The 54,488-nt window shown below is 58.5% G+C and carries 63 protein-coding genes and 2 pseudogenes (1 of these 65 running past the window's edge); 26 read left to right on the forward strand and 39 right to left on the reverse strand.

Annotation, left to right across the window (positions count from 1 at the left end; translation table 11 throughout):
- Together B5F94_RS16460 and B5F94_RS10045 are read left to right on the forward strand one after the other, a co-directional pair.
- Positions 1–1,998, forward strand: a 1,998-nt coding sequence (locus B5F94_RS16460) for a COG1361 S-layer family protein (protein WP_087329863.1), incomplete at its 5' end; no start/stop codon positions are given.
- Between the two features lie 3 nt (positions 1,999–2,001).
- Positions 2,002–3,339 carry an ABC transporter permease gene (locus B5F94_RS10045; RefSeq protein ID WP_087329865.1) on the forward strand — a complete coding sequence of 446 codons (1,338 nt, stop codon included), beginning with the start codon at positions 2,002–2,004 and terminating at the stop codon, positions 3,337–3,339.
- Positions 3,340–3,435: 96 nt separating this feature from the next.
- Here B5F94_RS10045 and B5F94_RS10050 read toward each other — a convergent pair.
- Positions 3,436–3,663, reverse strand: a pseudogene (locus B5F94_RS10050) (recombinase family protein); the annotation flags it as partial.
- Between the two features lies 1 nt (position 3,664).
- On the opposite strand from B5F94_RS10050, the gene B5F94_RS10055 reads away from it, so the two are divergent.
- Positions 3,665–4,255 (forward strand): amidohydrolase family protein, encoded by a 591-nt coding sequence (locus B5F94_RS10055; protein WP_087329867.1) that lies wholly within the window; start codon positions 3,665–3,667, stop codon positions 4,253–4,255.
- Positions 4,164–4,733 carry an MFS transporter gene (locus B5F94_RS10060; RefSeq protein WP_242965652.1) on the forward strand — a complete coding sequence of 190 codons (570 nt, stop codon included), beginning with the start codon at positions 4,164–4,166 and terminating at the stop codon, positions 4,731–4,733. Before B5F94_RS10055 ends, B5F94_RS10060 begins: the two co-directional genes overlap by 92 nt.
- A 96-nt stretch (positions 4,734–4,829) precedes the next feature.
- On the opposite strand, the gene B5F94_RS10065 is transcribed toward B5F94_RS10060, so the two are convergent.
- The 8 genes from B5F94_RS10065 to B5F94_RS10100 form a co-directional block, all read right to left on the reverse strand.
- The gene (locus B5F94_RS10065; protein WP_087329869.1) at positions 4,830–5,336 is read right to left on the reverse strand and encodes a nucleoside-triphosphatase; all 507 of its coding nucleotides are present in this window, start codon (positions 5,334–5,336) and stop codon (positions 4,830–4,832) included.
- Positions 5,333–5,914 carry a hypothetical protein gene (locus B5F94_RS10070; RefSeq protein ID WP_087329871.1) on the reverse strand — a complete coding sequence of 194 codons (582 nt, stop codon included), beginning with the start codon at positions 5,912–5,914 and terminating at the stop codon, positions 5,333–5,335. Before B5F94_RS10070 ends, B5F94_RS10065 begins: the two co-directional genes overlap by 4 nt.
- A complete protein-coding gene (locus B5F94_RS10075; protein WP_087329873.1) occupies positions 5,911–6,597 on the reverse strand; it encodes a hypothetical protein in 687 nt (228 codons plus the stop codon). Before B5F94_RS10075 ends, B5F94_RS10070 begins: the two co-directional genes overlap by 4 nt.
- A 67-nt stretch (positions 6,598–6,664) precedes the next feature.
- A complete protein-coding gene (locus B5F94_RS10080) occupies positions 6,665–7,666 on the reverse strand; it encodes a hypothetical protein (protein WP_087271022.1) in 1,002 nt (333 codons plus the stop codon).
- A gap of 47 nt (positions 7,667–7,713) precedes the next feature.
- A complete protein-coding gene (locus tag B5F94_RS10085; protein WP_087329875.1) occupies positions 7,714–8,490 on the reverse strand; it encodes an ABC transporter ATP-binding protein in 777 nt (258 codons plus the stop codon).
- Positions 8,480–9,499 (reverse strand): FecCD family ABC transporter permease, encoded by a 1,020-nt coding sequence (locus B5F94_RS10090; RefSeq protein WP_087329877.1) that lies wholly within the window; start codon positions 9,497–9,499, stop codon positions 8,480–8,482. The genes B5F94_RS10085 and B5F94_RS10090 overlap by 11 nt, the downstream gene beginning before the upstream one ends.
- On the reverse strand, positions 9,496–10,542 hold the full coding sequence (locus tag B5F94_RS10095; protein WP_087329879.1) for an ABC transporter substrate-binding protein: 1,047 nt from the start codon (positions 10,540–10,542) through the stop codon (positions 9,496–9,498). The genes B5F94_RS10090 and B5F94_RS10095 overlap by 4 nt, the downstream gene beginning before the upstream one ends.
- Positions 10,543–10,555: 13 nt before the next feature.
- Entirely contained in the window at positions 10,556–13,576 is a 3,021-nt protein-coding gene (locus B5F94_RS10100) for a molybdopterin-dependent oxidoreductase (protein ID WP_087329881.1), read from the reverse strand.
- A 373-nt stretch (positions 13,577–13,949) separates the two neighbouring features.
- On the opposite strand from B5F94_RS10100, the gene B5F94_RS10105 reads away from it, so the two are divergent.
- The 6 genes from B5F94_RS10105 (at position 13,950) to B5F94_RS10130 (ending at position 20,672) form a co-directional block, all read left to right on the forward strand.
- The gene (locus tag B5F94_RS10105) at positions 13,950–14,651 is read left to right on the forward strand and encodes a Crp/Fnr family transcriptional regulator (RefSeq protein ID WP_087187527.1); all 702 of its coding nucleotides are present in this window, start codon (positions 13,950–13,952) and stop codon (positions 14,649–14,651) included.
- A 43-nt stretch (positions 14,652–14,694) separates the two neighbouring features.
- Positions 14,695–16,980: a xanthine dehydrogenase subunit XdhA gene (gene xdhA / locus B5F94_RS10110; protein WP_087329883.1), complete on the forward strand. Its 2,286-nt coding sequence runs from the start codon at positions 14,695–14,697 to the stop codon at positions 16,978–16,980.
- Positions 16,981–16,996: 16 nt separating this feature from the next.
- Entirely contained in the window at positions 16,997–17,884 is an 888-nt protein-coding gene (gene xdhB / locus B5F94_RS10115) for a xanthine dehydrogenase subunit XdhB (RefSeq protein ID WP_087329885.1), read from the forward strand.
- Positions 17,877–18,383, forward strand: coding sequence for a xanthine dehydrogenase subunit XdhC (xdhC, locus tag B5F94_RS10120; protein WP_087187530.1), 507 nt, complete (start codon positions 17,877–17,879; stop codon positions 18,381–18,383). The genes xdhB and xdhC overlap by 8 nt, the downstream gene beginning before the upstream one ends.
- 182 nt (positions 18,384–18,565) lie before the next feature.
- Complete coding sequence (locus B5F94_RS10125) at positions 18,566–19,981, forward strand: uracil-xanthine permease family protein (RefSeq protein ID WP_087329888.1); 1,416 nt, start codon at positions 18,566–18,568, stop codon at positions 19,979–19,981.
- A gap of 121 nt (positions 19,982–20,102) precedes the next feature.
- Positions 20,103–20,672: a 3'-5' exonuclease gene (locus B5F94_RS10130; RefSeq protein WP_087329890.1), complete on the forward strand. Its 570-nt coding sequence runs from the start codon at positions 20,103–20,105 to the stop codon at positions 20,670–20,672.
- A 52-nt stretch (positions 20,673–20,724) separates the two neighbouring features.
- Here B5F94_RS10130 and B5F94_RS10135 read toward each other — a convergent pair whose 3' ends face one another.
- Positions 20,725–22,560, reverse strand: a complete 1,836-nt coding sequence (locus B5F94_RS10135; protein WP_143383279.1) for an alpha/beta hydrolase family protein — start codon at positions 22,558–22,560, stop codon at positions 20,725–20,727.
- 135 nt (positions 22,561–22,695) lie between these two features.
- On the reverse strand, positions 22,696–22,929 hold the full coding sequence (locus tag B5F94_RS10140; RefSeq protein ID WP_087271048.1) for a hypothetical protein: 234 nt from the start codon (positions 22,927–22,929) through the stop codon (positions 22,696–22,698).
- 45 nt (positions 22,930–22,974) lie between these two features.
- Between B5F94_RS10140 and B5F94_RS10145 the strand changes: the two genes are divergently transcribed.
- The 5 genes from B5F94_RS10145 to glpK all read left to right on the forward strand — a co-directional run bounded on the left by B5F94_RS10145 (position 22,975) and on the right by glpK (position 28,345).
- Entirely contained in the window at positions 22,975–23,544 is a 570-nt protein-coding gene (locus B5F94_RS10145; RefSeq protein ID WP_087187535.1) for a glycerol-3-phosphate responsive antiterminator, read from the forward strand.
- Between the two features lie 253 nt (positions 23,545–23,797).
- On the forward strand, positions 23,798–25,234 hold the full coding sequence (locus B5F94_RS10150; RefSeq protein WP_087329894.1) for an NAD(P)/FAD-dependent oxidoreductase: 1,437 nt from the start codon (positions 23,798–23,800) through the stop codon (positions 25,232–25,234).
- Complete coding sequence (locus tag B5F94_RS10155) at positions 25,227–26,486, forward strand: NAD(P)/FAD-dependent oxidoreductase (RefSeq protein ID WP_087271056.1); 1,260 nt, start codon at positions 25,227–25,229, stop codon at positions 26,484–26,486. The genes B5F94_RS10150 and B5F94_RS10155 overlap by 8 nt, the downstream gene beginning before the upstream one ends.
- Positions 26,483–26,827 (forward strand): DUF1667 domain-containing protein, encoded by a 345-nt coding sequence (locus tag B5F94_RS10160; RefSeq protein ID WP_087271059.1) that lies wholly within the window; start codon positions 26,483–26,485, stop codon positions 26,825–26,827. Before B5F94_RS10155 ends, B5F94_RS10160 begins: the two co-directional genes overlap by 4 nt.
- A 33-nt stretch (positions 26,828–26,860) precedes the next feature.
- Positions 26,861–28,345, forward strand: coding sequence for a glycerol kinase GlpK (gene glpK, locus B5F94_RS10165; RefSeq protein WP_204247481.1), 1,485 nt, complete (start codon positions 26,861–26,863; stop codon positions 28,343–28,345).
- Positions 28,346–28,417: 72 nt separating this feature from the next.
- Here the strand turns inward: glpK and B5F94_RS10170 are convergent, their stop codons facing one another.
- Positions 28,418–29,083 (reverse strand): YczE/YyaS/YitT family protein, encoded by a 666-nt coding sequence (locus B5F94_RS10170; RefSeq protein WP_242965653.1) that lies wholly within the window; start codon positions 29,081–29,083, stop codon positions 28,418–28,420.
- On the reverse strand, positions 29,080–29,511 hold the full coding sequence (locus tag B5F94_RS10175) for a MarR family winged helix-turn-helix transcriptional regulator (protein WP_087187540.1): 432 nt from the start codon (positions 29,509–29,511) through the stop codon (positions 29,080–29,082). The genes B5F94_RS10170 and B5F94_RS10175 overlap by 4 nt, the downstream gene beginning before the upstream one ends.
- Positions 29,512–29,788: 277 nt before the next feature.
- Here B5F94_RS10175 and B5F94_RS10180 point away from each other — a divergent pair, with 277 nt between their 5' ends.
- Entirely contained in the window at positions 29,789–30,250 is a 462-nt protein-coding gene (locus B5F94_RS10180) for a DUF2798 domain-containing protein (RefSeq protein WP_087329898.1), read from the forward strand.
- A 70-nt stretch (positions 30,251–30,320) separates the two neighbouring features.
- Here B5F94_RS10180 and B5F94_RS10185 read toward each other — a convergent pair whose 3' ends face one another.
- From B5F94_RS10185 to B5F94_RS10240, 12 genes and pseudogenes are all read right to left on the reverse strand, one after another.
- Positions 30,321–30,782, reverse strand: coding sequence for a phage holin family protein (locus B5F94_RS10185; RefSeq protein WP_087329900.1), 462 nt, complete (start codon positions 30,780–30,782; stop codon positions 30,321–30,323).
- A 1-nt stretch (position 30,783) separates the two neighbouring features.
- Positions 30,784–32,160, reverse strand: a complete 1,377-nt coding sequence (locus B5F94_RS10190) for an N-acetylmuramoyl-L-alanine amidase family protein (protein WP_087329903.1) — start codon at positions 32,158–32,160, stop codon at positions 30,784–30,786.
- Positions 32,157–32,435: a hypothetical protein gene (locus tag B5F94_RS10195; RefSeq protein ID WP_087329906.1), complete on the reverse strand. Its 279-nt coding sequence runs from the start codon at positions 32,433–32,435 to the stop codon at positions 32,157–32,159. Before B5F94_RS10195 ends, B5F94_RS10190 begins: the two co-directional genes overlap by 4 nt.
- The gene (locus B5F94_RS10200) at positions 32,432–32,812 is read right to left on the reverse strand and encodes a hypothetical protein (RefSeq protein ID WP_087329908.1); all 381 of its coding nucleotides are present in this window, start codon (positions 32,810–32,812) and stop codon (positions 32,432–32,434) included. The genes B5F94_RS10195 and B5F94_RS10200 overlap by 4 nt, the downstream gene beginning before the upstream one ends.
- Before the next feature lie 10 nt (positions 32,813–32,822).
- Positions 32,823–33,758 carry a DUF6273 domain-containing protein gene (locus B5F94_RS10205; protein WP_087329910.1) on the reverse strand — a complete coding sequence of 312 codons (936 nt, stop codon included), beginning with the start codon at positions 33,756–33,758 and terminating at the stop codon, positions 32,823–32,825.
- 12 nt (positions 33,759–33,770) lie between these two features.
- Positions 33,771–35,423, reverse strand: a complete 1,653-nt coding sequence (locus B5F94_RS10210) for a collagen-like protein (protein ID WP_087329912.1) — start codon at positions 35,421–35,423, stop codon at positions 33,771–33,773.
- 294 nt (positions 35,424–35,717) lie between these two features.
- Positions 35,718–35,861: pseudogene (locus tag B5F94_RS16920) on the reverse strand (ParA family protein); the annotation flags it as partial.
- A gap of 12 nt (positions 35,862–35,873) precedes the next feature.
- A complete protein-coding gene (locus B5F94_RS10220) occupies positions 35,874–36,074 on the reverse strand; it encodes a hypothetical protein (protein ID WP_087329916.1) in 201 nt (66 codons plus the stop codon).
- Positions 36,071–37,552, reverse strand: a complete 1,482-nt coding sequence (locus B5F94_RS10225) for a replicative DNA helicase (RefSeq protein WP_087329918.1) — start codon at positions 37,550–37,552, stop codon at positions 36,071–36,073. Before B5F94_RS10225 ends, B5F94_RS10220 begins: the two co-directional genes overlap by 4 nt.
- Complete coding sequence (locus B5F94_RS10230; RefSeq protein WP_087329920.1) at positions 37,546–38,346, reverse strand: helix-turn-helix domain-containing protein; 801 nt, start codon at positions 38,344–38,346, stop codon at positions 37,546–37,548. Before B5F94_RS10230 ends, B5F94_RS10225 begins: the two co-directional genes overlap by 7 nt.
- Positions 38,334–38,660 (reverse strand): hypothetical protein, encoded by a 327-nt coding sequence (locus B5F94_RS10235; protein WP_143383280.1) that lies wholly within the window; start codon positions 38,658–38,660, stop codon positions 38,334–38,336. Before B5F94_RS10235 ends, B5F94_RS10230 begins: the two co-directional genes overlap by 13 nt.
- Before the next feature lie 62 nt (positions 38,661–38,722).
- Positions 38,723–38,905 carry a BOW99_gp33 family protein gene (locus B5F94_RS10240; RefSeq protein ID WP_087187499.1) on the reverse strand — a complete coding sequence of 61 codons (183 nt, stop codon included), beginning with the start codon at positions 38,903–38,905 and terminating at the stop codon, positions 38,723–38,725.
- Positions 38,906–39,195: 290 nt separating this feature from the next.
- Here B5F94_RS10240 and B5F94_RS16230 point away from each other — a divergent pair, with 290 nt between their 5' ends.
- Positions 39,196–39,606: a hypothetical protein gene (locus B5F94_RS16230; protein ID WP_143383281.1), complete on the forward strand. Its 411-nt coding sequence runs from the start codon at positions 39,196–39,198 to the stop codon at positions 39,604–39,606.
- Between the two features lie 204 nt (positions 39,607–39,810).
- Here the strand turns inward: B5F94_RS16230 and B5F94_RS10250 are convergent, their stop codons facing one another.
- The 4 genes from B5F94_RS10250 to B5F94_RS10260 are packed head-to-tail and all read right to left on the reverse strand — an operon-like array spanning position 39,811 to position 40,897.
- Entirely contained in the window at positions 39,811–39,993 is a 183-nt protein-coding gene (locus B5F94_RS10250; RefSeq protein ID WP_087329926.1) for a BOW99_gp33 family protein, read from the reverse strand.
- 44 nt (positions 39,994–40,037) lie between these two features.
- Positions 40,038–40,181 (reverse strand): hypothetical protein, encoded by a 144-nt coding sequence (locus B5F94_RS16465; protein WP_158100276.1) that lies wholly within the window; start codon positions 40,179–40,181, stop codon positions 40,038–40,040.
- 23 nt (positions 40,182–40,204) lie between these two features.
- Positions 40,205–40,648: a helix-turn-helix domain-containing protein gene (locus B5F94_RS10255; RefSeq protein WP_087329928.1), complete on the reverse strand. Its 444-nt coding sequence runs from the start codon at positions 40,646–40,648 to the stop codon at positions 40,205–40,207.
- A 39-nt stretch (positions 40,649–40,687) separates the two neighbouring features.
- Entirely contained in the window at positions 40,688–40,897 is a 210-nt protein-coding gene (locus B5F94_RS10260; protein WP_087329930.1) for a helix-turn-helix domain-containing protein, read from the reverse strand.
- A 220-nt stretch (positions 40,898–41,117) separates the two neighbouring features.
- Here B5F94_RS10260 and B5F94_RS16235 point away from each other — a divergent pair, with 220 nt between their 5' ends.
- On the forward strand, positions 41,118–41,327 hold the full coding sequence (locus B5F94_RS16235; RefSeq protein WP_143383282.1) for a hypothetical protein: 210 nt from the start codon (positions 41,118–41,120) through the stop codon (positions 41,325–41,327).
- A 344-nt stretch (positions 41,328–41,671) separates the two neighbouring features.
- Here the strand turns inward: B5F94_RS16235 and B5F94_RS16240 are convergent, their stop codons facing one another.
- The 3 genes from B5F94_RS16240 to B5F94_RS16475 form a co-directional block, all read right to left on the reverse strand.
- Positions 41,672–41,866, reverse strand: a complete 195-nt coding sequence (locus B5F94_RS16240) for a hypothetical protein (protein WP_143383283.1) — start codon at positions 41,864–41,866, stop codon at positions 41,672–41,674.
- Between the two features lie 326 nt (positions 41,867–42,192).
- Positions 42,193–42,354, reverse strand: coding sequence for a hypothetical protein (locus B5F94_RS16470; RefSeq protein ID WP_158099542.1), 162 nt, complete (start codon positions 42,352–42,354; stop codon positions 42,193–42,195).
- 264 nt (positions 42,355–42,618) lie between these two features.
- Positions 42,619–42,792 (reverse strand): hypothetical protein, encoded by a 174-nt coding sequence (locus B5F94_RS16475; RefSeq protein WP_158099543.1) that lies wholly within the window; start codon positions 42,790–42,792, stop codon positions 42,619–42,621.
- Between the two features lie 86 nt (positions 42,793–42,878).
- Between B5F94_RS16475 and B5F94_RS10270 the strand changes: the two genes are divergently transcribed.
- The 4 genes from B5F94_RS10270 (at position 42,879) to B5F94_RS10290 (ending at position 45,457) form a co-directional block, all read left to right on the forward strand.
- The gene (locus tag B5F94_RS10270) at positions 42,879–43,373 is read left to right on the forward strand and encodes a hypothetical protein (RefSeq protein ID WP_087329934.1); all 495 of its coding nucleotides are present in this window, start codon (positions 42,879–42,881) and stop codon (positions 43,371–43,373) included.
- 355 nt (positions 43,374–43,728) lie between these two features.
- Complete coding sequence (locus B5F94_RS10275; RefSeq protein WP_087329936.1) at positions 43,729–44,061, forward strand: helix-turn-helix domain-containing protein; 333 nt, start codon at positions 43,729–43,731, stop codon at positions 44,059–44,061.
- 208 nt (positions 44,062–44,269) lie between these two features.
- Entirely contained in the window at positions 44,270–44,791 is a 522-nt protein-coding gene (locus B5F94_RS10280; RefSeq protein ID WP_087329938.1) for a hypothetical protein, read from the forward strand.
- A 192-nt stretch (positions 44,792–44,983) separates the two neighbouring features.
- A complete protein-coding gene (locus B5F94_RS10290) occupies positions 44,984–45,457 on the forward strand; it encodes an SHOCT domain-containing protein (protein WP_087329940.1) in 474 nt (157 codons plus the stop codon).
- Between the two features lie 124 nt (positions 45,458–45,581).
- Here the strand turns inward: B5F94_RS10290 and B5F94_RS10295 are convergent, their stop codons facing one another.
- Together B5F94_RS10295 and B5F94_RS16710 are read right to left on the reverse strand one after the other, a co-directional pair.
- Positions 45,582–46,196: an N-acetyltransferase gene (locus B5F94_RS10295; RefSeq protein WP_343212815.1), complete on the reverse strand. Its 615-nt coding sequence runs from the start codon at positions 46,194–46,196 to the stop codon at positions 45,582–45,584.
- On the reverse strand, positions 46,193–46,366 hold the full coding sequence (locus tag B5F94_RS16710; protein ID WP_087187504.1) for a hypothetical protein: 174 nt from the start codon (positions 46,364–46,366) through the stop codon (positions 46,193–46,195). The genes B5F94_RS10295 and B5F94_RS16710 overlap by 4 nt, the downstream gene beginning before the upstream one ends.
- Before the next feature lie 255 nt (positions 46,367–46,621).
- On the opposite strand from B5F94_RS16710, the gene B5F94_RS10305 reads away from it, so the two are divergent.
- Positions 46,622–48,022: a recombinase family protein gene (locus B5F94_RS10305; RefSeq protein ID WP_242965654.1), complete on the forward strand. Its 1,401-nt coding sequence runs from the start codon at positions 46,622–46,624 to the stop codon at positions 48,020–48,022.
- A gap of 29 nt (positions 48,023–48,051) precedes the next feature.
- Here the strand turns inward: B5F94_RS10305 and B5F94_RS10310 are convergent, their stop codons facing one another.
- Together B5F94_RS10310 and B5F94_RS10315 are read right to left on the reverse strand one after the other, a co-directional pair.
- Positions 48,052–49,341: a FeoB small GTPase domain-containing protein gene (locus B5F94_RS10310; protein ID WP_087329942.1), complete on the reverse strand. Its 1,290-nt coding sequence runs from the start codon at positions 49,339–49,341 to the stop codon at positions 48,052–48,054.
- A complete protein-coding gene (locus tag B5F94_RS10315) occupies positions 49,332–49,574 on the reverse strand; it encodes a FeoA family protein (protein WP_087187506.1) in 243 nt (80 codons plus the stop codon). Before B5F94_RS10315 ends, B5F94_RS10310 begins: the two co-directional genes overlap by 10 nt.
- Before the next feature lie 231 nt (positions 49,575–49,805).
- On the opposite strand from B5F94_RS10315, the gene B5F94_RS10320 reads away from it, so the two are divergent.
- Positions 49,806–51,173 carry an MATE family efflux transporter gene (locus tag B5F94_RS10320; RefSeq protein ID WP_087329944.1) on the forward strand — a complete coding sequence of 456 codons (1,368 nt, stop codon included), beginning with the start codon at positions 49,806–49,808 and terminating at the stop codon, positions 51,171–51,173.
- A gap of 99 nt (positions 51,174–51,272) precedes the next feature.
- On the opposite strand, the gene B5F94_RS10325 is transcribed toward B5F94_RS10320, so the two are convergent.
- From B5F94_RS10325 to B5F94_RS10335, 3 genes are all read right to left on the reverse strand, one after another.
- Positions 51,273–51,656, reverse strand: a complete 384-nt coding sequence (locus tag B5F94_RS10325; RefSeq protein WP_087187508.1) for a RidA family protein — start codon at positions 51,654–51,656, stop codon at positions 51,273–51,275.
- Between the two features lie 100 nt (positions 51,657–51,756).
- On the reverse strand, positions 51,757–52,095 hold the full coding sequence (locus B5F94_RS10330; protein WP_087329946.1) for a hypothetical protein: 339 nt from the start codon (positions 52,093–52,095) through the stop codon (positions 51,757–51,759).
- Between the two features lie 144 nt (positions 52,096–52,239).
- Complete coding sequence (locus B5F94_RS10335) at positions 52,240–53,196, reverse strand: L-lactate dehydrogenase (protein ID WP_087270995.1); 957 nt, start codon at positions 53,194–53,196, stop codon at positions 52,240–52,242.
- A 265-nt stretch (positions 53,197–53,461) separates the two neighbouring features.
- Here B5F94_RS10335 and B5F94_RS10340 point away from each other — a divergent pair, with 265 nt between their 5' ends.
- Together B5F94_RS10340 and B5F94_RS10345 are read left to right on the forward strand one after the other, a co-directional pair.
- Positions 53,462–54,136, forward strand: coding sequence for a response regulator transcription factor (locus B5F94_RS10340; protein ID WP_087270998.1), 675 nt, complete (start codon positions 53,462–53,464; stop codon positions 54,134–54,136).
- Positions 54,126–54,488, forward strand: partial view of a sensor histidine kinase gene (locus B5F94_RS10345; protein ID WP_087329948.1) — the 5' portion only. 1,227 nt of this gene lie beyond the right edge of the window; 363 of the gene's 1,590 nt are visible here — the first part of the coding sequence; it begins with the start codon at positions 54,126–54,128; the stop codon falls past the right edge of the window. Before B5F94_RS10340 ends, B5F94_RS10345 begins: the two co-directional genes overlap by 11 nt.

Below are 54,488 nucleotides of genomic sequence, written 5' to 3' on the forward strand. Positions count from 1 at the left end.
ATTGGCCGGGAGAGCGTGCCTCAGCCGGTGGTGCTGGTCTCCCGCAGCGAGCTGGAGAAGCCCATTGAATCCGGGCAGGAGGTCAAGCTGAAGGTCACCTTCCAAAACCTGAGCAACACTAAGCTGAAATCCCCTGTAGTCACCTTTACCCCCTCCGATGGTCTTCTGCTGGAGAGCGGCACTTCTTCTTTCCCCCTGGCGGACATTGCCGGAAAAAAGAGTGTCAGCCTGGAGATCACGATCAAGGGCGCCAGCGCTATCCCCTCCCCCGCCCAATCTTTAGGCGTGGATCTGAAGTTCAACTACTACAACAACGTCTCCACCGTTCAGGGTAATGTTACCGACAAGATTTCCATTCCCGCCATTGGCCGGGAGAGCGTGCCTCAGCCGGTGGTGCTGGTCACCCGTTCCACCCTGCCCCATCCTCTGGCCGTGGATGAGACCGCAACCATCACCCTCCGTTTCCAGAACACCAGCTCCACCCCGCTGGTCAAGCCGGTGGTAGCTGTCACTCCCTCCGAGTCCCTGATGATCCTCAACGACGCCGCTACCTTCCTGCTGCCTGACATCCAGCCCGGTAAAACCGCTACCCTGGACGTACAGATCCAGGTGGCCCGGGGCAACAGCAGTACCAGCCAGACTCTGAGCACCGAGCTGAAATACGGCTATGACAACGGCGGTATGATGACCCAGGCCTCGGTGTCCGACAAAGTGGTGGTACCCACCCAAGCCAAAGAGACTGTGCCCCAGCCGGTGGTGCTGGTCACCCGCTCGGCCACAGGCAAGCCTATCTCCGCCGGTGAGACTCTGCCGGTCACCCTCACCTTCCAGAACGCCGGCACCACGTCCCTGGTCAAACCGGTGGTGTCTGTCACCACCTCCGAGTCCCTGATTCTGATGGACCCCACCTCCACCTTCCTGCTGCCTGATCTGGCCCCGGGAAAAAGCACCTCCATCTCCGTCAAGGTACAGGCTACCAAGGAGCTCTCCTCCACCAACCAGTCCCTGAACACCGAACTGAAGTACCTCTATGACAACGGCGAAACCATGACCCAGGCCACTTCCTCCGACAAAGTGAACATCGCTGCCAACGCCTCCTCCAAGTCGGATACCTCCGTGCCCAATGTGGTGGTACGCAGCTATTCCTACGGCGAGAGTTCCGTACCCTCCGGCAGTTCCTTCCCTCTGAACTTTACCTTTGAGAACACCGGCGCCGTGCCCATCTCCAACGTGGTAGTCACCGTGGACGGCGGAGAGACCTTCACCATGGACGCCAGCACCAACACCTATTTCTACAAGGCTCTTGCCGCCGGGGCCAGCCAGAGTCAGGAGATCCCCATGCGGGCCGTACCCACCGGCAAAAGCGGTGCGCAAGGCCTGACCCTCTCCTTCAAATATGAATATGTGGACGGTGAGAAGCGCACCCAGGCCAGCTCCGACGTAAAGCTGTCCATCCCCGTCTACCAGCTCGACCGCTTCCAGATCAACGCCCCCTCCGTGCCGGAAACGGTATCCATGGGGGAGGAGACCGAGCTGCTGCTGACTTATGTCAACAAAGGCAAGGATGATCTGGCCAATCTGGAGGCCACGGTGGAGGGTGAAGGGGTGGATACCCCCGCCCGCACCCAGTACCTGGGCAACGTCACCGCAGGCGCTAACGGCAACATTGGCTTTGCTCTTACCCCTAACACCGAGGGAGACGTGAAGGTGGTGCTGAAGATCACCTACGAAAACGCCGACCAGCAGGTCCAGACCCGGGAATTCCCTGTCACCCTCCATGTGACCGCTCCCCCGCCGCCGGAGGATTTCCCCGACGACTTTGATCCCGACATGGACGAAGGCGGGTTCCCCTGGATGACTGTGGGACTGGCCGCCGGAGCGGTGGTGCTGGCCGGCGGCGGAGGACTGCTGATCTGGAAAAAGAAAAAGGGCGGTAAAACCGAAGAAAACAGCTGGGACGACTGGGATGATACCCCGCCTTCCAACGAGGGGGAATAAGCCATGAAGCAAAAAGATATGCTGCGCATCTGCCTGCAAAACCTGATGCGCCGCAAATCCCGTACCTTCCTCACCGTGCTGGGCGTCCTCATCGGCTGCTGTTCCATCGTCATCATGGTCTCTCTGGGCATCGGCATGAAGGAGGCCCAGGACAGGACACTGGCGGAGATGGGTGATCTGACCATCATCACGGTCAACGCCCCCCAGGGCGGCCGGGGCAAGGTCAAGCTGGACGACCCGCTGCTGCGGCGGCTGAAGGCCCTGCCCGGCGTGGAGGCCCTCACCCCCAAGCTGTCCCTGGAGGCGGACTCCATCCGTCTCATCACCGGAACAGGAAAACGCTATATCGCCGATTGGACCACGGTAGTGGGCGTGGATACCGCCGCAATGGAGCAGATGGGTTATCATCTCACTGCCGGCGTCCTGCCTAAGCGGGAGGGCGAGATCCTGACCGGCCAATACCTGGCCTACAGCTTCAAGGACACCCTGCGCCCGGAGGGCCGCAACATGATCGACCGCTGGACCGGCGAATTTGACGACACCGGCAAGCCCGTGGACCCTCCGCCCCCCTATCTGGACCCGCTGAAGCAGCCCATAACCATGGAAATCCAAACTCAGAATGGGAAAATAACCCTGCCCTTTAACCCGGTAGGCGCGGTAAAGGAAGACTACTCCAAAGGCAGTGAAACCTCCGAAGGGATTCTGCTCAATATGCCCGACCTGCTGAAGCTGATGGAAAAGACCCAGGGCCGCAAGGGCAAAAAGCCTGCCTATGACTCCATCATGGTCAAGGTCAAAAGCATCGATCAGGTGGAACCGGTGGAGCGGGAGATCAAGTCCATGGGCTATCCCACCGAATCCATGGAGAGCATCCGCAAGCCCATGGAAAAGGAGGCCCGGCAGAAGCAGATGATGCTGGGCGGTCTGGGCGCCATCTCCCTGTTCGTGGCCGCTCTGGGCATCACCAATACCATGATTATGTCCATCTCGGAGCGCACCCGGGAGATCGGCATTATGAAGTCCCTGGGCTGCTACGTCACCGACATCCGGATCATGTTCCTCTCAGAGGCCGGGGCCATCGGCCTCATCGGCGGACTGATCGGCTGTGTCATCAGTTTTATCGCCTCGGTGGCCATCAATCTGGTCTCACTGGGGCCATCCATGGAAAATCTCCTGCCCGCCATCGTGGGCGGCGAGACCGTGACCCGGGTCTCGGTGATCCCGCCCTGGCTGCTGCTCTTCGCTATCCTGTTCTCCATTCTCATTGGCCTGGGCTCCGGCTATTATCCCGCCAACAAGGCGGTACGCATACCCGCCCTGGAAGCCATCAAGAGTGAATAATAAATAACAGCCTCCCGGCAATGTGAACAGCACCCCAATTGTTAGACAGTATGGTATACTACTAACGAATGGGGTGTTGTTTTATGCCAAAAGGGAACCGTTGGTTCCGGCAAAATCGGAAGCGTCATTGACAATGGCTGCGCCCTGGCTTTTGAAAAACTCGTAGAGTTCCAAGTCTGCCTGTGCATAAACCGGATTTCTCAAAAGCTGGGAAAGAAAACTTCGCACTAAAGATTTTTCGTAAACCTTAATGCCTTGCTTCTCAAAGTAACGGGTAATATCCCCAAAGGACGTTTCCGGCTCGGAATACATCTCAAACATCACCATGCCTCAGGGCGTCCTGCTGCAGAAGCTGCTGGATGTGGGCGAGAAGCGGCTGGAACTGATGGACCGCCAGGGCATCTCCCAGGCTGTCCTCAGCTGTTCTCCCGGCGCGGAGGAACTGCCCATTGCAGACAGCATCGCCGTCTGCCGGGCCACCAACGACGCCCTGTATCAGCTGACCCGCCGCCATCCCGACCGTTTCCTCGGCAGTGCTATCCTTCCTGTGGGGGATGTGGATGCCGCGCAGAAGGAGCTGGAGCGGTGCGTGAAGGAATACGGTTTTGTCAGCTGGCATACCCACTCCAACTACGGTGATACTTCCGCTGACCATCCACGCTATCGCCCCCTGTTCCACAAGGCGGCGGAGCTGGGCGTCTACGTCTACCTCCACCCCCAGCTGCCCAAGGGCCAGCGATACGAGGGCTTCGGCTTCACCTTTGCCGGTCCCGGCCTTGGCTTTACCGTGGATACGGTGACTATGCTGCAAGGAGACCTGGCTGGTGGCCATCACCACCGGTATGTTCCAGATCTGCTCCCTGGGCGTGGTGTCCCAGATGGTGCTGCGCAACATGGAGCTGGGCTTCACCCGTGAGCAGGCCACCTTCACCCTCTCCCTGGTGGCCTGTATCGGCCTGGTGGGCTCCTTCTTCGTGGGCTATATGGACGAGCGTCTGGGTACCAAAAAGTCCATGGTGTTCTTCGGCATCTGGTACGCCCTCTCCCTGCTGGCCAACGCCACTGAGAACACCATCCTGGTCTACGTCTCCATCTTCATGATCGGTATGTCTATCGGCGGCTCCGCCAACTTCACCACCTCTCTGGTTACCTCCGTCTACGGCCGCCAGGGCTTCAGCAAGGTCAACTCCGTGATCTTCCCCATCCAGGGTGCTGTCTCCGCCCTCTCCTTCGTGGTCAATGGCGTGGTGTCCAACATCACCGGCGGCAACCTGCTCTATACCTATATCATCTTCGCCGGTGTGTCCATCGTCTCCTCTCTCATTGTGCTGGTCATCGACGAGCACCGCTTCAACCGGGACTGGCAGCAGGGCCAGAGCTCTGCCCGTTCCTGATCCCTCCTACTCCCCTCATCTTGTCCGTACAGACGGACCATTCCCTCAAAAAGGCCCGCCGCAGGCTGTTGCACCTGCGGCGGGCCGCTTTTTGTCTTATGGGTTGAAAGATAATTCCGCACTCAGCCGGAGATGGAGTTCTTCCCGGTTATCCGGGGTGATGAGGCATAGCCGTGCCCCCGGCAGGGAGCGCACTCGGTTTAGGAAGGGCGTTTTCGCCGGCTTGACGGCGGCCAGGATCAGACTGCTGCGGCACATCAGATCCGCCACCGCCTGCTGGAAGCGGGGGGCCTCCTCCTCCAGTACCCCCAGCTCGTCCAGCACCGTCACCCCTCCCGGAGGAATGGCCTCCAGCCACACCGCCGCCCGCTGGAAGGCCTCCGGAAAGGCACGCCGGGGCTGTCCCGGCAGCCGCCGCCCCACCCGGTTCTCGTCTCCGTATCGAGGCGGCTGCCCCATTGGGTGGATGTAGATGGAAAAGCCCTCCCCCTCCGCCTCCTTTCGGGTCCAGAACCCCCGGGCCTCCGGGAGCCGCTCGCCCAACAGGCGGCGGATCAGGGTGGTCTTGCCCACGCCGATCTCACCCTGAATCAGCAGGATCATTCCGCCCCACCTCCATAATATTTGGCGGTGTGGTAGGCAAACAGCCCCTGGAGCATGGAGGTGATGTTGCCGGTGGACACCGAGGCCCCGGTGACCGCGTCGGCGTCCACCCCGGCGATCTGCGTGCCGTAGCCCTCCCAGGCGTCCAGGTCCGCCTTGGTGGCCTTGACCAGCATCTGGACAAAATGCTCATCCATATACTCCTCGGTATACTCGGCAATGTAGTAATTGGGGTTGCTGTCCCCCCATAAGCCCTGGTTGTTGCCGAAGCTGATGGCCCGGATGGCGGCGTCCTCCGGGTCGTCCTTGTTGTTGAGCAGCTCCACATAGGCCACCGACATATAGTTGACGATGGAATCCCGGCAGGTGCAGGAGGGGAATGCCACCTGATAGCTGGTAAAGGTGGAGTTGCTCTGCTCAAAGAGGATCACCGCCGTCTCCTGGCTGTCCGCCCCGCCGGATGCATAGTGGGTAAAGGTGAAGGTGGGAAACTTCTCCTCCGTCCGGACGTTTTCTCCGCCTCCGCAGCCGGACAGCAGAAGCAGCAGGACCAGCACTGCCGCCGCCCCCCGCCTCATGTTCCGTCCTCCAGGGGATGGAGCCGGTCAAAGTCCAGATAGGCGTAATCCGCCCGCCAGGTGGCGTAGATCTTCTCCCCGTCGGCGTCCTCGGGGTAGATCACCAGCTCCTGGGCGTGGTCGCCGGTATAAGTCCAGTTGGCCCCCACGTTGTACAGCAGCTCCGGGTCCCAGCCCAGGTAGATCAGCAGCTCCTTCATCATGCCCGCGTAGCCTCCGCCGCCGCACATGAGGAAGATGGCCTGATCCTTGGGGAACAGCTCCTCCAGGATCAGCTCCGACTCCTCATACAGGGGCCTGGCCTGGGCCACGGTGCCGTCCTCCGCCCAGGTCACCTCATAGAGGCACTCCCCCTCATAGCCGCCGGACACCGGCAGGGTCTGGAGGGTAGCCAGGTAGGGATAGGGCACAATGCGGAAGCCCTCGATGGTGCGGGTCAGGTCGGCCTCCCCGCCAATCTCACTGTAGTTGGCCGGATCGAAGAGCAGCCGCACGTCCCGGTAGGCCACGTCCTCCCGGCCCAGATACTGGTCGATGGTCTCCATATTGATGTTGCTGTCCACCCCGAATGGGCTGTCCCCCATGGGCTCCGGGGGTGGCAGGGCAGCCTGCCCGCCTCCGGAGCAGCCGGACAGGCACAGACACAGGGCCAGCGCCGCCCCACACACACGCTTGCTTCTCATTTCCACATCCTCCTTTGACCGGCAAGGGCCGGGGGCAGTCTCCGCCCCCGGCCCTGTTGGTCCCAGATCACTGGGCCACGATCTCCACCACCAGCTTGCAGTAGGCTTTGGAGGAGGTCTCCAGGCAGGGCGCCACCCAGACGGTGCCCTCCTCGCCGGTCTCCTTGTCCTTCTCGATGGCCAGCAGGGTGTACTCGCTGTCGGCGCTCTCCAGATCCAGCTCGGTCTCGTAGCCGTCATTGGCCACCGCCTTCACGCTGGTGTAGCCCTCCGCGCCGCAGGCGGCCAGCACATCACTGAGCCGATAGCCGGTGTAGGTGGAGGTGGAGGTCTCCCCGGCGCTGTTGGTGACGGTGGCATCGATCTTGTAGATGCTCAGCCCCGCCAGGGTATCGTTGGTCACCTCCGTGCCGTTCACCAGGAAGGAATAGGGCGCAAACTCCACCTTGTCGGTGCGGTCCTGGATCTCGGGCACGCCGCCGGTCTCACCGCCGGATTCCCCGCTCTGAGCGGGCTGCTGGGTCTCGCCGCCGTCCACGGCGATGGCCACCATGCCCTTCAGGTAGTCGCCGGTGGTGCCGGAGGAGCAAGGGGCAAACCAGGGGGAGCTCTTGAACTGCTCTCCGTCCTTGGAGATGGCCACCAATGTGGTGGGCGCGGCAGCGGTAGCCTGATCCACCTCCACCTCGTAGCCGTCGTCTGCAGCGGCGGTGACGGTGGTATAGCTCTCCACACCGGCGGCGGCCAGCACGTCAGACAGAGCAAAGCCCACATAGACGCAGGTGGATTCGGTCCCGGCGCTGTTCACCGAGGTGGCCTGGACCTGATACACCGGATACTCCGCCATGGTCTCGTTGGTGATATCGGTGCCGCCCACGTTGATGGTGAAGGAAGGAATGGTAACTCCCTTCACTTCCTCCGCCGTGGGCTCCCCGCCGGTCTGGGGGCTCTCCACCACCGGCGTAGTGCCGGCGGGAGTCTGGGTGTCGGGCGTTCCGGTCTCCCCGCCGCAGGCGCACAGCACCAGCAGCATGGCGAGGGACAGCAGCAATGCGGTCATTCGTTTCATTTCCATCTCTCCTTTTCTATTCTCATCCCAATGGGAACGAGTACCTGTCAAAGAGGCGGGTAGAGGCACACCCGCCGGCCCAGCTCCTGGTTGTAGCGCACCAGCAGCTGGGTGTCATAGATTTGCCGCAGCAGCTCCTCAGTGAGCAGCTCCTCCGCCGGTCCGGAGCGCAGACAGCCCTGGCGGTCCAGCACTGCCGCCGTCCCGCCCAGCAGGATGGCGTGGTCCGGATTGTGGGTGGTGACCACCGTGGCGTAGCCCTCCTCCGACAGACGGCGGACCATTCGCAGCACCCGCAGCTGGTTGCCGAAGTCCAGGTGGGCGGTGGGCTCGTCAAAGAGCACCACCTTGGGGTGGCGGACGATGGCCCGGGCCACGGTGGCCTGCTGCCGCTCGCCGCCGCTGATGTCGGTGTAGGGCCGGTGGGCCAGATGGGAAAGGCCCATGGCCTCCAGTGCCTTTTCCGCCTCCCGCCGGTCCTCCGACCCCGGCCGGGCCAGGGGTGAAAGGAGGGCCGCCCGGCCCATGAGTACAAACTCCAGCACGGAGTAGTCAAAGACCGGGGTGTGGTTCTGTGGTACATAGCCCGCCAGCCTGGCGATCTCCCGCTCGCTCATGGCGGTGATGTCCCGCCCGCACAGGCGGACGGCCCCCGCCCGGGTGGGCAGCAGTCCCATCATGCAGTTGAGGAGGGTGCTCTTGCCCGCGCCGTTGGGGCCCAGCACCGTCAAAATCTCCCCCTCCTTCAAGGTGAGACATACCTGCTCCAGCACCGGGGGACCGCCGGGGTAGGAAAAATTCAGATCATGGATTTCATAGAGCATGGCCCGCCCTCCTTTGCCGCCACAGCAGCCAGCCGTAGAAGGGGGCCCCCACCAGTCCGGTGAGGATGCTCACCGGCATCTCCTCCGCCCCGATGGTGCGGGTGAGGGTGTCCACCACCAGCAGGAACAGCCCGCCCAGCAGGGCGGACACCGGCAGCAGCCTGGTGTGGCCCGGCCCCGCCAGCATCCGGCCCAGGTGTGGAATGGTAAGGCCCACCCAGCTGATGGTACCTGCCAAGCACACCGATGAGGCAGTGAGAAGGGTGGCGCACAGGATCACCGTGCCCCGCACCGCGCTCACCGGCAGGCCCAGAGCCCGGGCTTCAGTCTCTCCCATGGACAGCACGTCGATGCGCCAGCCCATGAGGATGAGCACCACCGCCGGGACAAGCAGGAAGGGCAGGGCGGGCAGCAGGTCCTCCAGGGCCAGGTAGTTGAAGCCTCCCATGGTCCAGTAGGTGATGGCGGCCAGCTGGGTCTCCGGGTCGGCGGTGTATTTGAGAAAGCCCAGCAGGGAGGACATGGCCGACCCCACGATGATGCCCGAGAGCACCAGCATCAGGTTGGCCCGGCTGCGCAGCAGCAGGGGCAGGGCCACCGTCAGGCCCACCGCCAGCAGGCCGCCGGCAAAGGCAAAGAGCTGGATCCAGCCGCTGGTGAGGGAGAGGAGGATGGCTGCCGCCGCCCCCACGCAGGCGCCTCCCGACACCCCCAGAAAGTCCGGGGAGATCAGCGGGTTTTGGAACACGCCCTGGTAGGCCGCGCCGGAGACCGACAGGGCGGCCCCCACCAGAATGCTGGCCAGGATGCGGGGAACCCGCAGGCCCAGCACCACATTGGAGGTCATCTGGTCGGCGGACCCGCCGCCGGTCAGGGCCCCCCACAATACACTCAGGCTTTCCCAGGGAGTCACCGGATACTTTCCCACACACACCGCCAGCACCGCCCCCACCGGCAGCAGCACCGCCAGCAGAGGGATGAGCCATGGATTTCTTTTCCGTCCCCTCATGTCAGCGTATACCCCAGATAGTCCGCATCAAAGGTGCGGCCGAAGAGGAAGGTATAGTAGTCCTCAATCTCCGCCTCCAGTTTCTGGGTGGAGAAGGAGTCCGGATACATGGTGTGGAGCATCCAGAAGGTACCCAGCACACTGGCCACCCCCGGCATATCCCAGGTGTCGATACGGGCGGGAATCTGGTACACCCGCCCGTCCTCCACCGCCGCCAGGGCGCTCCAGGCCGGATCGGTAAGCAGTTCCTCCGGCGTATAGTCCAGAGCCGCCGAGCTGGTACAGAAGAGGTACTGGGGGTCCCAGGAGAACACCGTCTCCACCCCCACGTTCATCCAGTTGCTGTCGTTGGTCACCTGGGCGGAGACGCTGATGCCCCCCGCCTTTTCGATCATCCAGGACTGGAGCATATCCCCCCCGGCAATACGGCCCGGCTCGCTGCCCATCACCAGCGCGGTGACCCGCTCCTCCTGGGGGATGTCGGCCACGATCTCGTCGATGGTCTCAAATTTGCCCTCCATCCAGGCGATGACCTCCTCCACCCGGTCCTCCCGGCCGAAGTAGGTCCCCAGCAGCCGGAGGGTCTGGTAGATTCCCTCCAGGTCCTCCCCGGAGATGCACACCACGTCGAGGCCCAGCCGCTCCACCGCCTCCACCGTCTCGCTGTCATTGGCCCGGTGGACCAGCACGGTGGCCCCGCTGGCCGCCAGGGCCTCCAGGTCCACCACGCCCCGGCCCACCGTGCCCGCCTCGTCCAGGGCGGGCACCGCGTCGGTCCAGAAGGAGGACTTGGCATTGACCGCCACCACCTGCTCCGACAGGCCCAAAGCCACCAGGAAGGGCACCGCCGTGCCGTACACCGAGGCAATCTTCTCCTCCGCCGGTTCCTCCGGCAGGGCCAGGGTCCGGCCCGCGCCGTCGGTAACGGTCTCCCCTGTGGGAGCGGGAGACTCCTGGGACTGGCCACCGCAGGCGCACAGGTTCAGGGTCAGCAGCACCGCCAGCAGCAGGGCGCAGAGTGATTTTCCGTTATGCTTGGTCATATCCGCTCCCTCCTTATCCGATGGGGCCGCTGCCCGGCACCGTTACCACCAGTTTGTTGAAATACTTCACCGACGCCCCCTGCACCGTCTCGGCTATGATACGCAGGGGCCCGCTGCTGTTGCCCGCAGTGCCGGTATAGCCCTCGTGGCTCTCCTCGTCCACCAGGGGCGCGCCGTTGATGGCGTAGGCAATGATGATCTTCTTCCGCTGGCCCTCCGGGTCCAGCACCCCCTGCTCCAGTCCGTCCATGGCAAAGACGCTGAGCAGGTCATTTTTATAGCCGTCGGAGGCATAGGCCGTCACCGACACCGGCTGATCAATGCCGGGCACCTCCCCCGCCTCCTGGAGCACCAGGCCCCACAGGTCGATGCCCTCGCAGGTGCCCAGCTCCAGCACGGCGTAGTCGTCCCGGACGATAAGGCTGTCCATGGTCTCCAGCTGTTCCACCGTATAATCCCGGGTCCACTCGTGGTCGTCGTTGCGGATGGTGAGGGTCATGGTGTCGTCCAAAAACTCGCTGTACACATCGCTCATGGCGTGGCTCCAGGTATCCACCTGGTTGGCCGACACCTGGATGGACACCACATTCTCCACCCACAGTTCCCCGTTTTCCGCGTCCTCCCCGTCCATGGGCACCACCAGTTTCAGGGGACCGCCGGTCTCCTCCGTCAGAGGGGCTCCCCCCTGTCCGTCCACCGGACCGGTACCATAGGCCAGCAGAGCGCACACCGGCTGCTTCTCCGGAGCGGCGTAGTTGGTGTAATTGACCCCCTTCAGCAGGGACAGGGGCAGGGTGACGCTGGTGCCGTCGGCGGAGGTCACCGTCACCTCCCCGGCGTTGTTGCACAGTCCCGCCTCGGTGAGCAGCTGATACACGGGGATGCCCCGGTACCGCTGCTGGGTCAGGCCATCCTGATCCAACAGACTGAAATCCATGGTCTTGGCCTGGGTCTGGCGACTCTCCAGCTCCGCCACGGTGAGGGTCAGCTCCTGGGTCAGGCCGGGGCCGGACAGGGTCACGGTCCGGTCCGCCAGAGCGGCGGCCTCCCCCTCCAGATGAGCGTATGGGTCCGGCTCCAGCTCCACCCGAATGGAGGTGACACCGCAGATCTGCCGGGCCTCCGCCTCCCCTTGGGCGGGCAGCAGCACCGTCAGCGGGCCGCCCTGGTTGTCCACCCAGTAGGTGGCCGGGTCCTGGCTGTCCGTGGGATACAGGGGCAGGCTCTCGGTGTAGCCCTCATCTCCCGCCGCCCCCACCAGGGGCGCGCCGTTCTTGGCAAAGGCCAGCATGGGCAGCAGGCCGCTCTTGCCGGTGGCGCTGTTATAGCCGGGCAGGAACAGGTCCTCCAGAGACACGGTGACCTCCTCCCCGCCGCCGGAGAAGGTGACGCTTCCCACCGTCCCCGGCAGGCCGGCGTAGTCCATCAGCAGATATTCCAAGCTCACGCCCTCGTAGACGTCGGACTGGTCGGGCTGGTCGGGCCGCTGATAGAGGTCCTTCACCGACGCGGAAGCCCGGTCGGCCCCCTCGCCGTAGACCAGGTTTTCCACCTGGCCCACCGACAGGGTGCGCTCCAGCAGCTGCTTGTCCGCCTCGTCCACCACCTCCAGCCGGACGGATTCCTCCGCCAGGGCACGGCAGTCCGGGTCGTCTGCGTACAGGTGGGTCTGATAGAGTACGTCCTCCCCCACGATGACCTGGCTCACATATTGCACCTGGTTGGAGCCGTTGGCGTGGTTGTACTGGGTCTTTCCGAACACCACCCGCATGGGGCCGCCGCTGTTGGCCAGGCCGGACAGATAGCCCTCGTCCCCCCGGTCCACGGTGTAGGGGTAGCGGTTGACGCCGTAGGCCAGCAGCACCGGGTATCCGGTATCCACCAAATCGGCGTTGGTGGGCACATAGCTGCCGTCCCCGGGGTCGGCGGCGTTTTTGTTGTAGAAGCCGAAAGCGTCCGGGTAGGACAGGGCCTCCACCGAGAAGGACTCGGGAGACAGGCGGCCGTCGGCGGCCTGGAAGGTAACGATGGTGGTGCGGGACTCCGCCCTGCCCAGCTCCTCGGCGGTATCCATGCCCAGGTAGCACAGCAACCGGTACAGGTCCAGCCCCTCATACTCGTTTACATACCAGTAGGCGTTGTTGGCCAGGCTGTAGCTGTCCCGCCAGCCCAGTCCGCCCTCCTGGGGCTCCCCATTCTCATCGTAGCGCACCAGGGCCTCCAGCTGGGACACCGTCAGGTCCAGCTCCGCCCCCAGGGCGTCGCCCCGGAAGGTGAGGATGTACTCTCCGTAGTCGGCGCTGCCGTAGGGGCCGCCGTCGTGCTTGTAGCCCGGCTCCTCCCCCTCCCGGACATAGAGGTAGGCCACGTTGGAGAAGGTCTTATAGTCCCCCTCCGCCTCCCACCGATCCAGATCGTACACCAGCCGGAGGCAGCCGTCCTCGTTGTCCAGCTCGTCCACATAGCCCAGGGAGTGCTCCCCCTCCGCCTTGGCGTCAAAGACAAAGGGGGCAGCCAGGGAACCGTCGGTCTTGCCCACCCCGTAGGCCAGCAGGATGGGACGGCCCTCCTGGCTGGCCTGGGCCACCTGGTCCAGCGGAATGACGGCCAGGGTGTTGCGGTTGCAGTCCTTCAGTTCCACATGGGTGGCGGTATCGGTGAGGAAAATGCCGCTGTCCCCGCCCGTCATCTCATAGAGCACAGTATACAGGTCCACGCCCTCGTAGATCCGCACGCCGCTGCTGTCCTCGTAGGCCCCCCGGAAAAGGCCCTCCGTCCGGTTCTCCAGTTCCCGGATGGACAGGGGCGTGGAGGACACCACCCCCGGTCCCTCCAACGTCAAAGTGGCGCCGGTGATTGCGTCTATATTGTAGGGCAGTTTCTCATCCTCGGTGACGCCGCCGTTGGTGATATGTTTGTACTCCGAGGTGGAAAAGTCAATGGTACTATTGTCAATGTCGGGCAGTTCCTCCCGGCAGCCAGACAGCATTACCGCTGCCAGCAGCAGCATCCCCACCAGCCAGATCCGCTTCATACCAAACCCTCCCCCAACGAAAAAGGGCCTTTGTCACTGCGCAATTCCACAGCGGTCTTCCGCTGCATCTGCATCTCGACAAAGGTCCCATCCATATACCAGTCTCCTTTGCAAAACGAAAGGTCCCGGAAATTAAACTCATTGTATCATTTCATTTTTTGTTTGTCAATGTTACCCTCTCCTCCCGTTTTCGGGAAGTCCCACGTGCACCGCCCCATTCTTTCCTCAACAGATGGGTACGGTTTCATCCACATTCCCGGAGACCTCCAAAGGCAATTTGACCGCTTTCACAGAAAAAATAAAAAAATAAGACACATGACCTTTTCTTTTGTAGGAATGTAACGATATAATACAACCAAGGAGGTGCAGTCTTGTGGATATTTTTAAGGAGCTCCCTCCACAGAAACGAAGCTACATGGAGTTTCTGTTCCGGAACTGTACCGAAGAAGTCAAATACTACATGACCCTGATCGATATAGAGGCAGACCGGACCTTTATTAAGGCCGGCACAGAGTGTACTCATATCTTTGTGATCCTCTCCGGCAAGGTGACCGGCGTGGAGTGGCCCATGCACGAGCGGCCCTATTCCTTCAAGGATTTCGGGCCGGGGGACTTCTTTGGCGAAATCGAGTGTTTCGCCGGACTGCCTCAGTACCGCATCAGCATTGTGGCATCCACCAAATGCCGGGTGCTCTCCATTCCGGCAGACGCCTATATGGACTGGATGCGGATGGACGTGGACGCCCTCTTTCTGCGGACCCAGGAGAATATGCGCCGGCTCATTACCCAGACCGCCGAAGCCCGGAAGTATCTCTTTATGGAGGGCAAGGATCGGCTGATGGTCCATCTGATCCGCAAATTCGAGCAGCGTATCCCTACACCCCAGCAACTGGAGCTGAAGCAGACCAGGGCTCAGATCTCGGACGAGATTGGCTTTTCCGTCAAGACCCTGGACCGCAGCATTCAAAAGTTGGAAGAGCTGGGCCTGATCCGGGTCCAGCGAGGCAAAATCATCATCACCGAGGACGGTTACCGACGCATGAAATCTCACATCGAGCATCACGTCAACGGCTGAATCCAGGCCCAGACAATCAACTGACAGACAGGAGGAACGCGCCATGTATGTAGGAAAGAAAGCCACCCGTGTGGACGCCTATGACAAGGTCATCGGGCGCACCAAATATACCGACGATCTGTGCGACAAGGGCGCCTATGTGGCCCAGGTACTGCACGCCACCATCGCAAACGGCCGGGTCAAGTCCATCGACACTTCCGCGGCGGAAGCCATCCCCGGCGTGGTCAAAGTCTTTACCTGCTTTGACCTGAAGGAGAAGCACTACTTCCCCACCGCCGGACACCCCTGGTCCACCGACGAGAGCCATCAGGATGTAGCCGACCGGCTGGTACTGACCGAGCGGGTCCGCTTCTACGGCGACGACATCGCCGCGGTGGTGGCGGAGGACGAGGTGTCCGCCGCCCAGGCACTCCGGGCCATTAAGGTGGAGTATGAGGAGTACCCCTTCGTGCTGGATGTGCTGGAGGCCATGAAGGACGGCGCTCCCCAGCTCCACGAGGCCTACCCCAACAATATCCTCAAGCACACCACCATCCGCAAGGGCAACTACGAGGAGGCCATCAAGGAGCCCGGCCTCATCAAGGTGGAGGGCTGGTACGAGACCCCCACCGTCCAGCACTGCCACATTGAAAACTTCATCTGCTACGCCGAGATGAACGGCGACCGGATCAAGATCGTCACCTCCACTCAGATCCCCCACATCGTCCGCCGGGTGGTGGGTCAGGCTCTGGGCATCGAGTGGGGCAAGATCCAGGTCATCAAGCCCTACATCGGCGGCGGCTTTGGCAACAAGCAGGATGTGCTCTACGAGCCCCTGTGCGCCTGGCTGTGTATGCAGCTGGGCGGCCACCTGGTGAAGCTGGATGTGCCCCGTGAGGACACCTTCGTCTCTACCCGGGTGCGCCACGCCATTCGCAGCCACATCATCTCCTGGGTGCGGCCCGACGGCACCTACGCCGCCCGCAAGCTGGAGGCCTTCTCCGATCAGGGGGCCTACGCCTCCCACGGACACAGCATCTGCGCCAAGGGCGCCGGCGCATTCCCCCAGCTCTACCCCTGCGACAACGTGGAGGTGGACGCCTACACCGTCTTTACCAACAAATCGGTGGCCGGCGCCATGCGGGGCTACGGCATTCCCCAGGCCATGTGGGCCGCCGAGTGCCACACCGAGGAGGTTGCCGCCAAGCTGGGTATGGACCCCATTGAATTCCGGCGGAAGAACCTGATGCCGGTGGGCTATACCGATCCCTTCTCCAAAAACGAGCTGTACGCCGACACCTTCAATCAGTGTATGGACAAGGGCATGGAGGTCACCGACTACCTGCGGAAATATAAGGCCTACCAGAACCAGACCGGCGACATCCGCCGGGGCATCGGCATGGCAGTGTTCTGGTACAACACCGCTGTGTGGCCCATCTCTCTGGAGACCTCCTCCTGCCGGATGGTTCTCAATCAGGACGGCTCCCTCCAGGTCCAGGTGGGTGAGACTGAGATCGGCCAGGGTGCCGACACCGCTTTCTCCCAGATGACCGCCGACGTGGTGGGCGTTCCCCTGGACAAGGTTCATGTGGTGTCCTGCCAGGATACCGACGTCACCCCCTTCGGCACCGGCGCTTACGCCTCCCGCCAGACCTATACCGCCGGCTTTGCCATCCGGCAGACCGGCGCCCTGCTGAAGGAGCGCATCCTCAATTACGCCCATGAGCTGACCCGGATGCCCCCCTACAACCTGGACATCATCGACGGCAATATCGTCCGCGTCACCGACGGCCGGGTGCTGATGACCCTGGGCGACCTGGCCACCGAGGCCCTGTACAGCCTGACCCACAGCCAGCACCTCACCGCCGAGAGCACCGCCCAGATCAAATCCAACGCCTACTCCTTCGGCTGTACCTTCGCCGAGGTGGAGGTGGATATCCCCATGTGCAAGGTGAAGCTGCTGGATCTGGTCAACGTCCACGACGCGGGCACCATCATCAACCCCGCCCTGGCGGAGGCCCAGGCCCACGGCGGCATGAGCATGGGCATCGGCTTCGGCCTGTCGGAGAAGCTGCTTTTCGATCCCAAGAGCGGCAAGGCTTTGAACAACAACCTGCTGGACTACAAACTGTCCACCTTTATGGACCACCCCCGGCTGCGGGCCTTTTTCGTGGAGAATCCCGAGCCCACCAGCGCCTTCGGCACCAAGGCCCTGGGCGAACCGCCCACCTGCTCGGTGGCTCCCGCCATCCGCAATGCGGTCTATCAGGCCACCGGCGTCTTTGTGAACGAGGCGCCCGTCAATCCCCATATCCTCTTCCGCCGCTTCAAGGAAGAGGGACTGATTTGAAAGGAGGCTCCCGGCCATGTATGATATCAAAGCCCTTTACGAGGCAGAGAGCGTAGTTCATGCCGTCCAGCTGCTGCTGGAACATCCCGAGGCCCAGATCATTGCCGGAGGCAGTGACGTGCTGGTCCAGATCCGGGAGGGCAAACGGGCCGGCAAGGAGCTGGTCAGCATCTACGGGCTGGACGAACTGCGGGGGGTGTCCTTTGAGGAGGACGGCGCCATCCGCATCGGCTCCCTCACCAGCTTTTCCCACATCACCCGGGACCCCATCATCCAGGCCCATATCAACGTACTGGGTCAGGCGGTGGACCAGGTAGGCGGCCCCCAGATCCGCAACATCGGCACCATCGGCGGCAACACCTGTAACGGCGTCACCTCCGCCGACTCGGCCTCCACCCTGTTCGCCTGGGACGCCATCATCGAGATCACCGGACCGGAGGGCGTGCGGCGCATTCCCATCCAGGACTTCTACATCAAGGCCGGTCAGGTAGACCTGCGCCCCGGCGAGCTCCAGACCGCCATTGTCATCCCCAAAGCCGCCTATGAGGGCTACGAGGGCCATTACATCAAGTACGCCATGCGCAACGCCATGGACATTGCCACCACCGGCTGCTCGGTGAATGTGAAACTGTCGGCGGACAAGAGCACCATGGAGGACGTCCGCATTGCCTACGGCGTGGCGGGACCGGTTCCCATGCGGGCTGTCACCGCTGAGGCATATGCCAAAGGCAAGCCCACCACCAAGGCAGAGATCAAGTCCTTTGCCCAAACCGTGCTGGAGGACATCAATCCCCGTGACAGCTGGAGAGCCGCCAAGGACTTCCGCCAGCACATTGCCGTGGCACTGGCCGAGCGGGCCCTGACCGAATCCATTCGTCTGGCAGGAGGTGTGATCCATGAGTAATCAGTATAAACTGGTCCGCTGCACCATCAACGGCAAGCAGGTGGAGAAGATGATCGACGTGCGGGCCTCCCTCACCGATATGCTGCGGGACGACTACCGGCTCACCAGCGTCAAAAAGGGCTGCGAGGTTGGCGAGTGCGGCGCCTGCAATGTGCTGGTCAATGGGGAGTGCTTCAACTCCTGCATCTATCTGGCGGTGTGGGCCGACGGCAAGGAGATCCTCACCCTGGAGGGGCTGGCCGGTCCCAACGGTGAGATCTCCGACATCCAGCAGGCCTTCATCGACGAGGCTGCCGTCCAGTGCGGGTTCTGCACCCCCGGCTTCATCATGAGCGCCGCCGAGATCCTGGAGTCCGGCAGAGAGTACTCCGACGATGAGATCCGCAAGCTCATGTCGGGCCACCTGTGCCGGTGCACCGGATATGAGAATATCTTCCGGGCGGTGAAAAAGACCATGCTTCGCCGCCTGGGCAAAAATGCCGAGGCCGACGCCGTGTAATCCTATTGTCCCACAGCCAGGTATCCCCTGATTCCTATGTTGCGCCCCTTCGGTCCTGTTGATTTGCCATAATGTTTCTGAAACAGTTCGGCCTCAGACCGAAGGGGTTTTTTACACCCTTTTGTGCAAAAAAATATGTATTTGAAATAATTATTTTTTATTTTGCAAGTGAGGTGTCAAGGATGGAAAACAAGGAAGCACAAGTCAAAACCGTCAGTGAAGACAACATCTACCGACTGAACGGGCGGGTCCCCCTGTCCAAGGCCATCCCCTTTGGCCTGCAGCACGTTCTGGCCATGTTTGTAGCCAACCTGGCGCCGGTGCTCATCGTGTGCAGCGCCGCCGTCGTGCGGGGAACGGATTCCCATCTCACTCCCGCGGAGATCACCCAACTGCTCCAGTGCGCTATGTTCGCCGCCGGCATCGGCACCTGTTTACAGCTCTATCCCATCTGGAAGATCGGCTCCAAGCTGCCCATCGTCATGGGTGTCAGCTTCACCTTCCTGGGCAGCCTGCTCATGATCTGCACCAATCCCGCTCTGGGCTATGAAGGTATGGTGGGTGCCGTCATCTTAGGCGGTATCTTCGAGGGTCTGGTGGGTTTAAGCGCAAAGTATTGGAAGCGCTTCCTCACCCCCGTGGTGTCTGCCTGCGTGGTCATCGCCATCGGTCTGTCTCTGCTGTCGGTGGGTATGGACTCCTGGGGCGGCGGCAATGGCGTGGCCGACTTTGGCGCCTGGTACCATCTGGCTATCGGTACCTTTACCCTAGTGGTGTGTCTGGTGTCCCGCTACTGCCTGAAGGGCGTCTACAAGAACCTGAACATCCTGGTGGGTCTGATCGTGGGCTATCTGGCCTCCGCTATTCTGACTGTGACGGGAGTGGCCCCTATGGTGGACTTTTCCGGCATCCAGAAGACCATCGGCGAGGTCGGTTTCTTCAGCCTGCCCAAGCTGGTGTTCTTCACCAGCCATACCCCTGTTTTTGACATCGGCGCTTTCTTTACCATCGCCATCGTGTTCCTGGTCTCCGCCGCGGAGACCACCGGCGCCACCGCCGCTGTGGCTCAGGGCGCGCTGGGCCGCGAGCTGAAGATTGAGGAGCTCCAGGGCTCCCTGGCGGTGGACGGTTTCTCCAGCTCCATCTCCGGCTGCTTTGGCTGTCTGCCCCTCACCTCCTTCAGTCAGAACGTAGGCCTGGTGACCATGACCGGCGTCATCAACCGCTTCACCATCCTCATGGGGGCCCTCATCCTGATTCTGGCCTCCCTCTTCCCCCCGCTGGGCGCTTTCTTCAACTCCCTGCCCCAGTCGGTGCTGGGCGGCTGTACCGTCATGATGTTCGGCTCCATCATGTATGAGGGCATCAAGATGCTCAAGGAGTGCGTCTTCAACGACCGCACCATGATCATCGTCTCCCTCTCCTTCTGCATCGGCATTGGCCTGACCCAGACCTCCGGCAACTTCTTTGCCGCCTTCCCCTCCGCCGTGGGCGACATCTTCAACGGCAACGCCGTGGCCGGCGTGTTCGTGGTCTCCCTGCTGCTCAGCCTGATCCTCCCCAAGGACAAGACGGAAGAGACCTCTGCAAAAAAATAATTGCCTCCATTATAGATGGGGACCGCACACGAATGTGCGGTCCCCGTTTGACCTTCTTGTCTTTTTTTCAAAAAGCCGGTATGATAGCGGCAGGAAAATACCGCAGAGAAGAGGGACAATTATGACAGACCGGTACATTGCCTTTGACGTGGAAACCCCCAACTACGCCAATAACCGCATGAGCGCCATTGGTATCACCGTTATAGACAATCGCACTGTGGTGCAGGAGTATTACTCACTGGTAGACCCGGAAGCTCATTTTGACGCCTTCAATGTTTCACTGACGGGGATCACACCGGAGATGGTAGCAGGAAAGCCGGCCTTTCCGGCGCTGTGGCAGGAGATCAGGCCCATCATGGAAAGCGGCCTGCTCATCGCCCATAACGCACCCTTTGATCTGTCGGTGCTGGCCAAATGTCTGAGGGACTACGGCATCGTCTGGCAGCCCACAGTCCCCTACGCCTGCACCTGTCAGATGAGCCGCCGTCTGCTCCCCCAGCTGCCCAACCACAGGCTGAATACCCTGTGTGACTATCTGGCCCTGGAGCTGGACCACCATCACGCCGGCAGCGACAGCCGGGCCTGCGGAGAGGTGCTGCTCCGCTGCCTGAACAACGGCGGTAAAATAGCACCTTTTATCCGTACTTACGACCTTCTCCGCGTCCGCACCCTCTCTTCAAGATCCACTTAAAATTGCAACACCCCCGGAGATAACCTCCGGGGGTGTTGTTGTGGTTCAGGAGTTAGGTGGGGGACCAGGTCAGGGTATTGCTGCAGCTGATCATGGTAACGATGATGCCCAGGATGATACCGGGCAGATAGGGGTTGTTGGTTGCCCGGTAGATCTTGCGGGAGATGATGGCCGCCACAGGCAGGACCACCAGCATGGGGAAGAGCCAGACCACCTGCATATTGGCGCCTCGGAACATCAGGTCCCCGCCGGCAAAGAAGGGCAGGTACTGCATCAGCAGCAGGACCACCGCGGGAAGGACCGCGGCCACCGCCACGATGGTGGTGTTGATCCAGCGATGCTTGCCGCCGATGTCATTGTAGTTGAAGCAGTTGAGCGCCACGGAGTTGCCCACATAGTAGACCAGGAAGAATACCGCATAGGGGAACACCGCCACAGCAACCTTGTCAACCGCAAAGGTCTTGACGGCCAGTACCCAGATGCGGAAGTCCGCCTTGAAGAAGTAGTCGGTGAAGAACACGCAGCCGAAGGCTACGCAGATCACAATGGCAGCCAGCAGGATGGTCTTGCCCAGCTGGGGCAGGGAGATCCTGACACCGACTTCTTTCAGGTTCAGGCCGTTCTTCTTTCCAAAGGCGAAATAGCTGACCACCATGCTCAGGATGGCAAACAGGCCGCAGGCCGCCGCCCACAGGCACACGCCCCAGGGGGAACTCTGAGGCCAGCCGTCATAGAATACGGTAAAGGTCTTGGCATTGAGCATAATGGGGATGTACACAGCAGACCCAAAGATGGCACCCAGGAGCAGGCTGCCCCAGAACCATGCCTTGCCCTTGCCGGAGACCGTTCTGGGCGCTACCGGCTCTTCTCTGCCCAGGCTGGCAAAGAAGGGAGTCTTCACCATCAGCAGAGTGAAGCAGGTAATGAACATACCGAAGCCGATGAGACCCACCAGATTGAAGGCCTCTTTGACCTGCCAGATCTGATCGTCGGCAGGAAGCGGATTGGGCGCGCCCAGGGTCTCCTCAAAGAAGCTGATAACGGCGCTAGTAGCCCGCTGGCTGAAGTGGGCCCAGGGATGGGTGATGGCAGGGTTGTAGATCACGCGGACAGCTTCCCGTCCATCGATGGTCTCATAGTACACCGTATCAGCCTGCCGCAGCTCCTGGCCCGTGGGATCGGTACCAAAATACAGGAAGGACTGAGCATTGTTGTACTGCACGTAGTCCTTGGGCAGGGTGGTATTTCCATTTTCATCGGTATCCTGCATAAAGAACTCATCGTACTGGGCTGCCATGATACCCGCGTCACGGCTGCCATAGATATTGGTCCAGGCGCCGTCAGCATCCACATAAGTAGCATCGGCACAGTTGAGCAGCACGGCGGAAATCAGCTGTTCCTCTGCCTGATTATCCAGCTCGATAGCAGCGTTGCAGGACATACCGCCCATGGAGTGGCCGGTGATGCCGATACGGCTCTTGTCCACATAGGGCAGGTCGGCCAGCACCTTTACCGATTGATACAGGCCGGAGGTCACCAATCCCACGTTGTTTACGTTATCCGACTCACCGTGAGAAGGCATATCCTGCGCCAACACCACATAGCCCCGACGGGCCAGCTCCACGAAGTTGGCGTCCTGCATTCCCTTATTGTTGTACATACCATGGCTGGTAACGATGCCGGGAGCGGGATTTTCCGCTGTGGCCCCGTCAGGAATGAAGAGCCAGCCATCCATGGCGAATCCACCGTCCGTTTCCCAGTGGAGTTCCTTGATGGTAATGCTGCCTCCGCCGGTCTGGATCACCATGGTAGCTACCGCGCTCACCAGCATCAAAATAATAGAAATACATAGGATAATCGCAGTTTTCCTTGTCTTACTTTTGGACATTGAGACAACCTCCTTTTCCTACTCAAAGCATACCTCTGATGAATCCTCTTTTCCTGCACCCCCTCAGCACAAAAAAACACGACCGTCCTTCCGACAGTCGCGCTTCTCAATCACTCATGCGCATATCAAATTAAGTTACTGTACTAAAGCCGTTTTCAACATACCAGATGCACGAGTGACTGTCAAGTAGTCTAGATATTTTTTGTCAGTTTTGTATAAACTGGGCATATCAATTTTGGTTCTCTCTGCAAAATTTGATTTTTCCCGCCTCCTCTCTTGCATTTCTGGTTTCAGCCTGTTATTATGAAACTGTCCTCTGTGCAGAAGAGTGATAGAGTGCGCAAGGCAGCCAGCGGTTGCTTTGCGCATTTTTATGTCCTCCCGCTGTATGGGAGCCGAAACGAGGCGATGACCATGAATTGCACAAGCTTACTGGAGCTGCTGGCCGATGGGCCGGTTATCGCCGCGGTAAAGGACGACGCCGGACTGGAGGCCGCGCTGGAAAGTGATGTGGCTGTACTTTTTCTACTCTACGGTGATATCCTGACCATCGGCGAAAAGGTAGCCCGCATCCATCAGGCTGATAAGAAGGCCTTTGTCCATCTGGATCTCATCGACGGACTATCCGCCCGGGAGATCTCCGCCGACTTTATTGCCCGGTATACCGCCGCCGACGGTGTGATCTCCACCAAGGCCGCCCTTACCAAGCGGGCCAGAGAACTGGGGCTGGTGGCCATCCAGCGGGTCTTTTTGCTGGACTCCATGGCCCTGAAGAACGTGGAGCGCCATTTCTCCCAGGAATCCGCTGACTTAGTGGAGGTACTGCCCGGCCTGATGCCCAAGATTATCCGTCAGCTGTGCCAGACCACCGGAAAGCCCATCATCGCCGGCGGTCTGATCTCCGACAAGGAGGATGTAACAGGCGCCCTGGGCGCCGGAGCGGTGGCGGTTTCCTCTACCAACCCCGCCGTCTGGGCCATGTAAAATCAGATACCGTTGTTTCCGGAGTATGAGAGTGAAACAAAGCGGCCCCGCCGGGGCGGCTTTGTTTTGCTCTTTTTTGCTATGAAAAAGCATAGCAAAATTGGCCATGTGCCGCTTTCAGCGGCACGGCCATAAAATCAAAGCGCATGGGCCGGGACGGTCCATATGCTCATAAACTTCATGCGCCACAAGCCTTTGCCCGTTTTCGTGGTGCGCTCTTGGCGTATGAAGTTTCATGCCAGGAGGTTTTATTATGTATGACGTTCTCATTATTGGCTGCGGCATTACCGGCGCGGCGGCCGCCTTCCAGTTCTCCCGCTATCGTCTGAACGTAGCTGTTCTGGAGCGGGAAAATGACGTAGCCGACAGCACCACCAAGGCAAACTCCGCCATTCTCCATGCCGGATATGACCCCGAGCCTGGCACGCTTATGGCCAAACTCAACGTACGGGGTGCCGCCCTGGCAAAAGAACTGTGTGCCAAGCTGGACGTACCCTACCGGCAGTGCGGCTCCTTCGTGCTGGCCTTCTCCCCGGAGGAGGAGGCCACCCTCCGCACCCTCCAGCAGCGTGGCCAGGACAACGGCGTGCCCGGCTTGGAAGTGCTCACCGGCGACCAGGCCAGGGCCATGGACCCCAACCTGTCCTCCCAGGTAACCGCCGCGCTCTGGGCCCCTACCGCCGCCATCTGTTCCCCCTGGGAATACTGCCTGGCTCTGGCAGAGACCGCCGTACGCAACGGCGCCGACCTCCGGCTGGACACCGCCGTCACCGGTCTGGAACGGCTGGAGGACGGCTGGCTGGTCCACACCAACCAGGGTGATTTCCGCAGTCGGTATGTGATCAACGCCGCTGGTGTATCCGCCCAGACCATCCATGAGATGGCGGCTCCCGCCAGCTTTACCATCCATCCCTCCCGGGGTCAGTATTTCCTGCTGGACAAGAGCGAGGGGGACCGGGTGGGCCATGTGATCTTCCAGTGCCCCGGTCCCAGCGGTAAGGGCGTGCTGGTGGCCCCCACCGTCCACGGCAACCTGATCGTGGGCCCCAATGCCGACCCAGTCCCCGATGACGACGTGGGCACCACTTCCGACGGGCTGTCCTATGTGCGGAATACCGCCCTCAAGTCCGTGCCCTCGGTCAACTTCCGGGAGTCTATCCGCAACTTTGCCGGCGTGCGAGCCTCCACCGACCGTGGAGATTTTATCATCGAACTGGCTGCCCCCGGCTTTCTGGATCTGGCAGGCATCTGCTCCCCCGGTCTCACCGCCGCCCCAGCCATTGCGGAATATGCCGCCCAGCTGCTGGAGCGGGACGGGCTGGTGCTGGAAGAAAAGCAGACCTACTGCTGTCAGCGCCGCCGGGTCCGCTTCCACGACCTGTCCCCGGCGGAAAAGGCGCGGCTGGTGGAGCAGGACCCGGCCTACGGCCGTGTCATCTGCCGGTGTGAGACCATTACCGAAGGGGAGATTCTGGACGCCCTCCGCAGTCCCATCCCGCCCCGCTCGGTGGACGGGGTAAAGCGCCGGGTGGGCGCAGGCATGGGCCGGTGCCAGGGCGGCTTCTGCGGGCCCCGGGTGGTGGAGATCCTGGCCCGGGAGCAGCAGGTCAGTCCCGGCACCATTGTACAGGATAAAGCGGGCAGCTGGCTGCTGGCAAGCCAGACGAAGGGAGGCAATGACCATGTATGATCTGATCGTAATCGGCGGCGGCCCGGCTGGGCTGGCAGCCGCCTGTGCCGCCTGGGAGAAGGGCCTGAAGCATATCCTCATTGTGGAGCGGGACAAGGAACTGGGCGGCATCCTGAACCAGTGCATCCACAACGGCTTTGGCTTGCATTATTTTAAAGAGGAACTCACCGGACCGGAATACGCCGGACGGTTTATCAAGATGCTGGAGGACACCGGCGTGGAGGTGCGGCTGGACACCATGGTGCTCACCGTCACAGAGAACCGGCAGGTCCATATGGTGGGCAAGGATACCGGCTATCGCATTGAAGAGGCCAAGGCCATCATCCTGGCCATGGGCTGCCGGGAGCGTACCCGGGGAGCCATCGCCATCCCCGGTCAGCGGCCTGCCGGCGTCTTTACCGCCGGAGCGGCCCAGCGATACGTCAACATGGAGGGCTGGCTGCCGGGACGACGGGTGGTCATCTTGGGCAGCGGCGACATCGGCCTCATCATGGCCCGCCGCATGACTCTGGAGGGTGCCAAAGTGCTGGCCTGTGTGGAGGTTATGCCCTACTCCGGCGGCCTGAACCGGAACATCGTCCAGTGTCTCCATGACTACGACATCCCCCTCTACCTCTCCCACACCGTCACCGACATCCGCGGCCGGGACCGGGTGGAGCAGGTGGTGGTTTCCAAGGTGGATGAACGCCGCCAACCCATCCCCGGCACCGAGATGGTATTCGACTGCGATACCCTGCTGCTGTCGGTGGGCCTGATCCCGGAAAATGAGCTGACCCGCCAGGCGGGCATCGCCATCGATCCCCGCACCAATGGGGCGGTGGTCTATGAGAATATGGAGACCTCCCTCCCCGGCGTGTTTGCCTGCGGCAACGTGGCCCACGTCCATGATCTGGTGGACTTTGTTACCGCCGAGAGCCAGCGAGCAGGCGCGGCTGCGGCAGACTACGTCCTGGGCTCAGCCCCCTCCGATCCCGCCGCGCTGGAGGTACACACCGGTGACGGCGTGACCTACACCGTACCCCAGCACATCCGGCCCAACCGGGTGGCAAAAAATTGTGACCTTTTCTTCCGGGTCAACCGAATCTGTGGGGACAGTCAGATCCTTGTCAAGTCGGGGGATACTCTCATTGCCCGATTCCCCCGGGAGCATCTGGCCCCCGGTGAGATGGAGCACATCGTTCTGCCTAAGGTCCTGCTGGAGCGGGCCTCGGAAGCCATTACCGTATCCATTCAGGAGGTGGAGTCCAAATGAAAGAACTGATCTGCATTGTCTGCCCCAAGGGCTGCCACCTGAAGGTCGACGAGGAACAGGATTACCGGGTAACCGGAAATGGCTGTCCACGGGGCGAAGAATATGGTAAAATGGAGCTGACTCATCCCACACGGGTGGTCACCTCCACCGTCCGCTGCACCGGCGGCGCCCATCCCCGCTGCCCGGTCAAGACAGACGCGCCCATCCCCAAGGCGCTGATCATGCAGGCGGTCCGTTGTCTGGACGGGGTGGAGCTGACCGCACCGATTCATACCGGCGACATCGTGGTGCCCAACGTCTGCGGCACCGGCGTTTCCTTTGTAGCCACACGCGATCTGTGACCGCAGCGCTGCGGAATATCGGGAGGCATTGTTATGGAAAAGTATATCCTGTCCCTGGATCAGGGTACCACCAGTTCCCGGGCCATTCTCTTTGACGGGGAGCAGAACATCATCGGCATCAGCCAGAAGGAATTTACCCAGATCTATCCCCAGGAGGGCTGGGTGGAGCACGACGCCATGGAGATCTGGTCCTCCCAGTACGCGGTGATGATGGAGGTCATCGCCCAGTCCGGCGTAGACCCCGCCCACATCGCCGCCATCGGCATCACCAACCAGCGTGAGACCACCATTTTGTGGGACAAGGTCACCGGCCGCCCCATCTGCAACGCCATCGTGTGGCAGTGCCGCCGCACCGCCGGCATTGTGGATCAGCTGATGGCTGACGGGCTGGGGGACCACATCCGCAAAACCACCGGCCTGATCCCCGATGCCTACTTCTCCGCCACCAAGATCAAATGGATGCTGGATCATGTGGAGGGAGCCCGGGAGAAGGCCCGCCGGGGCGAGATTCTCTTCGGTACGGTGGACACCTGGCTGCTGTGGAAGCTCACCGGCGGGGCAGCCCACGTCACCGACGTGACCAACGCCTCCCGCACCATGCTCTACGATATCCATAAGCTGTGCTGGGACGACACCCTGCTCCACGCCCTGGATATTCCCAAGGCCATGCTGCCCGAAGTGCGCTCCTCCAGCGAGATCTACGGCTATACCGAAATCCAGGGCGTCAAGGTGCCCATCGCCGGTATTGCTGGCGACCAGCAGGCCGCTCTGTTCGGTCAGACCTGCTTTGAGCCCGGCGACGCCAAAAACACCTACGGCACCGGCTGTTTCCTGCTGATGAACACCGGCTCGGTCCCCTGTGAGAGCCGCAACGGCCTTATCACCACCATTGCCGTGGGCCGGGACGGCGGCGTCCAATACGCTCTGGAGGGCTCCGTCTTTGTGGGCGGAGCGGTGATCCAGTGGCTGCGGGACGAGATGCGTTTCTTCACCGAGAGCCGAGATGCGGAGTATTACGCCCAGAAGGTCGCCGACAACGGCGGGGTGTACCTGGTGCCCGCCTTCACCGGCCTGGGCGCCCCCTACTGGGATATGTACGCCCGGGGCACTCTGGTGGGCTTGACCCGCGGCACCCGCCGGGAGCACATCATCCGGGCCGCCCAGGAATCCATTGCCTACCAGGTAGCCGACCTGGTTCACGCCATGGAGTCAGACACCGGCGTACCTCTCACCCAGCTGAAGGCCGATGGCGGCGCCAGCCGAGACCAGTTCCTGATGCAGTTCCAAGCCGATATCATTGATCGTGAGGTGCGCCGTCCCGCTATCCGGGAGACCACCGCCCTGGGCGCGGCCTACCTGGCCGGTCTGGCTGCCCATGTGTGGCAGGACACCGACGAGATTCGCCACCTGTGGATGTGCGATACCGCCTTTGAACCCCGTATGACCGCCCCGGAGCGGGAGCGGCTGCTGGCCGGCTGGCACAAGGCAGTGGGCCGCAGCCGGGACTGGAGCCGCTGAAACCTCCTATTTTAAAAAGAAAAACGTCCGGCCATGCTGTAAATTTACAGCATGGCCGGACATTTTTTATATTTAGGCTTGAGACAACTGACGGCTCCTCAGCAATGCCTGCACCGGTGCTCCGATCAGGCGGCCAAACAGCCTTGCAATGGTCCCCACCAGCAGGGCAGAAATGAAGGTACCCTCCCGAACTCCGGTCAGGGTATGGAACAGCAGCAGCCCCAGCACCGCCGCCGTGGCCGCCATAGTCACATCCACCACCACCTTGGTCTTTCCAAAGTTGGTGTTCCAGCGAGTGGAGATGGCCTTTACTGTACACTCGCCCGGCAGCATGACCACATTGGCCACCACCTCAATGAACACACCAAAACCCAGCACCAGGCAGCCCAGCAGCAGCGAGCAGACTTTAGCGGGATAGGTCTGGGGGTCCACAAACCAGAACAGCGCCATGGACAGGTCGATGAATACAGAAAAGATAGGGATCACCGGCAGCTGAAGCAAAAACTGCTTGGGAAAACGCTTCCCCAGGATAATCAGCTGAATGGCAATCAACAGCAGGCTGAAAAACAGGGTAAACATCCCCAGTGACGGGGGAAACCGAATGCTCAGCACATAGGGGACGCTGGTAATGGGCGACGTACCCAGGTTGGCTCTGGTGGTCAGGGCGACCCCCAGAGAATTGACGAACAGTCCGAATAAAAACAACACATATCTCCGGACCAGCTCTGCTTTGCTCACTGCAAACCCTCCATATCGGTCATATTCGCGCACACCTTGTAGAGGCAGTCCAGCAGTTGAGCCCGCTGTTCCTCGCTCAGTCCAGCCTGTACTACCTCCGACTGCCGCTCCATGGTCTGGCGCACCTCTCTCTGTTTGGCCCATCCCTGCTCTGTCAGATAGACGTGGAGGGACCGCCGGTTGCCATCCTCATTGCAGCGCCGGATCAGGCCCTTTTCCTCCATGCGGTTGAGCAGCCCGGTCAGCGTGGCCGGGTCGATCTGGCATCCGGCCGCAATCGCTTTCTGTACGCTGCCGTCGTGGCGGCCCAGGTAGTCCAGCACTTTGGGCTGGCCGGCCGTCAGGCCAGACCCGTTCAGTTCCGCCATCACGCTGCGCTGAAACAGCGATTGCGTCGCCATCAACAGATAGTGGAAGCTGCGGTCCATATGGCTCCTCCCCCAAACAGTTTTGTTCCAAACAATTTGTATGCAAATATTTTAGCGCGATTTCCTTTTGCTGTCAACCATGCACCTTGGACAAAAGGAGCGCTCACGTTGAGACATTTTTGTGTGCTCTGCCTGCAAAAAAACGCTTACGAAAGCCTTTTAAAAATGCTAAAATGAACCTATAATAGGCAGTCGCAGTGAAGGAAAGTAACGAGACGGGCGTTTCGTTGCTTTCCTTTTTTGTTGCTGTCCAAACTGTTTGGAGAGGAGACCCCAAATGCCTAAAACAAAACTGCAAAATGTGATCTTTACCATTATCATGGCCGTTATCATGGTATACGGTATGATCGTCTACAACGTAGCTCTCAATACCGGCGGCGTTACCAATCAGACCTTCCTGCTGGCCCTTCATGAGCTGCCCATCATGGCGCCCATCGCCTTCCTGCTGGAGTTCTTTGTGGTAGAAAAGCTGGCCACCAGACTGGCCTTTTCCTTCATGCGGCCCACCGACCGCCCCCAGTTCATTACCTACGCCATCTCCACCATGATCGTGTGCATCATGTGCCCCACCATGAGCCTGATTGCCACCCTGCTGTTCAAAGAGTCCAGCTTCGGCACCTGGGTCCACACCTTCGGCTGCAATATGCCCATGGCACTGATTTGGCAGCTGCTCTACTGCGGTCCTCTGGTCCGGTTGATCTTCCGCACCCTGTTCCGCCGTCAGCTGGCCAAGGCCTGACCCTTTATCCACACTAAATGCCCTGTGGGCGCCGTTCTCACGGCGCCCACAGGGCATTTTTATCCGGTATTCAATTCTCCAGGTTGTCCCCCGCCTGATCCACCCTAGACTCCAATGCTGCAATCATCTTGGTGAGCCAGGCGGGAATGGGGGCCCCCAGAGCGCCGGCGTTCTCGATAATGCTGCCGGCCTCGGTGAGGATGTACCAGATGACCACCAGAGGGCAGAGCAGCACCGTGTAGGTGAATGGCAGCTCCACTCCGGGCACGTTGCCCAGTAGATGGCCAATAACTGTATCGAGAATGGCCGCCACGATGACGGCTACCACGCTGCCCAGCTTGTGCCAAATGCCGTCCCGGGCGGTCTTGCTGGACCACTCCCCCGCCCGCAGGGCGGCAGCGGAGCCGGTGGCGTAGTCGATGAGCATACAGCCCACCCAGGCCACCACTACCCACCCAAACCAGCCCCACAGGGCGGTGAGGGCTGCACAGAGGGCGGCCACCGCCGCTTTGAAGGAATTGATGTGCTCCATGTCAGGCTCCTTTCCCGGGCAGCAGCCCCAGCCGGTCCAGCACCACGGCGGCCTCCTGCCGGGTGAGCTGGTCCCTGGGCCGGGTGCCGTCGAAGATCCCAGCGGCAGCCGCCTTGCTCCATGCCTCCCTGGCCCAGCCGTCGGGCTGGTTGGGCTGTCCGCTCTCCTCCTCCGGCTCCTTGACCTCCAGCCCCAGATAGTCGCAGATCCCGGCGCAGGTGGCCCGGGCCAGCTTGTCCCGGTAGGCGGCGTCCTTCAGCAGGGCCAGGTCCTGGTCGTTGGTGTGGAACCCGTACTCCAGCAGCACTGCCGGGGCGGTGGTGGAGGCCAGCACCGTGTACATCTCGTGGGCCAGCCCGCTCCCCCACAGCACCACACCGGCGGCCCGGATACGGCTGATGATGGCGGCGGCCAAACGGTTCCGGGCCGCCGTCTCCGGGGGCGCGGAGGTGAAGGCCACAAACCCCCGGGCAGAACTCCCGGCGGCGTTGGAGTGGAGGGAGACGAACAGGTCCGCCCCCGCCCGGTTGCTCACCGAGGCCCGGGCGCTGAGGCCGGGATAGTCGCTCTTCTGATCTCTGGTGCCCACCACGGTGATCCCCTTGCCCTCCAGCAGAGGCCGCAGGCGGGTGTACAGATCCCAGGTAAACTCACATTCCTTGTAGCTCCCATCCAGAGAGCCGTTGGCGCACCCAGGCCCGTGGCCCGGGTCCAGGCATACAACAGGCTTGCTCACAGGCTTGTCCTCCTTGTCCGGCGGGGTATCCGCCGGTTCTTTCTTCACATATACGATGATGTAATTATGGCATTTCCGGCCATCCCCCTTGATGGTCTGGCCGTCAAACCAGCACTGAGCGGACCCGCCGCCGTCCCCCATGACGAAGGAGGTGCAGCCGTCAGCGGCCATGTCGTCCCGCAGGGCCTCCGGGGTGCGGGCGTCCGCTGTCCCGTCCTGGGAAGCGTACAGCCGCAGATAGCCGGGTTTGGTTCCAATACCAGCCCTGCCACGCTTGCCGCCCTGTCCCACCTTATCATAGCTGGGCTTTTCCACAGGGCCGTTGGGTCCGATGAGGCAGGTGGTGGACCAGAAGTTGTCCTTGGCATCCCGGTCCAGTGTCAGCATAATATCGGGGCCGCTGTCCCAGGCATAGCCGTAGGAGCTCCACGGCTTGGGAGAGATCCATTCCCCATCCGCCTTCAGCAGCGGGCAGGCGGAACCATCCCGGTTCCACATACCGCCAGTGACCACATACGCCTTACAGTCCCTGCGCTTTTTCTGGGCCTGAGCGGAAACCTGAGCAATGGAATAGCGGAATTTGTTGAGAAACAACTCTACAGAGGCGACGGAAGTCAGCGGTATATCAATTATCTTTTTCATGGCGTTTCCTCTTGCATTTTGTACGCAGCCTCTCCGACTGCACCAGGAAGCTTCTTACCAGGAAGAGAAAATACAGTGTCACGGAGAGCCCCCGGCTCCACTACAGCCGTACCATCCTCAAGTGGCATTTGGGTATCAGGCGGTAATTTAACACAGAACCCTTCTGCCTCATCCGGCGGGCACTCCTGGTATGCGCCGTTGTCCCCGAGGAAGATGTGGACGATAGTGGGAGATACGCCGATCTCCCGGCCGTCCTGCATCACGCGATAGCTCATAACTTCACCCCCAATTTACGGCATATGGTATAAAGGTCAAGGATAGATGCCCGGAAAAAGGCATCCGAGAAGAGGATCGTCTCCGGGTCGTCCTGGACAAAGCGGCGAAAAAACGCGTCGGTGCGGATGACGGACTTTTGCAGCTCAGACAGCTTTGGGCCGAAAGCGATGTGCCTGGTGATGTCCCCCCGCTCCAGCCCCCGCCCGTCTCCATCTGGCGCAAAATGCTCTTTGGCCGCCTGGCTGGCCGCCAGGCAGACCGGACGGCCGTGCTGGAAAAGGACGCCCCGGATCTCCTCCAGCCGCTCTCCCCTCTTGATGGTCGCAGGCCCGCCAAGGGCCGAGCGGTCGAATGTCTTATGTGCGATCCAGTTCATACCCGGCACCTCACACGCAGAAAGCCGGTGAGATCCCAAGGCAATAATTGGCATTGACGTATATGCCTACGCCTGAGCCAAAGCCCATAAACTGAGTAGAGCTACTCGGATTGGGAGATCGCAAAAGAAATTTTGCATCTACTGACGTATCATTAGATTTGTTTCTCCCTTGCTCGTTTCCATTTTTATAATATTGGTATTGCGCTGTTTTTTGCGCTTCGTAGGTGTTCATCGAACCAGTTCCTCTGAGCTCATGGACGTTCAGCAAAAAATAAGTATCGACCGTTGACGTGACGTTTGACTCCACACTACCGCTGCCTCCGCCAGCATTATCAGTATATTTTGTTACAGTTTTAAGTGCTGCAACAAGATCGGATGGACTTGCGGACAGCAAGCTTTTATCTTCCCCGTTTAGAGTGCCAGTACGCATAGTACATGATTCCCATCCCCCAGAATTAGTATTGATCATATTCATCCTGGTTAGAGTCGATTGGCTCGAATCATTTACATACAGATTATACGCACCATTGCTAAATGCAATATGTGTACCGTCAGACAGTTGCGTAAAGCCGAACTCAAAGTGTATCCGTTTATCGCCTTCTAACTCTTTGTTATGATTAAACCCTATGATATAGGCATAATATGTGCCCGCAGACACTTGATACGAGGTCCACGGACCGCCCCATGCGCCTAATGTAACTGCCTTCCGATCCCCCACGCTCCAGAGGAGGTCGGCGATCCCCTCATCACTGGCCCACCGGATAAAGTCCCACGGGCAGCTGTCGAGCACGCTGGGGGTGGCCGGGATGGTGCCGTCGTATCCGAGCATGCGAATGTATGCCGGGAAGGCATCTGCTTTGATCTGCTCAGTGACGGGAGTGTTATCGCGGATCGCATCGGCGATATCGTCAAACAGGGAGGTCAATGTGGTATGTACATTTGCCATTGTGGTCCCCCCTTAATAGCTTGCCGCCATGGCGTCACCGATTGCGGACTGGATGGCCGCAGGAACACCGATATCATTGAGGATCTCCGCCGCTGTCCTGTGGTACACCCATCCATCCTGATCCTGGACGCAGATCTTAGTCGCCGCGCCGCTCAGATGGTTGTCCGCTGTCCCATGGAGCCATGTGCCCGTGAGGTATTGGCCAGTCAGATTCCCGGTCAGCGTTCCTCCGGAGAGCGGAAGAAACGGCGCATTTTTCAGCGTGACAAGCGCGGCGTAAAACTCTGCTTCCGTCCCGGTGTATCCCGCCTCAGCAGCGGATTGATAAGCGGATTTTCCGGGCGATCCGTCGGCGCCTGCCGGCCCCTGCGGGCCTGTCGGCCCCTGTACGCCCTGGATTCCCTGAGGGCCCTCCGGTCCCTGTTCTCCGGGAACACCTTTTTCGCCCTGCGGGCCTTGTGGGCCGGCCGGGCCGGCGTCACCCTTTTCGCCTTTTTCCCCTTGGGGACCCACAGGACCAGGCTCACCCGGATCTCCCTTGGGGCCCTGTGGGCCAGGCTCACCTTGTCTCCCAGGGTCTCCTTTGTCACCCTTTTCGCCCTTCAACGACGCAAGCTGCTCCGGGGTGAAATCATCATAAGTGAATGGATCTCCCTTTTCGCCTTTCTCGCCAGGTGCTCCTTGCGGGCCAACAGCACCGGCAGGTCCCTGTGGGCCGGTTTCTCCCGTGGGGCCTTGGGGTCCTGCTTCGCCTTGCGGACCCTTTTCTCCTTGAGGGCCGGTCTCTCCGGGGTCACCTTTTTCGCCCTGCTCGCCCTGTGGACCTTGGGGACCGGCAGGGCCGGGGTCACCTTTGTCACCCCTTTCGCCCTTCAACGACGCAAGCTGCTCCGGGGTGAAATCATCATAAGTGAACGGTTCGCCCTTTTCGCCTTTCTCACCAGGCGCTCCTTGCGGGCCAACAGCACCGGCAGGTCCCTGCGGGCCGGTTTCTCCCGTGGGGCCTTGGGGTCCTGCTTCGCCTTGCAGGCCTTTTTCCCCTTGAGGTCCTGCCTCTCCGGGGTCACCTTTTTCGCCTTTCACACCGCGCTCTCCTTGATCTCCCTTGGGTCCCTGAGGACCGGTATCACCTTTCTGCCCCTGCGGGCCAGGCTCGCCTTGGGGACCTGCCGGCCCCTGAGGGCCTTCAGGCAATTCAGGCATCGGCAATTCCGACTTGATGTATTCTTTTGTTTTCAGATCCCAAGTCAGCCAGAATCCCTCATCGCCCGGGATCGGAGGATGGGCGTTAAGTTCCCGGATGACCGCCTCAGCCTGGGAAAACTCTGTGGGCACTTCCGGCCACTGTGCGTCACCGGACAGGCTTTCCGGTACAAATACCCGGATCGCATTGGTGTGCCGGACCTTTTCTCCCTGTGTGGCCCGCAGTTGAAGAACATAGTATCCGGACAATGCCAGTATCTCAGCTGTAAGGATCACAGACAGGCTGTTTTCTCCCTGGCTCAGGCGAACAATATCCAGGTTTTTGCCTGCCTGCACCAGCAGATCCCAAGTCCAGCCCTCCGGGATAATTCCTTCCACTCTCAATTCCCGAGTCAGATTGTCATACTGTCGGGCCAATACCTTTCCTTGGTTTAAAATGCGCCAGTTGTCAAACTTGATCATAGCACTACCTCCCACCTATAGCGGCTCTCATAAAAATGATGTATGTTTTCATACACCCAGGCAGAAAATTATTCTATTGCCGCCTGCTGAGCCGCCACAACATCCAGCAGCGCGTCAATCTCCTCGCCTGAATATTTGGATGTGTAGTACTGAGTGGGCTCCTCTGCTGCTCTCAGTCCCTTCACCGCGGCCTCCAATTCTGAAAGCCGTTCCTCAACTCATTTTACGGCTTTCGCCGGATCTCACGGTCTCCCCCTGGGTGCTCCGCAGCTGGAGCTGGTAGAACCCGGACAGGGTCTGAGTAGCGTTTGCCTGCCCATCGGCATCCACCAACAGCACCCGCAGCCGGCAGCTGGTTGCCAGCACATAGGCCAGATTGACGGCGGTGGTGGTCTTGCCCACCCCGCCCTTTCTATTCACGATTGCAAAAGTCTTCATGCACGAACACTCCTATCTGTTTTCCATCGGGAAGCACTCCCGGATGGTCTCATTGCCCACTTTGGCTTCCGCCATGTAATACCGCCGGGCCGGATGGATGTAGACGATCCGGCCAGTCACCGACCGCAGCTTGCGCATTTTGTTGGCCCGCTCGCCGCTGAGCTCATGCTCAAAGGCCGCCGGGGTCCATGTGATCTTCTCGCCTATCCTCATGCTGATCCTCCTCCAGAGCCTGGACTGCCAGAGTCAGCGCCTGGGCCACCTGCAGGTGATCCGCTGGGAAGCTGCTGGCCCGTGCCAGGGCCTCCCGGCGCAGGATCTCCAGCCGCAGCAGCTGGGCCGCTCTGGCTTTGTCCATGCTGGTCTCCTTTCTCGCGGAATGGATCGTCCGGATCCTCCATGATCTCTGTGAACTGCACCTGCTTGTACTCCGGCTCCCGCCGTTTCCTGGGGGCTGGAGCGTCCACCACCGACTCATACAGCCGCTGATGGGCGCCGTCAAAGGCCAGATAGATCTTGCCGGTCTCGCCCTCCTTGTTCTTGGCGATGTGCAGGATCCGCCGGCTATGTGGGGTGTCCTCCTCCTTGTAGAGCAGCATGGCCACGTCGGCATCCTGCTCGATCTGCCCGGACTCCCGCAAGGAGGCCAGTGTGGGGGCCTTCACCCCGTCCCCGCCCTTCTCTGGCCGGGACAGCTGGGACAGGGCCACCACTGTGATGCCGGTGCTCTGGGACAGCTGATGCAGCCCGATGCTGATCCCAGCCACCTCTTCGGCCCGGCTGCGCCGCTTATCCCCCTGGATGAGCTGTAAGTAGTCGATGAAAATGGCGTCATACCCCCGGCTGAGGGCGGAGGAGCGGATCTCGTCAACTGTCATGCCGCTGGCAGGCACCCATTCCAAGGCGGGCTGGATGAGCCGCTTGGAGGCCATCGCCAGGGCCTTGTAATCCTCCTCGGTCAGTTCCGAGCGCTTGATCCTGCCGAAGTCCAGCCTCATGTTGTAGGCGATGAGGCGGTCCTCCAGCTTTGCCTCGCCGGTCTCCAGGGAGTAAAAGCCCACCTTCCGCCCCAGCTTAGCCCAGTGCCAGGCGAACTGGATGGCCAGCAGGGTCTTGCCGGCGGAGGCGTAGCCTCCCAGTACCACCATATCCCCCCGGTCCACAAAGAGCCGGTCATTGAGCTTGTCCAGCCCCCAAGTGAGATACTCCTTCCTGGTCTTGTGCCTGTCGTAAAAGTCCAGCAGCGCCTGCTCCATAGTGACGTAGCGCAGCCCCGGCTTGTCCACCATCAGGGCATTGCCGTCGGCCAGGCACTTGGCTGCATCCTCCAGGCTACCCGCCTGGGCCAGTCGCTCCCCCAGCAGGCAGAGCTGATAGAGCCGGGCCTGCTCCTTGAGTACGGCCACATACTCCCAGATGTTGGACGCCGTCGGGGTCTTGTCCATTAGGTTGATGAGGTACTCCCGCCAAGGCTGCTGCTCCGACGCTCCCAGCAGGGGGAGCAGCAGGATAGGGTCTACCGTCTGCCCCGTCACAAACAACTGGCGGATGGCCTGATAGGTCATGCGGTGCCTGGGGTTGACGAAGTCCCGGTCCTGTACCTGGGCCAGCACCTCCCCCACCAGCTCCGGTGAGATGAGCAGGGAACCCAGTACCGCCTCCTGGGCGGCCTCCATGTCCTGGATCACCATACCGGCACACCGTCCCTCTCAACCACCCGCTGAGGCGACGGCGTCTGCGTCTGAGGCTGGGCCGGTACATCCTCCCACCGGCGCTTGCGCAGCCACCGGCAGGCGTATGGGATACCAATGCCCCGCTGCCACTCCTCGCTGGCCTTCTGCCGGGCCAGCGCCCGGGCCATCCGGTCGATGAGGGCGTCATCCGGCTGGAGCTTGTCCCACTCCTCCACGGCCCCCATCCGGTCCTCCCCTCTTGGGTAGTAGTCCCAGAAGGCCTCAAACCGTTCCGGCTTCCAGGTGGGGATTGACTTGGACCTCCGCTGCCGCTTTTTCCGCTGGGGCCTGTCCCCCTCTGGGGGACTATGGGGGTTTATTAAGTCTTTATTTGATATATCTTTATTTAATTGCGTCGGATTTTCCGACGACGGTTTTTCCAATGTTGGTTCAACCGTCGTCGGTTTTCCCGACAATGGTTCTTCTTCCACCATAGTCGGGTTTTCCGACAATGGCTCAGCCTGGTCCCGGATGTTGTAGATCACGCCGGTGAACTTGCCACCCTCGCCATGGGAGCGGGTGCGGGTCAGATAGCCCGCTTGTTCCATCTCTCCCAGGGCGGAGCGGATGGCATCCCGGCCGCAGCCGGCCACCGTGGCCAGCCCGGCCACGCTGTAGTCCCAGGTCTCCGGCAGGGACAGAATGATGGCAAACAGCCCCTTGGTCTTGAGGGACAGCCCGGTATCCCGCAGGATGCCGTTGGGCAGCACGGTGTACCCAACACTGCGCTGGACACGGATCACATCCGACATGTACCGTCACCTCCATCCTCCTGCAACCGGATCCATCGCAGGTCGTAGCGTTTACACAGCCCCGCCATAGCGACCGTAGAACCGCAGCCGCTCAAATATGTACGTCCCTGACAGATCTCCATACGGCCGACATAGTACCGCTCGCTGCGGGCCTGTGTCTTGGGGATCATGTGCAGGACAATGAGCTCACCGTCATGGGGGCCCAGCTGGCCTCGTCGCCGCAGATCCATCGGTGCCCATCGCTCAGCACTCCACATACCCAGCACCCCCTTGTAAAATCCGGCCATTTGTGGTATGATAATTATGGTTTTCATGCACGAAACCATCGTTTGGCCTCTCTGTCTGCGCCCACAGACAGGGGGGCCTTTCTTTTTGCCTAATCATGAGACGCACCCCGCTCTCTCTGTTCCCGGATGGCGCGTCCATCCCGGATAAATCCCAGGATCATCCGCAGCACATCATCCGGCAGAGTATGGGTCTCAAGGTATGTACTCAGGTCCTCACAGATGGACCCATCCGCCATGATATTGGTTACCTTTACCTTGCTCATATCGACCATTGCGCGCCACCTCCTTTTTCCATTTATGCTGCCGCCTGGTTGTCCTATGAGGACTCCCGGGCGCACCGCAGCTCCAGCGCGGCCTCCACGATCTCCTGCAGGTCCTCCAGGATGGCGTCAAACTCGGGCCGCTCCTGGGCATCAATGACGTTGTCCTCCGCGATCCGCAGCAGTCGCCGGTCGGCATGGGACTCCGCAAAGGCAAAAATCCGGTTGGTCAGCTTGGCGCTGGCCTATTTATCTACCTCCCGCCCTGTGATATACTGATAAAGCGGGAAGGAGGTATATTCATGATTCGGTCTCAGCGTGAATATAAACGTGCAATGCGAAAGATGATTAAACGAGTGCAAAGTGGTGAAATAATCGACTCGTGGAATGAGAGTTTTGAAGATATGGAGATATTGGCCGACTGTATCTTAGCGGGGTATATAAACGGAGAAGTTTTTCACGATGGGGAAGTAATTCGAACAATGGACGGAAAAATTCATCCCACTATTTTTAACTCTCATATTCCCTTAAAAGGATTGGCCTTTCTTCGCCCACAAGTTGACTGGAAATTTATTATTCCAACAATCATTTCTGCCGTTGCCCTTTTATGTTCTTTGTTTGGACCTCTAAGTAGCCCTCAAGATCAACATCCGCGAGAATCGTCAGTTCTACAACAGGTGATGCCTGCCCGCGATAATAAATCGTACAACTGACTGTTTGTTCCATAATCGGGAGGCCGTCCAGTTCAAAGATACCTCTTTGTGTATCGATCTTTAGATGGCGCAGTTTGCCCTCCAACCTACTCACTCCCTTGTAAAATTCGGCCATTTGTGGTATCATAATAGCGGTTTTCATGCACGAAACCATCGTTTGGCCTCTCTGTCTGCGCCCACAGACAGGGGGGCCTTTCTTTCTGCCTACTCATGAGACGCACCCCGCTCTTTCTGCTCCCGGATGGCGCGTCCATCCCGGATAAATCCCAGGATCATCCGCAGCACATCATCCGGCAGAGTATGGGTCTCAAGGTATGTACTCAGATCCTCACAGATAGAGCCATCCGCCATGATATTGGTCACCTTGACCTTGCTCATATCGACCATTGCGCGCCACCTCCTTTTTCCATTTATGCTGCCGCCGGGTTGTCCTATCCCACCCAGTTTGGCATCCAGTTTGGAAGACCTGCGGCGATGACGAACACGGCCAGCAGCCTAACGCCGCCCTTAATGGTCTCCAGGTACCACTGGCGCCGTTCCCGGCGGGTCATGGCCTCCCACTCACGCTTGGTCATACATCGATACCTCCTTTGATGTGTCACTCATCGCAGAAACGCAGCTCCAGATAGCTTTGAGCAAGATCTCCCATTGCCTCAACAATCTCGTTATAGTCTTCCTTCTCCTCATGATCGACTTGATTATCTTCCGTAATCTCCAGCAGCCGCTCTAATGAGTGTTTTTTGATGAACCGGTTAACGCGGTTGGCAAATCGAATCGCTGCCTCCATCCGGGTGCGCGGCTGGATCATCGGGATGATACTGGCCGCCAACTCGTCGTGTAGATTGACGTGCTGAACCGCCAGCCACTGGGTATTGTAAACAGTCACCATCCGGGATACGACATGATTGGGCGGTATCCGTTGGCCGGTCTCGTAGGCCCGCACACTCTCCACGCTGATACACAGCCTCTCAGCTGCCGCTTCCTGGGTGATATCGGCTACAGCTCGTGCGTTTTTATAGATATTCCGGTAGTCTCCCGGCATGGTTATCTCCTCCTGGTTGGGTTAAAATGATTGTACAGATCAGCTGGCGTCCCGCTCCTCCGGACTGTCCCGGCCATAGAGGGCGTCGATGGAACAGTTCAGCAGATCAGCCAGAGCGGGTAGCTTATCCGCATTGGGCATGGCCAGGCCCACTTCCCACTTTCGCACGGCGACCTTAGTTACCCCCAACCGGTCTGCCACCTGGATCCTGGTCAGGCCCATGGCCTCTCTATGTTCTCTGATCCTCATGAAGCCTCACCTCCTTTTAGGCTTGTTCGCCTCTGTTCTATGTGATAAAATGGAACCACAGGTTTCCGGCTGGCAGACTACGCCGAGCCAAGCCCTATACAGGGAAGGTGTAACGACTGGACACGGAGCATCCCACCGGGATGAAGGCACAGTCTGAACTCATAGGTAACTATGAGAGGCGGGCAGAAATGACCCGTCCCTGCTTTACAGCAGAGTAACAATGTGGATGTCCATCAGCGATATTTCTGGTATGTCTAAGGCCCTTTGTGACTACGAAGGCATTGGCTCTGCCCTGCGCGAAGCTAATGGCCTCCTGGATGGTATTACCGGAGCGATCCCCAGCATTTCTTGTACCTATGGTCCCATGCTCTCCAATGATGAGGTGAATTATCGCCCTGCCGCCTGGCAACAGGCGGTCTGTACTCCGTAAATTCGGCGGATACCTGCCTGCCGGTAAACCTGTGGTTTGCTACGGGTTAATCATAACAATGTGGTGATACATCATGATAAGCAACGAGGAGCGACGCTTTCTTTTTTGGCTAAATAAGCAACCAGAACCCATCTCCAAAGGTACAATGGCTAAGCTATCCGCACCGGAGTATTCTTCTTCCCGCATTGACTCACTTTATGAGCGAGACTATCTTCTACGAACTCTGTCCGTAGAAAACAATGAGGTTGCGGGATTATACGCCATAAGCGATAAAGCGCGAGCCGTTTTGCAGGAAGGAAACAGGATCGCCCGTGAAAAGGCCGTCGAATGGATCCGTTACATTATCACAACGGCGATTGCTGTACTTGCTCTGATCCGCACGTTTCTTTAAACAGGTCTGGATGATCCGGGACATAGTAGACACCTGTACATCCCAGATCTGCGATCAGGCATTTTTGTCCTGTCTGCCGCTCCAGCAATTCGCGCAGCTTTTGTTTTACTTCAGCGGGAATGTCGTACGGATATGTTAAAAACAGCATCGCATCTCCCCCCCTTCGTGCTTTCTGGTAAACCTGTGGCTTGCTGCGGATTAATCATAAATTCTCAATTGAGGTGTAGCGTAATATGAAGGCTCGATTTTATCTTCACTTTGAGACAAAACCGACGTACGCCGAACTGGAAAAGCTGTTTCAAAAGTGCGAGGAATATGAACCCGTCCTAGGCACATCTTACTTGATCTCTGTACACTTAGATGATTTTCATGAGCCATTTCGGGACATCGTCCGGGATTGTTTCCCGCATAGCCGTTTTGTGTTAGCAAAGGTCAGCAACTTCTATGAATACACCGAGTGTCCATACATCAAAGTTACGTGGGGGCCGACTCATTGAACAACTCCAGCTCATCCATGAGTTCCATAAATTTCCCCACCAGTTCTTGTGGGATATATGCTTCTCCGCAAATACGGGCACTGTTCCACTGGAGTTCATAACTGACTCGCCCTAGCACGATGGCGGGATAATTTTCCATGTTTTTCTCCCCCCTTCCTGCTTGCCGGACAACCTGTGGTTTGCTACGGGTTAATGGTGATTTTTCAAATTCCTCCCAACGAAAGGAGGTGAGGAAAATGTTTTGCCCGTTTATCAACGGAGAGTGCCGGGAAGATTGTACCTTCCGGCACCTTGCAAGATCCAGTACAGGAGGCATGAAAAGCAATACCTCTCTGTGTGTCTTGGCTATTGCAGCAGATCAGCTGGATCAGTACATCCTGATGCGGACCATGGAAGCTGAGGATCATAACTCGTAATCCAGGCCGGGGACAAACTGCACTGCTGCGGTCCCTTCAATGGTTCTTCCACATCGGAGCAAAATGGCTTTGGCCTGCCGCACAGTGCAGTTTTCCTGCTCCAGCAGTTGGATGATCTTATCATGGATTTCCGTCTGCTTTTCAAAAGTCAGTTCTTCCACCTCCGCTCACCCCCTTCCTGCTTGCCGGTAAACCTGTGGTTTGCTATGGGTTAATCATAAATTTCTTTCAACGAAAGGACATAAAAATGACGAGGTTGTTTTATGAAAAGATGCTGACAGATAGATTTCCCAACTTACAATGGGTACGGGTATGCACTTCCGCCCCTTATACTGTTACGGTATACGCCTGTGATGCCAACCTGGATTTGGATGAAAGCACAATCTCTCAGATACAGCGTTTTTTGTCAGAGATGGGCATGGCCTCATGTATTCACAAGGTTAAGCATTACTTCGAGCTGCAAAACGATGAGGTTTTTCCCATCGGGCAAATTCCTGATCGCGTTAAAAGTGTGGCGCTGAAAGGGGCAGTAAGCTACACTGGGATACAAGCTGCCTTGAATGCTGCATTCCCTCCCATTGACCCGGAACGAATTGAAGTTGATAAAAGCGTCGTTACTTTTCACTTGCGAAAAGAAGAATATTGGACGCCTTACCAGAGAAGGTTTGCGGAATTGATGCTTACTGAGATTTTACCAGTAGGTTCAACCGCAAAAGTGGATACCGGCGTTTCAACGTCCTGAATCAATAGTAGAGACCGTCACCTCTTGCCCAATCGGGATCTGGGATGTGCAGGCATCTAAATACCGCTTACGCACGAGTTTTGGATCACGTCCCTCACAAACCATCAAAGTAATATGTACGCATCCTGGAGATGTCTGGATGACCTTTTTCTCTACGCCCGGGATTTCGATAGACTGAAAGAACATTCTGCTTCCGGCTGCTGAAACCACATATCCCCCCCCTTCCTGCTTGCCGGTAAACCTGTGGTTTGCTACGGGTTAATCTTAATTCCTTAATCAAGGATTGTCAATGTATTTATCCTTGTTTAAGTATTTTCCGCATAGTGCATAATTCTTAATTAAGGAGTGATGCCGCTTGGATGCTCAACTTTTTGTGCAAAACATCAAATACTACTGCAATCTACGGGATGTAAAACCTACGGTTGCGTGTCGAGAAAGCGGCGTGGGCAGTAGTTTTATCAACAACGTGGAACGCGGTCAAACCCCTTCCGTCGCAAAAGTCCAAATGCTGGCTGAGTATCTTGGCGTCACCACTAGCGATCTCTTGGGTGAAAAAATATCGCCCGCTGGCCTACCGGCCAACGGGCGTGAAGAAGAATTTACTCAGTTGTTCAGCCAGCTCACGCCGGATCAGCAGGAGCTTGTTCTTGCTCAGCTAAAAGGGATCGTAGACGCGAAAGATAAGTAAGCTGCTGCTCCTCGGAGAGCTGCCGGAACAGCTCCAGCGCCTCAGTCATGATGTCATTCTGTACCATGAACAGGCCCCCTTTCAAAAAGTATCGTCTACCTATAGGTGGAACAGGCCTGTTTGTTGTACGTTTTGGTACACCGAAGGAAGAAATTTGTCGAAAAAAATTTTGTGTCCGTTTGGGACACAGGAAAGAGGGGATATCCACATGAGAAAGAGCATTCTCTTTTTGGGACTTATTTTCGCTCTATTGTGCGGATGTAGTCAGCAATCTGCTAACACCTTGTCTGGACGGATATCGGTAGAAAATGGGGCATTTACCTGCACACCAGAGGACATTGTCAATGAGATCAACAATATGGTGGAATCCGATACAGATGGGGTGTTGCTCGGCCTTGGAGAGTATCCTGGTTCTGGAGAGTCCATGCTCGCCGATGACCTAGGCCGGCTGCAGCTGACCATGGAGGCCAACGACGCAGGCAATTTGACCAGCGTGCGGTTATATTGGGATTCCAGCACAAACAATGAAAACGTGATCACATCCGCAGGCGCCTATTGCAGTATCCTGTTCGATCTGCTCAGCCATGACAATTCAGAAGAGATTTACAGCAGCATATCTGAAATCATTTCCGAGGGATCTGGAACTGTGGATTTTGAAAATAATGGTGTATTAGTATCGTTCCTTTCTGGTCGCGGTCTTAATTATTTGGATATTGATGCTCAAGAGTAAGTAACCAGACCGGGGCCAGCAGCCTGGAACTGCGCCCCACCAATCCGGCCTATCCTCCGCGCACCTACTCCCCCGCTGAGATCGAGTCCATCCCGGTCCAGATCATCGGCGTGGTAGTAGAGTTGCGGCGGAAGATAAAGTAATTGGCGCAACCTGGTTTCCGGTAATTCTGCATAAAAGGAGGACCTATAAATGTCTTTTCTATCCAGTGATGCAACACTAGAAATTCCCTATTCCACTGCTGACTGTTTTTCCGCAATGAAATCCGCTGCAGAAACTCTACCAAAATTCAAGATTAAAAGTGAGAATGTAAGTGCTGGTAGACTTCAATATAGTGTACGAGCAGGCATGACTTCTTTTACCTGGGGCGACATCGTAACTGTCGGCTTTACACCCACCCCTGATGGTGGAACAAAAGTTAGCATGACATCTACTGCAAAGGCACCATCTCTCCTTGCATCTGTTACAGAAAATAAAAATATAGAGGCTCTTACAAATGCTTTTATGGACAAAATCCAAAGCTACCAAAAAGTATCAAGCACTACTCCTGTTGCAGCTTCTGCAAGTGCAGCAGATGAGATAAGGAAATATAAAGAGTTACTTGATATGGGCGCAATCACTCAGGACGAGTTTGACCAGAAAAAAAAGCAGTTGCTGGGCCTTTGATCGGTATCTTTAAGCAAAATGAGCCGGGGCTCACGCCCCGGCCTCTTAAAACGCCAGAAATCGAACATTTGTATTGTTCGGGTTTCTTAGTCGCAAAAAAGCCCCAACTTATCAGCTGAGGATTTTAATGTAAGTACTTCAACAGTTGGATCAGGTGTGTACCGCTCATTTCAGTACGCTCATCCTTATCCAGCTTTCGCTTTCCAAATTCCACATACCCATTGTCACTATAGAATGACCTCAGACGATCAACGTCTTCACACTCCAGGTATACCACCTTGCCTCCGATGATTCTTTGAGCAAGCCGAATCTGATCTTCAGCCATTTTCAACAGCTCGTCACCAGTAATCAGTTTATTATAGTCGTTGGTGTAATTCTTACCGAGTTGAGCAACCAGCGGAGCCATAATTACCAAATCATTTTTAGCCGCACTTGGCATTGCAAATTTTCTTAAGCGTCTGCCAAGTGTGCCGGAAACAGAGTGCTTATTCACTACAATATACTTGTTGGCAATCGTAAAATATCCGCAAATGACATTTTCCTTCCGGTAAGACGCATATACCAAAAAGGTCTGAGAAATCCCCTGCTTCGCGAAATCGATTGCAGATCTCTTTGTCAGAAATCGCTCAACATCCCCGTTCTTTGGACACGAAAAGGAGGAGAGGATCTCCCGACAGAAATCCTCTCCCTTTTCTTCTATGATGTCGCTGAGGGACAGTATCGAATAACCTGCCATCATTTATCTCCAAAAAAATCTTTGATTTTATCCTTCTGGATAGTCTGGCACGTTCTGGATATTCGGACCTCTTTGCTCTTTTTTCCCTTTGCGTGCTCAAGTGCTGTAGCAAAACCGCGGCATAGCGACTTGTCCCGGAAGCGGACATCTTTCAGGATACTCTTTGTAGCCATAACCGCACCTCCTTTACTATGCTACGTTTATATTATAGCAGCAGAATAGCCAAAAAAACACTGGGAAATTCTACGAAGTTCTTGTTAGCTTCTTGTTGACTTTTTTAATCACACTATTTCAATGATGGCATTTGACGCTGTCCCTCACTTATGGTGTAACATTACTAAAAGTTGCACATTGAGATACACCCAAGTTCAAAATCTTTTAAAGACGCCAAATATAGACCATTGATATTAAGATAAGGAGGACGCCTCATGTCCAAGGATAAAATGATGGTATTCGGCTATGCCAGAGTTTCCACCGAGAACCAGCTGGAGAACTACTCCATTGAGGAGCAGACCGCCCGGCTGGAGTCCTATTGTGCGGCCAAGGGCTGGGTGCTGCTGCACACCTATATAGACGGAGGATACTCCGGCGGGAACACGGACCGTCCTGCCCTCCAGACCATGCTGGCGCAGATCCGGGAGACCCATGTGGACGCTGTGGTGGTCTACAAGCTGGACCGGCTCAGCCGCTCTCAGAAGGATACCCTCACCCTCATCGAGGACGAACTGCTGGCCCACGGCACTGATTTTGTCTCCATCAATGAAAACTTCGACACCTCCACACCCTTCGGCCGGGCCATGATCGGAATACTGTCCGTCTTTGCCCAGCTGGAAAAGGATCAGATCACCGAGCGCTTTACCATGGGCCGGATCGGCCGGGGCAAGGCCGGGTACTTCCACGGCGGCGGCAACGCACCCACCGGCTATACCTATGCCGACGGCGTCCTTACCGTCAATGAGTACGAGGCCATGCAGGTCCGGGAGGCATTTGACCTCTTCCTGGCCGGGAAGTCCATCAACGCGATCTGGCATATTTTATCCACAAAATACACCACAAAGTGGACGGCGGCAAAGGTCCGCAATGTGCTGAAGAACAGCCTTTATATTGGGAAAGTCCATTTCATGGGCCAGGAATATGATGGAGTACATCAGCCCATTGTGGAGGAACGTGTCTTTACCGCCGCCAACCAACTGCTCAACAGCCTGTCCCGTGAGGCAGCAAAAACAACATCCCAGCGCAACCCTTTCCGGGCGGGCTACCTGCTCTCAGGCCTTCTGTACTGCGGCCGCTGCGGAGCCCGGTACTCAGCCAATCATGGATATTACAGATGCTATTCCAGAGCCAAAAGCAGCCCCAAATTTGTGCGTGACCCAGACTGCAAAAATGACAACTGGGAGATCAGCACATTGGATCACCTGGTATGTCAGCAGGTGGATGCGATGGTATCCAGCTCCGCTGCCGTAGATCACGCGATTATGGCTGCCGACGCCGCCAAGACAGTACGTGTTGACAAGGATAAGCTCCGCCGCACCTGCGCGGAGCTGGAGCGGCAGATCGAGCGTCTGATTGAGCTGTATCAGATAGGCTCCATCCCTATGGCATCCATCACCCAGCGGGTCAACGATCTGTCAGCACAAAAGGCTGCGCTGGAATCGCAGCTTAACGCTCCGGATGAGGTGCCCGCCAAAGATCTGTTCCTTGCTGCCGTAGAGGACTACCGGCAGGGCTTTGCCGATGGGGACACAGACCGCAAGCGTGCGCTGCTGGCCGGTCTTCTGGATCGGGTAACCATTGACGGCCAGTCGATCCAGCTCCATTGGAGGCTGTAAGCAGTAATTTGCAAAATTATATATACCACTCACATGGTCAGGGCCTGCTTGCCGCAGGCTTTGGCTTTTTGAAACGCATGATCCAGCAAAAAAGCCACCCGAGGAAGATATCCAAAATCCTCCAGCAATGTAAAAAGGGGAAAGAAGATGGCCATAGGGGGCAGCATGACGCTGATCACCCAGGCCAGCACCCGGTATACGCCTAGGACCAGCGCCCCGTGGAGCCACTCCGGAGCATTGAGCCAGACAAACAGGTCGGTAAGCCGATCCTGAATCCAGAACAGCCCATCGGAAAGCAGCTGAGAGGGATAGTTAGCCCCCTCTATGGTGAGCCACAGCACAGCCGCCAGCAGAAGCAGCATGGCGGGAATACCGGTGGCCCTGGCGGTAAGCAATCGATCCAGCCGTTCCCCCCCTGCAGCAGCCACACCCTGGGGCAGGGCCTCTTGGGCGGCCTGGTGGGCTGCATGGACCAGGCTGGCCGCCAGCTGATCGCTCAGGTCCGTTATCCCGCTGTGGGTCAGCTGCTCTCTGGCCCTGGTCAACGCGGCTTGAAGTTCCTGGTCCTTCTCCGGGTCCCAGCCTGTCTGCCGTGCCAGGCTGGAAGGAAGCGTGGGATCTCCCTCCAGCAGCCGCAGCGCCACCCAGCGTACAGGGAGTTTACCCTGGAGCCTGGATTCCAAAAGGGGTTTGAGGGAGGCAGCAGCAAATTCCACCTGGGGCGGATAACAAACTGGCCGGGGCTTGGGCGGCTCCTTTCCATCCAACAGATGGTCCAGTGCTTCCATCAGCTCCTCCAGCCCCTCCTCCCGCCCAGCGGAACTTCCAACCACCGGAACGCCCAAATAGGCAGACAAAGCCTCCAAATCCACCGTAATATGCTTGCGGGCAGCCTCGTCCAGCAGGTTGACACACACCACGGTCCTGGGTTCCAGCTCCAGGGTCTGGAACACCAGATTCAGATTGCGCTCCAGACAGGTGGCGTCGCACACCACCACCGCACCCTGAGCACCACCGAAGCAGAGAAAATCCCGTGCCACTTCCTCCTCAGCGGAGTGGGCTAACAGAGAATAGGTACCCGGCAGATCCACCAGTGTATAGGACCTTCCATTCCACTGGCATCGCCCTTGAGCCACCGCTACGGTCTTGCCCGGCCAGTTCCCGGTGTGCTGGCGCAGACCGGTCAGTGCATTAAACAGGGTAGACTTACCCACATTGGGATTGCCCGCCAGTGCCACCACCCGTTCCGCTCCGTCGATCCCTACCGGCTGGAGCACTGCCGCCGCGCCCGCTCCTGTGGCAGCCCGCGTCAGTCCCATGGCGCGCCTGCCAGTCTGACGCCCCTGGCATCCCGCCGCCGCAGAGCAATGACCGCCCCACGGATCAGATAGGCTGCCGGGTCACCCGCTGGGCTGACTGCCGTGCAGCTCACTGCAGTCCCCGGTACCAGTCCCAGGTCCAGCAAACGCCGGCGCATGGCCGGTTCGGTCAGCACCTCGGCTACCTGGCCCCACTGGCCCACCCGAAGGGCATCCAAGGTAATGGTACTCATATCATAACGCTCCTCGCTGTCACTTGAAATGGGTGGAGGCTCGCCGTCAGCCGGTGCAGGCCCCCACAACCTATCATATTGCGGAGCAGAAGGGGTGGTGCCTCTGAAAAACTGGTTCGTATACTGAAAATCTATTGACTAACCATATACAATCGATTAGAATAACAACGAAATGGATTCTTTTTTGCCGCAGCGGTTCGCTGCGGCTCTCTTTTCGGTTGGGAGGTTTTTATGTCAGAACTGCAAGAAAACAAAATGGGCGTCATGCCCATCAAACGTCTGGTCCTCTCCATGTCCCTGCCCATGATGATCTCCATGCTGGTGCAGGCTCTGTACAATGTGGTGGACAGCTACTTCGTGGCCAAAGTCAGCGAAAACGCACTGGCTGCCGTGGGAATGGCCTTCCCCTATCAGAACCTGATGATCGCCGTCAGCGTAGGTACCGGCGTGGGCGTCAACGCCCTGCTCTCCCGCAGCCTGGGCGCCAAGGACTTTGATACAGCCAACCGCACCGCAGAGAACGGCGTTTTTCTGGCCTTCCTCAGTATGCTGGTCTTTTCCATTGCAGGTGTTGTGTTTGCCGAGCCCTTCTTCCTGGCACAGAACAACGACCCGGATATCGTCAACCAGGGCGTGGCTTATCTGCGAATCTGCGCCGGGCTCTCCATTGGTCTCTTTATGGAGATCATGTTTGAGCGGCTGCTCCAGTCCACTGGGCGCACCTTCTACACTATGATCACCCAGGGCGTGGGCGCAGTCATCAACATCGTTATGGACCCCATCCTCATCTTTGGCATTGGCCCCTTCCCGGAGATGGGCGTGGCCGGCGCTGCTGCCGCCACCGTGCTGGGCCAGATCGTTGCCGCCATTTTGGCTCTGATCTTCAATATTACCCACAACCATGAGATCCAGCCCAAACTGAAGGGGTTCCGCCCCCGCGGACATATCATTGGACGCATTTATAGCGTTGGTATCCCCACCATCGTACTCAACTCCATCAGCTCGGTGATGACCTTTGGTATGAACCTGATCCTGGGCGCCATCTCCACTTCCACCGCCGTGGCTGTATTCAACGTCTACTTCAAGCTCCAGAGCTTTGTATTCATGCCGGTATTTGGCCTGAATAACGGCATGGTACCCATCGTCTCCTACAACTTTGGTGCCCGGAAGCGTAAGCGTCTTACGGAAACCGTGCGCTTCAGTGCCATTCTGGCCGTTGGCATCATGCTGGTGGGCCTGGTGATCATTCAATTTTTCGCCGCCCCCATTCTGGGTCTGTTTGAGGCCTCGGCGGAAATGCTGCGGATCGGCGTGCCCGCCCTGCGGATCATCAGCCTGTGCTTTGTATTTGCCGGCTTCAACATCATCTGCTCCTCCACGTTCCAGGCCTTGGGCAACGGCGTACTGAGCATGATCATGTCCATCGTCCGCCAGCTGGTGGTACTCCTCCCCGCCGCTTACTTCCTCTCCTTTACCGGAAGTGTAACCGCCGTGTGGTGGTCCTTTCCCATTGCCGAGATAGCCTCCCTGATTTTGAGTCTTCTCTTCCTGCGGCTGGTCTTCCGCAATGTGATTGCTCCCCTGGGAGACAGTGAGTAAGCCTTTAAAGTAAAATAATGAGATCTAAAAATAAGCAGCCCCCCGTGCCCGGTTTGACCAGGCGCGGGGGGCTGCTTTTCTCTTTGCAATGATCTATGCTCAGCACTTGACGGCAATGACTGCGATCTCGATCTTGCAGTTGTCCGCCAGGCCTACGTTGCCGTAGCACAGCCGGGCAGGCATCCGCTTAGGATCAAAGTGGCGCACATACTCCGCGTTCATCTCGTCCCGCTCGGCAAAATCCCGCAGCAGCACGTCGATCCGCACCACATGGTCCATGTCGGAGCCGTAGCGCTTGAGCAGCTGCTCCAGGTTGTTCAGCACCTGGCGGGTCTCAAAGGTGATGTCGCCGCAGGCCAGCTCCTGGGTCTCCAGGTCCTCGGATACCAGGCCGGAGAGGTAGAGATACTTCCCATCCACCACTACCAGGTCGGAGTAGGGGGCCTCCAGATCGTCTGTAAAGCGAATGTAGGTATTGTCCATAAAATCCACTTCATCCTTTCCATCATCGGGCCTGCATCTGAAGGACAGGCCTGTTCATGCCATTATCCCACAGATCCCGTCCAAACGCAACGGGTGCGCTTTACTTCACCTTGCTGATGGCGGTAATCACAGGAGTAGCACCGTCCACCCCCAGCTCACCGGTATAAGTAATCTCCACCGAGTCACCCTCGGCAAATCCGTCGACACTGACGCCCTTGCCGTAATCCATGCTCTGGTACTCACCATCGCCGGTAAGCAGCACCAGATAGTCCCCCATCTGGTTGATGATCCCGCTCACCTTTTTTTCCTCTACCTTCTCCGTGGACTGAGGCTGGCTGGAACCATCGTCCGTCTTTTTACCGCTGTCAGCCTTTCCGCAGGCGCTCAGTGCAAACACCACAAGCACCAGAGTAAGAACCAGGCAAATCTTCCGCTTCATAGTCATGTTCCTTTCTTTGTCCCTGTCTGGGATTGATGCATTCACCGGGCAGACCTTGCCGCCCGTGTTACGATGCTTAGACTCCCGTCGAGGCCGGAAAGTTGTGCCAGCCGCAAAAAGAAAGGAATTCTTTATAATTTCCGATTACAGTTCCAGAGTGGCAGCCACCTGCTTCAGGGTCTCCGCCGAGCGGCGCAGCTGCTCCTGCTCCTCCTGATCCAGCACGATAGGCACATGGGTCTCCACCCCGTCCAAGCCTACAATGGCAGGCATACTCAGGGCGATACCCTCGATGCCGTACTCACCATGCATCATGGTGGACACCGGCAGGATGGACCGCTCATTGCGGACAATGACCTCGCAGATCCGCTTTACCGACATGGCAATGCCATAGTAGGTAGCCTGCTTCTTGGCAATGATCTCATAGGCGCTGGTCTTGACCTTCTCGGCAATCTCCTTCATGGCAGAGGCGTGATCGAAATGGCCCCGCATCTCGCAGAAGTCGTTGAGGGGGATACCGGAGACGTTGGAGCTGCTCCAGGCGGCGATCTCGCTGTCGCCGTGTTCACCGATGATGAAGGCGTGGACACTGCGGCTGTCCACATGGAGGTGCTGCCCCAGCTGGTACTTGAGCCGGGCGGTATCCAGCACGGTACCAGAGCCAATCACACGGTGCTCCGGCAGCCCGCTGAGCTTAAGGGCTGTATAGGTCAGGATATCAACCGGATTGGAGACAATGAGCAGGATCCCCTGAAAATCCCGCTTTGCGATCTCAGGGATGATGCTCTTGAAGATCGCTACATTCTTGTGGACCAGATCCAGCCGGGTCTCGTTGGGCTTCTGATTGGCTCCCGCCGTCACAATGACCACAGCGGCATCCGCCACATCGTCATAGGTACCGGCATAGATTTTCATAGCCCCCGCAAAGGGGATGCCGTGAGCAATGTCCTTGGCCTCACCATCGGCCTTGTCGAAGTTCACGTCCAGCAGCACCAGTTCGGAAAACAGATGGCTCTGCATCAGGGCAAAGGCCGTGGCGGAGCCTACAAAACCGCAGCCGACGATGGCAGCTTTGCGGGGATTGACGATGGTCTTTTTCATCATATACACCTCTCTATGTTCCGTGGATCACTCCACGGCCTGTGCTTTTTGCAGCTTTCCTTGTGTTGTCTAAATCATATATGATTTTAGGTATTTTGTCTGTTGCTACTGCAACAAAACCGCAAATTTCTTTGGGCGCTGGGCTCTATTCGTTCCTCACGTCTTAAGATTCGTAAAGACTCCGCTTTTTTCGCGGGCCGGACTTTCCCAATCCGCCTTCCTCTGTTACAATGGGAGCACAATACAGCACGAGGAGGCGCTGTCCATGACACCTATAATTCTCATTGCCGAGGACGACGCGGATATCCGGGGCCTGCTGCGGCTCTATCTGGAGGGCGAAGGCTTTCGGGTTCTGGAGGCGGACGACGGCAGCAAGGCGCTGGAGCTGGCCCGAACCCACAGCCCTGACATGGCCATTCTGGATATCATGATGCCCGGCCTCAATGGGTTTGAACTGACTCGCGCCCTGCGCCAGTACAGCCAGCTGCCCATTTTGATCCTGTCCGCCAAAAGCCAGGACAATGACAAGATCCTGGGCCTGAATCTGGGAGCCGACGACTACATCGCCAAGCCCTTTAACCCGGTGGAGATCGTGGCCCGGGTAAAGGCCCAGCTGCGCCGGGCAGGCCGGACAGGTCAGGATGTGCTCACGGTCCGGGATCTGGCGCTGGATACCGTTACCTGCCAGCTGTCCAAACGGGGCGTCCCCGTGGCTCTCACCCCCATGGAATATAAGATCCTGGCCCTGCTCATGCGCTCCCCCGGCCGGATCTTCACCAAGATCCAGCTGTATGAGGGGGCGGTGGGCCCCTACTTTGAGGGGGACGACAACACCATGATGGTCCACATCTCCAAACTGCGGGACAAGCTGGAGGACGACCCGAAGGACCCCCGCTATATCATTACCGTGAGAGGATTGGGGTATAAGCTTGAAAAATAAACCGGTTCCCGGCAGCCTGTTCGGCCTGCTGGTACGCAATTACCTGCTGTTTACCCTCACCCTGCTGGTCATTGTGGGCGGGATCTTTTCTCTGTGGGATCAGTGGCTGACCCGGCTCTATCAACCGGCGGACTGGGCCGGTCTGATGGCCGACAGCGCCTTGTTATCCGGCAATTACCAGAGCCTGACCCGCTATACCGGCGACACAGGCAGCGCCTTTGCCGTCTATGACGGGGATGGTCTGCTGGTCTACTCCTCCGATCTCGGGTTTGACCCGCTCTGCACTCCCAGTGAACTGGACTGCGTCCAGCTCTGGGATGCAGATGCCGCCGTTACCACCTTTGCGTTGTCC

The organism is Flavonifractor sp. An4 (assembly GCF_002161755.1).
GTDB lineage: Bacteria > Bacillota > Clostridia > Oscillospirales > Oscillospiraceae > Flavonifractor > Flavonifractor avicola.

Bases quoted from the DNA above. Each gene is read 5' to 3' on its own strand.
- B5F94_RS10150 (WP_087329894.1), top strand. From the start codon at position 23,798: ATGTATGACGTTCTCATTATTGGCTGCGGCATTACCGGCGCGGCGGCC.
- B5F94_RS10140 (WP_087271048.1), bottom strand. From the start codon at position 22,929: ATGCGCAAAGCAACCGCTGGCTGCCTTGCGCACTCTATCACTCTTCTG.
- B5F94_RS10130 (WP_087329890.1), top strand. From the start codon at position 20,103: ATGACAGACCGGTACATTGCCTTTGACGTGGAAACCCCCAACTACGCC.
- B5F94_RS10175 (WP_087187540.1), bottom strand. From the start codon at position 29,511: ATGGACCGCAGCTTCCACTATCTGTTGATGGCGACGCAATCGCTGTTT.
- B5F94_RS10195 (WP_087329906.1), bottom strand. From the start codon at position 32,435: ATGAGCTATCGCGTGATGCAGGACGGCCGGGAGATCGGCGTATCTCCC.
- B5F94_RS10270 (WP_087329934.1), top strand. From the start codon at position 42,879: ATGACGAGGTTGTTTTATGAAAAGATGCTGACAGATAGATTTCCCAAC.
- B5F94_RS10295 (WP_343212815.1), bottom strand. From the start codon at position 46,196: ATGATGGCAGGTTATTCGATACTGTCCCTCAGCGACATCATAGAAGAA.
- B5F94_RS10070 (WP_087329871.1), bottom strand. From the start codon at position 5,914: ATGAGGCGGGGGGCGGCGGCAGTGCTGGTCCTGCTGCTTCTGCTGTCC.
- B5F94_RS16230 (WP_143383281.1), top strand. From the start codon at position 39,196: ATGATTCGGTCTCAGCGTGAATATAAACGTGCAATGCGAAAGATGATT.
- B5F94_RS10220 (WP_087329916.1), bottom strand. From the start codon at position 36,074: ATGAGGATAGGCGAGAAGATCACATGGACCCCGGCGGCCTTTGAGCAT.
- B5F94_RS10230 (WP_087329920.1), bottom strand. From the start codon at position 38,346: ATGTCGGATGTGATCCGTGTCCAGCGCAGTGTTGGGTACACCGTGCTG.
- glpK (WP_204247481.1), top strand. From the start codon at position 26,861: ATGGAAAAGTATATCCTGTCCCTGGATCAGGGTACCACCAGTTCCCGG.
- B5F94_RS10190 (WP_087329903.1), bottom strand. From the start codon at position 32,160: ATGAAAAAGATAATTGATATACCGCTGACTTCCGTCGCCTCTGTAGAG.
- B5F94_RS10125 (WP_087329888.1), top strand. From the start codon at position 18,566: ATGGAAAACAAGGAAGCACAAGTCAAAACCGTCAGTGAAGACAACATC.
- B5F94_RS10310 (WP_087329942.1), bottom strand. From the start codon at position 49,341: ATGGGACTGACGCGGGCTGCCACAGGAGCGGGCGCGGCGGCAGTGCTC.
- xdhA (WP_087329883.1), top strand. From the start codon at position 14,695: ATGTATGTAGGAAAGAAAGCCACCCGTGTGGACGCCTATGACAAGGTC.
- B5F94_RS10260 (WP_087329930.1), bottom strand. From the start codon at position 40,897: ATGAGGATCAGAGAACATAGAGAGGCCATGGGCCTGACCAGGATCCAG.
- B5F94_RS10205 (WP_087329910.1), bottom strand. From the start codon at position 33,758: ATGGCAAATGTACATACCACATTGACCTCCCTGTTTGACGATATCGCC.
- B5F94_RS10185 (WP_087329900.1), bottom strand. From the start codon at position 30,782: ATGGAGCACATCAATTCCTTCAAAGCGGCGGTGGCCGCCCTCTGTGCA.
- xdhB (WP_087329885.1), top strand. From the start codon at position 16,997: ATGTATGATATCAAAGCCCTTTACGAGGCAGAGAGCGTAGTTCATGCC.
- B5F94_RS10075 (WP_087329873.1), bottom strand. From the start codon at position 6,597: ATGAGAAGCAAGCGTGTGTGTGGGGCGGCGCTGGCCCTGTGTCTGTGC.
- B5F94_RS10200 (WP_087329908.1), bottom strand. From the start codon at position 32,812: ATGAACTGGATCGCACATAAGACATTCGACCGCTCGGCCCTTGGCGGG.
- B5F94_RS10160 (WP_087271059.1), top strand. From the start codon at position 26,483: ATGAAAGAACTGATCTGCATTGTCTGCCCCAAGGGCTGCCACCTGAAG.
- B5F94_RS10045 (WP_087329865.1), top strand. From the start codon at position 2,002: ATGAAGCAAAAAGATATGCTGCGCATCTGCCTGCAAAACCTGATGCGC.
- B5F94_RS10255 (WP_087329928.1), bottom strand. From the start codon at position 40,648: ATGCCGGGAGACTACCGGAATATCTATAAAAACGCACGAGCTGTAGCC.
- B5F94_RS16465 (WP_158100276.1), bottom strand. From the start codon at position 40,181: ATGACCAAGCGTGAGTGGGAGGCCATGACCCGCCGGGAACGGCGCCAG.
- B5F94_RS16240 (WP_143383283.1), bottom strand. From the start codon at position 41,866: ATGCTGTTTTTAACATATCCGTACGACATTCCCGCTGAAGTAAAACAA.
- xdhC (WP_087187530.1), top strand. From the start codon at position 17,877: ATGAGTAATCAGTATAAACTGGTCCGCTGCACCATCAACGGCAAGCAG.
- B5F94_RS10155 (WP_087271056.1), top strand. From the start codon at position 25,227: ATGTATGATCTGATCGTAATCGGCGGCGGCCCGGCTGGGCTGGCAGCC.
- B5F94_RS10235 (WP_143383280.1), bottom strand. From the start codon at position 38,660: ATGAAAACCATAATTATCATACCACAAATGGCCGGATTTTACAAGGGG.
- B5F94_RS10280 (WP_087329938.1), top strand. From the start codon at position 44,270: ATGAGAAAGAGCATTCTCTTTTTGGGACTTATTTTCGCTCTATTGTGC.
- B5F94_RS16710 (WP_087187504.1), bottom strand. From the start codon at position 46,366: ATGGCTACAAAGAGTATCCTGAAAGATGTCCGCTTCCGGGACAAGTCG.
- B5F94_RS10340 (WP_087270998.1), top strand. From the start codon at position 53,462: ATGACACCTATAATTCTCATTGCCGAGGACGACGCGGATATCCGGGGC.
- B5F94_RS10305 (WP_242965654.1), top strand. From the start codon at position 46,622: ATGTCCAAGGATAAAATGATGGTATTCGGCTATGCCAGAGTTTCCACC.
- B5F94_RS10330 (WP_087329946.1), bottom strand. From the start codon at position 52,095: ATGAAGCGGAAGATTTGCCTGGTTCTTACTCTGGTGCTTGTGGTGTTT.
- B5F94_RS10225 (WP_087329918.1), bottom strand. From the start codon at position 37,552: ATGGTGATCCAGGACATGGAGGCCGCCCAGGAGGCGGTACTGGGTTCC.
- B5F94_RS10085 (WP_087329875.1), bottom strand. From the start codon at position 8,490: ATGCTCTATGAAATCCATGATCTGAATTTTTCCTACCCCGGCGGTCCC.
- B5F94_RS16470 (WP_158099542.1), bottom strand. From the start codon at position 42,354: ATGGAAAATTATCCCGCCATCGTGCTAGGGCGAGTCAGTTATGAACTC.
- B5F94_RS10065 (WP_087329869.1), bottom strand. From the start codon at position 5,336: ATGATCCTGCTGATTCAGGGTGAGATCGGCGTGGGCAAGACCACCCTG.
- B5F94_RS10325 (WP_087187508.1), bottom strand. From the start codon at position 51,656: ATGGACAATACCTACATTCGCTTTACAGACGATCTGGAGGCCCCCTAC.
- B5F94_RS10315 (WP_087187506.1), bottom strand. From the start codon at position 49,574: ATGAGTACCATTACCTTGGATGCCCTTCGGGTGGGCCAGTGGGGCCAG.
- B5F94_RS10180 (WP_087329898.1), top strand. From the start codon at position 29,789: ATGCCTAAAACAAAACTGCAAAATGTGATCTTTACCATTATCATGGCC.
- B5F94_RS10240 (WP_087187499.1), bottom strand. From the start codon at position 38,905: ATGGTCGATATGAGCAAGGTAAAGGTAACCAATATCATGGCGGATGGG.
- B5F94_RS16235 (WP_143383282.1), top strand. From the start codon at position 41,118: ATGTGGATGTCCATCAGCGATATTTCTGGTATGTCTAAGGCCCTTTGT.
- B5F94_RS10320 (WP_087329944.1), top strand. From the start codon at position 49,806: ATGTCAGAACTGCAAGAAAACAAAATGGGCGTCATGCCCATCAAACGT.
- B5F94_RS10335 (WP_087270995.1), bottom strand. From the start codon at position 53,196: ATGAAAAAGACCATCGTCAATCCCCGCAAAGCTGCCATCGTCGGCTGC.
- B5F94_RS10055 (WP_087329867.1), top strand. From the start codon at position 3,665: ATGCCTCAGGGCGTCCTGCTGCAGAAGCTGCTGGATGTGGGCGAGAAG.
- B5F94_RS10100 (WP_087329881.1), bottom strand. From the start codon at position 13,576: ATGAAGCGGATCTGGCTGGTGGGGATGCTGCTGCTGGCAGCGGTAATG.
- B5F94_RS10095 (WP_087329879.1), bottom strand. From the start codon at position 10,542: ATGACCAAGCATAACGGAAAATCACTCTGCGCCCTGCTGCTGGCGGTG.
- B5F94_RS10290 (WP_087329940.1), top strand. From the start codon at position 44,984: ATGTCTTTTCTATCCAGTGATGCAACACTAGAAATTCCCTATTCCACT.
- B5F94_RS10090 (WP_087329877.1), bottom strand. From the start codon at position 9,499: ATGAGGGGACGGAAAAGAAATCCATGGCTCATCCCTCTGCTGGCGGTG.
- B5F94_RS10145 (WP_087187535.1), top strand. From the start codon at position 22,975: ATGAATTGCACAAGCTTACTGGAGCTGCTGGCCGATGGGCCGGTTATC.
- B5F94_RS10135 (WP_143383279.1), bottom strand. From the start codon at position 22,560: ATGTCCAAAAGTAAGACAAGGAAAACTGCGATTATCCTATGTATTTCT.
- B5F94_RS10250 (WP_087329926.1), bottom strand. From the start codon at position 39,993: ATGGTCGATATGAGCAAGGTCAAGGTGACCAATATCATGGCGGATGGC.
- B5F94_RS10210 (WP_087329912.1), bottom strand. From the start codon at position 35,423: ATGATCAAGTTTGACAACTGGCGCATTTTAAACCAAGGAAAGGTATTG.
- B5F94_RS10080 (WP_087271022.1), bottom strand. From the start codon at position 7,666: ATGAAACGAATGACCGCATTGCTGCTGTCCCTCGCCATGCTGCTGGTG.